Source organism: Streptomyces sp. NPDC001219 (genome assembly GCF_053597915.1).
On sequence record NZ_JBSFJF010000018.1, the window covers coordinates 54,670 to 111,959 of the forward strand.

At 70.9% G+C, this 57,290-nt stretch carries 49 protein-coding genes (2 of these 49 only partly in view); 16 read left to right on the plus strand and 33 right to left on the minus strand.

Annotated elements, in window-relative coordinates; all coding sequences use genetic code 11:
- Both ACWC9R_RS14475 and ACWC9R_RS14480 read right to left on the minus strand, forming a co-directional pair.
- Positions 1-1,340, minus strand: partial view of an aldehyde dehydrogenase family protein gene (locus ACWC9R_RS14475; RefSeq protein WP_450731599.1) — the 5' portion only. The gene continues 31 nt to the left of window position 1, outside the view; the window shows 1,340 of its 1,371 coding nt (coding positions 1-1,340); its start codon is at positions 1,338-1,340; its stop codon lies off the left edge, out of view.
- A gap of 13 nt (positions 1,341-1,353) precedes the next feature.
- Entirely contained in the window at positions 1,354-2,721 is a 1,368-nt protein-coding gene (locus ACWC9R_RS14480; RefSeq protein ID WP_450731601.1) for a glutamine synthetase family protein, read from the minus strand.
- 73 nt (positions 2,722-2,794) lie between these two features.
- Between ACWC9R_RS14480 and ACWC9R_RS14485 the strand changes: the two genes are divergently transcribed.
- The 3 genes from ACWC9R_RS14485 (at position 2,795) to ACWC9R_RS14495 (ending at position 5,928) form a co-directional block, all read left to right on the plus strand.
- A complete protein-coding gene (locus ACWC9R_RS14485) occupies positions 2,795-3,526 on the plus strand; it encodes a FadR/GntR family transcriptional regulator (RefSeq protein ID WP_450731603.1) in 732 nt (243 codons plus the stop codon).
- A gap of 140 nt (positions 3,527-3,666) precedes the next feature.
- Complete coding sequence (eat, locus tag ACWC9R_RS14490) at positions 3,667-5,136, plus strand: ethanolamine permease (RefSeq protein ID WP_362608034.1); 1,470 nt, start codon at positions 3,667-3,669, stop codon at positions 5,134-5,136.
- Positions 5,137-5,229: 93 nt separating this feature from the next.
- A complete protein-coding gene (locus tag ACWC9R_RS14495; protein WP_362608032.1) occupies positions 5,230-5,928 on the plus strand; it encodes a gamma-glutamyl-gamma-aminobutyrate hydrolase family protein in 699 nt (232 codons plus the stop codon).
- 66 nt (positions 5,929-5,994) lie between these two features.
- Here the strand turns inward: ACWC9R_RS14495 and ACWC9R_RS14500 are convergent, their stop codons facing one another.
- A complete protein-coding gene (locus ACWC9R_RS14500) occupies positions 5,995-6,924 on the minus strand; it encodes a LysR family transcriptional regulator (RefSeq protein ID WP_450731606.1) in 930 nt (309 codons plus the stop codon).
- Positions 6,925-7,010: 86 nt separating this feature from the next.
- On the opposite strand from ACWC9R_RS14500, the gene ACWC9R_RS14505 reads away from it, so the two are divergent.
- Positions 7,011-8,156, plus strand: coding sequence for a TDT family transporter (locus ACWC9R_RS14505; RefSeq protein ID WP_450731608.1), 1,146 nt, complete (start codon positions 7,011-7,013; stop codon positions 8,154-8,156).
- Between the two features lie 15 nt (positions 8,157-8,171).
- Here ACWC9R_RS14505 and ACWC9R_RS14510 read toward each other — a convergent pair whose 3' ends face one another.
- The 4 genes from ACWC9R_RS14510 to ACWC9R_RS14525 all read right to left on the minus strand — a co-directional run bounded on the left by ACWC9R_RS14510 (position 8,172) and on the right by ACWC9R_RS14525 (position 13,434).
- Positions 8,172-8,909: a helical backbone metal receptor gene (locus tag ACWC9R_RS14510; RefSeq protein WP_450731610.1), complete on the minus strand. Its 738-nt coding sequence runs from the start codon at positions 8,907-8,909 to the stop codon at positions 8,172-8,174.
- 62 nt (positions 8,910-8,971) lie between these two features.
- Positions 8,972-9,406 carry a hypothetical protein gene (locus ACWC9R_RS14515; RefSeq protein WP_450731612.1) on the minus strand — a complete coding sequence of 145 codons (435 nt, stop codon included), beginning with the start codon at positions 9,404-9,406 and terminating at the stop codon, positions 8,972-8,974.
- Positions 9,407-9,650: 244 nt separating this feature from the next.
- A complete protein-coding gene (locus tag ACWC9R_RS14520; RefSeq protein ID WP_450731614.1) occupies positions 9,651-12,248 on the minus strand; it encodes an ABC transporter permease/substrate binding protein in 2,598 nt (865 codons plus the stop codon).
- A complete protein-coding gene (locus tag ACWC9R_RS14525) occupies positions 12,241-13,434 on the minus strand; it encodes a quaternary amine ABC transporter ATP-binding protein (RefSeq protein WP_450731616.1) in 1,194 nt (397 codons plus the stop codon). The genes ACWC9R_RS14520 and ACWC9R_RS14525 overlap by 8 nt, the downstream gene beginning before the upstream one ends.
- Positions 13,435-13,663: 229 nt before the next feature.
- Here ACWC9R_RS14525 and ACWC9R_RS14530 point away from each other — a divergent pair, with 229 nt between their 5' ends.
- Both ACWC9R_RS14530 and ACWC9R_RS14535 read left to right on the plus strand, forming a co-directional pair.
- Positions 13,664-14,578: a 5'-3' exonuclease gene (locus tag ACWC9R_RS14530; RefSeq protein ID WP_450731695.1), complete on the plus strand. Its 915-nt coding sequence runs from the start codon at positions 13,664-13,666 to the stop codon at positions 14,576-14,578.
- A 49-nt stretch (positions 14,579-14,627) separates the two neighbouring features.
- Positions 14,628-15,485, plus strand: a complete 858-nt coding sequence (locus ACWC9R_RS14535; protein WP_450731618.1) for a siderophore-interacting protein — start codon at positions 14,628-14,630, stop codon at positions 15,483-15,485.
- 154 nt (positions 15,486-15,639) lie between these two features.
- Here the strand turns inward: ACWC9R_RS14535 and ACWC9R_RS14540 are convergent, their stop codons facing one another.
- Positions 15,640-16,275: a MerR family transcriptional regulator gene (locus ACWC9R_RS14540; protein ID WP_450731620.1), complete on the minus strand. Its 636-nt coding sequence runs from the start codon at positions 16,273-16,275 to the stop codon at positions 15,640-15,642.
- 200 nt (positions 16,276-16,475) lie between these two features.
- Positions 16,476-16,841: a VOC family protein gene (locus ACWC9R_RS14545; protein ID WP_450731622.1), complete on the minus strand. Its 366-nt coding sequence runs from the start codon at positions 16,839-16,841 to the stop codon at positions 16,476-16,478.
- A gap of 368 nt (positions 16,842-17,209) precedes the next feature.
- On the opposite strand from ACWC9R_RS14545, the gene ACWC9R_RS14550 reads away from it, so the two are divergent.
- On the plus strand, positions 17,210-18,328 hold the full coding sequence (locus tag ACWC9R_RS14550) for an LLM class flavin-dependent oxidoreductase (RefSeq protein WP_450731624.1): 1,119 nt from the start codon (positions 17,210-17,212) through the stop codon (positions 18,326-18,328).
- Between the two features lie 96 nt (positions 18,329-18,424).
- Here ACWC9R_RS14550 and ACWC9R_RS14555 read toward each other — a convergent pair whose 3' ends face one another.
- From ACWC9R_RS14555 to ACWC9R_RS14605, 11 genes are all read right to left on the minus strand, one after another.
- Positions 18,425-21,241 (minus strand): DEAD/DEAH box helicase, encoded by a 2,817-nt coding sequence (locus tag ACWC9R_RS14555; protein WP_450731626.1) that lies wholly within the window; start codon positions 21,239-21,241, stop codon positions 18,425-18,427.
- Between the two features lie 657 nt (positions 21,242-21,898).
- A complete protein-coding gene (tatC, locus tag ACWC9R_RS14560) occupies positions 21,899-22,858 on the minus strand; it encodes a twin-arginine translocase subunit TatC (RefSeq protein WP_450731628.1) in 960 nt (319 codons plus the stop codon).
- A gap of 63 nt (positions 22,859-22,921) precedes the next feature.
- Positions 22,922-23,218 carry a Sec-independent protein translocase subunit TatA gene (gene tatA, locus ACWC9R_RS14565; protein ID WP_450731630.1) on the minus strand — a complete coding sequence of 99 codons (297 nt, stop codon included), beginning with the start codon at positions 23,216-23,218 and terminating at the stop codon, positions 22,922-22,924.
- Positions 23,219-23,439: 221 nt separating this feature from the next.
- Complete coding sequence (locus ACWC9R_RS14570; RefSeq protein ID WP_450731632.1) at positions 23,440-23,643, minus strand: hypothetical protein; 204 nt, start codon at positions 23,641-23,643, stop codon at positions 23,440-23,442.
- A 17-nt stretch (positions 23,644-23,660) separates the two neighbouring features.
- Positions 23,661-23,915 (minus strand): hypothetical protein, encoded by a 255-nt coding sequence (locus ACWC9R_RS14575; protein ID WP_362608004.1) that lies wholly within the window; start codon positions 23,913-23,915, stop codon positions 23,661-23,663.
- Between the two features lie 55 nt (positions 23,916-23,970).
- On the minus strand, positions 23,971-24,921 hold the full coding sequence (locus ACWC9R_RS14580) for a helix-turn-helix transcriptional regulator (protein WP_386432036.1): 951 nt from the start codon (positions 24,919-24,921) through the stop codon (positions 23,971-23,973).
- Between the two features lie 16 nt (positions 24,922-24,937).
- Positions 24,938-25,906, minus strand: a complete 969-nt coding sequence (locus ACWC9R_RS14585) for a helix-turn-helix transcriptional regulator (protein WP_450731634.1) — start codon at positions 25,904-25,906, stop codon at positions 24,938-24,940.
- A 205-nt stretch (positions 25,907-26,111) separates the two neighbouring features.
- Entirely contained in the window at positions 26,112-26,486 is a 375-nt protein-coding gene (locus ACWC9R_RS14590; RefSeq protein WP_018087767.1) for an FKBP-type peptidyl-prolyl cis-trans isomerase, read from the minus strand.
- A gap of 68 nt (positions 26,487-26,554) precedes the next feature.
- Complete coding sequence (locus ACWC9R_RS14595; protein WP_362607998.1) at positions 26,555-27,541, minus strand: FKBP-type peptidyl-prolyl cis-trans isomerase; 987 nt, start codon at positions 27,539-27,541, stop codon at positions 26,555-26,557.
- A gap of 136 nt (positions 27,542-27,677) precedes the next feature.
- The gene (gene pafA, locus ACWC9R_RS14600; protein ID WP_362607996.1) at positions 27,678-29,039 is read right to left on the minus strand and encodes a Pup--protein ligase; all 1,362 of its coding nucleotides are present in this window, start codon (positions 29,037-29,039) and stop codon (positions 27,678-27,680) included.
- A gap of 9 nt (positions 29,040-29,048) precedes the next feature.
- A complete protein-coding gene (locus tag ACWC9R_RS14605; RefSeq protein ID WP_450731637.1) occupies positions 29,049-30,308 on the minus strand; it encodes an MFS transporter in 1,260 nt (419 codons plus the stop codon).
- 120 nt (positions 30,309-30,428) lie between these two features.
- Here ACWC9R_RS14605 and ACWC9R_RS14610 point away from each other — a divergent pair, with 120 nt between their 5' ends.
- The gene (locus tag ACWC9R_RS14610; RefSeq protein ID WP_450731638.1) at positions 30,429-31,547 is read left to right on the plus strand and encodes a LacI family DNA-binding transcriptional regulator; all 1,119 of its coding nucleotides are present in this window, start codon (positions 30,429-30,431) and stop codon (positions 31,545-31,547) included.
- A 48-nt stretch (positions 31,548-31,595) separates the two neighbouring features.
- On the opposite strand, the gene prcA is transcribed toward ACWC9R_RS14610, so the two are convergent.
- From prcA to arc, 6 genes are all read right to left on the minus strand, one after another.
- A complete protein-coding gene (gene prcA, locus ACWC9R_RS14615) occupies positions 31,596-32,426 on the minus strand; it encodes a proteasome subunit alpha (RefSeq protein ID WP_450731640.1) in 831 nt (276 codons plus the stop codon).
- Positions 32,427-32,517: 91 nt separating this feature from the next.
- Positions 32,518-33,363, minus strand: coding sequence for a proteasome subunit beta (prcB, locus tag ACWC9R_RS14620; RefSeq protein WP_362607988.1), 846 nt, complete (start codon positions 33,361-33,363; stop codon positions 32,518-32,520).
- On the minus strand, positions 33,315-33,536 hold the full coding sequence (locus tag ACWC9R_RS14625) for an endonuclease domain-containing protein (RefSeq protein WP_450731641.1): 222 nt from the start codon (positions 33,534-33,536) through the stop codon (positions 33,315-33,317). The genes prcB and ACWC9R_RS14625 overlap by 49 nt, the downstream gene beginning before the upstream one ends.
- A 243-nt stretch (positions 33,537-33,779) precedes the next feature.
- A complete protein-coding gene (locus ACWC9R_RS14630; RefSeq protein ID WP_362607986.1) occupies positions 33,780-33,998 on the minus strand; it encodes a ubiquitin-like protein Pup in 219 nt (72 codons plus the stop codon).
- A gap of 189 nt (positions 33,999-34,187) precedes the next feature.
- Complete coding sequence (gene dop / locus ACWC9R_RS14635; RefSeq protein ID WP_450731643.1) at positions 34,188-35,699, minus strand: depupylase/deamidase Dop; 1,512 nt, start codon at positions 35,697-35,699, stop codon at positions 34,188-34,190.
- Positions 35,700-35,975: 276 nt separating this feature from the next.
- Positions 35,976-37,742 (minus strand): proteasome ATPase, encoded by a 1,767-nt coding sequence (gene arc / locus ACWC9R_RS14640; protein ID WP_362607982.1) that lies wholly within the window; start codon positions 37,740-37,742, stop codon positions 35,976-35,978.
- Between the two features lie 249 nt (positions 37,743-37,991).
- Here arc and ACWC9R_RS14645 point away from each other — a divergent pair, with 249 nt between their 5' ends.
- Positions 37,992-38,285, plus strand: a complete 294-nt coding sequence (locus tag ACWC9R_RS14645) for a ferredoxin (RefSeq protein WP_088796882.1) — start codon at positions 37,992-37,994, stop codon at positions 38,283-38,285.
- 45 nt (positions 38,286-38,330) lie between these two features.
- On the opposite strand, the gene ACWC9R_RS14650 is transcribed toward ACWC9R_RS14645, so the two are convergent.
- The 3 genes from ACWC9R_RS14650 to ACWC9R_RS14660 all read right to left on the minus strand — a co-directional run bounded on the left by ACWC9R_RS14650 (position 38,331) and on the right by ACWC9R_RS14660 (position 41,352).
- Entirely contained in the window at positions 38,331-38,906 is a 576-nt protein-coding gene (locus ACWC9R_RS14650) for a hypothetical protein (protein WP_450731696.1), read from the minus strand.
- Positions 38,907-39,109: 203 nt separating this feature from the next.
- Positions 39,110-40,036 (minus strand): tRNA (adenine-N1)-methyltransferase, encoded by a 927-nt coding sequence (locus tag ACWC9R_RS14655; RefSeq protein WP_450731646.1) that lies wholly within the window; start codon positions 40,034-40,036, stop codon positions 39,110-39,112.
- A 62-nt stretch (positions 40,037-40,098) separates the two neighbouring features.
- The gene (locus ACWC9R_RS14660) at positions 40,099-41,352 is read right to left on the minus strand and encodes a site-2 protease family protein (RefSeq protein ID WP_450731648.1); all 1,254 of its coding nucleotides are present in this window, start codon (positions 41,350-41,352) and stop codon (positions 40,099-40,101) included.
- Between the two features lie 175 nt (positions 41,353-41,527).
- On the opposite strand from ACWC9R_RS14660, the gene ACWC9R_RS14665 reads away from it, so the two are divergent.
- Complete coding sequence (locus ACWC9R_RS14665) at positions 41,528-42,484, plus strand: RecB family exonuclease (protein ID WP_450731650.1); 957 nt, start codon at positions 41,528-41,530, stop codon at positions 42,482-42,484.
- Positions 42,485-42,497: 13 nt separating this feature from the next.
- Positions 42,498-43,169 (plus strand): response regulator, encoded by a 672-nt coding sequence (locus ACWC9R_RS14670; protein ID WP_018087782.1) that lies wholly within the window; start codon positions 42,498-42,500, stop codon positions 43,167-43,169.
- 88 nt (positions 43,170-43,257) lie between these two features.
- On the opposite strand, the gene ACWC9R_RS14675 is transcribed toward ACWC9R_RS14670, so the two are convergent.
- The 4 genes from ACWC9R_RS14675 to metH all read right to left on the minus strand — a co-directional run bounded on the left by ACWC9R_RS14675 (position 43,258) and on the right by metH (position 51,397).
- A complete protein-coding gene (locus ACWC9R_RS14675; RefSeq protein WP_450731651.1) occupies positions 43,258-44,856 on the minus strand; it encodes an ABC transporter substrate-binding protein in 1,599 nt (532 codons plus the stop codon).
- A 92-nt stretch (positions 44,857-44,948) separates the two neighbouring features.
- The gene (locus ACWC9R_RS14680) at positions 44,949-46,556 is read right to left on the minus strand and encodes an ABC transporter substrate-binding protein (RefSeq protein ID WP_450731652.1); all 1,608 of its coding nucleotides are present in this window, start codon (positions 46,554-46,556) and stop codon (positions 44,949-44,951) included.
- Between the two features lie 362 nt (positions 46,557-46,918).
- The gene (locus ACWC9R_RS14685) at positions 46,919-47,632 is read right to left on the minus strand and encodes an HAD family hydrolase (RefSeq protein WP_450731653.1); all 714 of its coding nucleotides are present in this window, start codon (positions 47,630-47,632) and stop codon (positions 46,919-46,921) included.
- Between the two features lie 255 nt (positions 47,633-47,887).
- Positions 47,888-51,397 carry a methionine synthase gene (gene metH, locus ACWC9R_RS14690; protein WP_450731654.1) on the minus strand — a complete coding sequence of 1,170 codons (3,510 nt, stop codon included), beginning with the start codon at positions 51,395-51,397 and terminating at the stop codon, positions 47,888-47,890.
- 261 nt (positions 51,398-51,658) lie between these two features.
- On the opposite strand from metH, the gene ACWC9R_RS14695 reads away from it, so the two are divergent.
- The 5 genes from ACWC9R_RS14695 to ACWC9R_RS14715 all read left to right on the plus strand — a co-directional run.
- Positions 51,659-52,423, plus strand: a complete 765-nt coding sequence (locus tag ACWC9R_RS14695; RefSeq protein WP_362607966.1) for an IclR family transcriptional regulator — start codon at positions 51,659-51,661, stop codon at positions 52,421-52,423.
- A 229-nt stretch (positions 52,424-52,652) separates the two neighbouring features.
- Positions 52,653-53,441 carry an MIP/aquaporin family protein gene (locus ACWC9R_RS14700; RefSeq protein WP_450731657.1) on the plus strand — a complete coding sequence of 263 codons (789 nt, stop codon included), beginning with the start codon at positions 52,653-52,655 and terminating at the stop codon, positions 53,439-53,441.
- Between the two features lie 49 nt (positions 53,442-53,490).
- On the plus strand, positions 53,491-55,032 hold the full coding sequence (glpK, locus tag ACWC9R_RS14705; protein ID WP_450731658.1) for a glycerol kinase GlpK: 1,542 nt from the start codon (positions 53,491-53,493) through the stop codon (positions 55,030-55,032).
- A 2-nt stretch (positions 55,033-55,034) separates the two neighbouring features.
- Complete coding sequence (locus ACWC9R_RS14710; protein WP_450731660.1) at positions 55,035-56,639, plus strand: FAD-dependent oxidoreductase; 1,605 nt, start codon at positions 55,035-55,037, stop codon at positions 56,637-56,639.
- A gap of 251 nt (positions 56,640-56,890) precedes the next feature.
- Positions 56,891-57,290 carry the 5' portion of a FadR/GntR family transcriptional regulator gene (locus ACWC9R_RS14715; protein WP_450731662.1) on the plus strand. The gene runs 272 nt beyond the window's last position, so 400 of the gene's 672 nt are visible here — the first part of the coding sequence; the start codon lies at positions 56,891-56,893; its stop codon lies beyond the right edge, outside the window.

The window sequence follows — 57,290 nt, forward strand, 5'->3', positions numbered from 1 at the left end:
TTCTTGGTCTCGGTGAAGGGCGTCAGTGCGTCCGGGCCCAGCTCGCGGCCGAGTCCGGACTGCTTGAAGCCGCCGAAGGGGGTCCAGTAGCGCACGGCGCTGTGGGAGTTGACCGAGAGGTTGCCGGCCGCGACGGCGCGCGAGACCCGCAGCGCCCGGCCGACGTCCCGGGTCCACAGCGACCCGGACAGCCCGTAGTCGGTGTCGTTGGCGATCCGGACCGCGTCGGCCTCGTCCTCGAAGGGGAGGACGACCGCGACCGGGCCGAAGATCTCCTCGACGGCCGTACGGTCGCCGGGGCGGCCCTCCAGGACGGTGGCCGGGTACCAGAAGCCCTTGCCGGCGGGTGCCTCGCCGCGGATGGCGGCCGGTGCGTCCTCGGGGACGAAGGACCGCACCCGCTCGCGCTGGGCGGCGGAGATCAGCGGGCCCATCTGCGTCGCGGGATCGGCCGGGTCGCCGACCGTGAACGCCTTGACGGCGGGCTCCAGCAGCTCCATGAAGCGGTCGTAGACGGAGCGCTGGACCAGGATGCGGCTGCGGGCGCAGCAGTCCTGGCCGGTGTTGTCGAGGAAGGAGCCGGGGGCGGCGGCCGCGGCGGCCTCGACGTCCGCGTCGGCGAAGACGATGTTGGGGCTCTTGCCGCCGAGTTCGAGGGTGAGCCGCTTGGTCTGTGCCGCGCAGCGGGCGGCGATCTGCCGGCCGGTGGTGGTGGAGCCGGTGAAGACGACCTTGGCGACGCCGGGGTGGTCGACCAGTGCGGTGCCGGTGACCTGTCCCTCGCCGGGCAGGACCTGGAAGAGGCCCTCGGGGAGCCCGGCCTCCAGGGCGAGTTCGGCGAGCCGGAGCGCGGTGAGCGGGGTCGTCTCGGCGGGCTTGAGCAGCACCGCGTTGCCGGCCGCGAGCGCGGGGGCGGTGCCCCAGGCGGCGATCGGCATCGGGAAGTTCCAGGGGGCGATGACGGCGACGACGCCGAGCGGCTCCTGGATGGTGATGTTCAGTCCGCCCGCCACCGGGATCTGGGTGCCGGTGAGGCGCTCCACTCCCCCGGCGGCGTAGTGCAGCAGATCGCGGACGTTGCCGGCTTCCCAGCGGGCGTTGCCCAGGGGGTGGCCGGCCTCCTGCAGTTCGAGCTCGGCGAGCGGGTCGACGTGGGCGTCGACGACCTCGGCGAACCGGCGCAGGATGCGGGCCCGGTCGCCGGGTGCCACGGCGGCCCAGGCCTCCTGGGCTCCGGCCGCCCGGCGGACCGCGGCGTCGACTTCCTCGGGGGAGGTGGTGGGAACGGTGGCCACCACTTCCTCGGTGGCCGGATTGAGGATCTTCAGCTCGTGCAACACGGGTGGTGGTTCCTTACATGCGCTCGAAGGAGCGGAAGCGCTCCCAGTCCGTGACGGCGGCGTCGTAGGCGTTCTGCTCGACGCGGGCCATGTGGCGGTAGTGGTCGACGACCTCGTCGCCGAAGGCCTCCCGGGCGATGGCGCTGTTCTCCCACAGCTCGGCGGCGTCGCGCAGGGTGGTGGGGACATGGGCGGCGTCGCCGGTGTAGGCGTTGCCGGTGGTCGCCTCGGGGAGCTCCAGCTCGTGCTCTATGCCGTAGAGCCCGGCCGCGACCATGCCGGCGACCGCGAGGTAGGGGTTCACATCGCCGCCGGGCAGGCGGTTCTCCAGGCGGTGGCCGCGGCCGTGGCCGACCACCCGCAGGGCGCAGGTGCGGTTGTCGGGCCCCCAGGCGACGGCGGTGGGCGCGAAGGAGCCGGGGCGGAAGCGCTTGTAGGAGTTGATGTTGGGCGCGTAGAGGAGGGTGAAGTCCCGCATCGCGGCGACCTGGCCGGCCAGGAAGTGCTGCATGGTCCTCGACATGCCGTACGGGCCGTTGTCGTCGGCCAGTACCGGCCGCCCCTCCGCGTCCTGGAGCGAGAGGTGGATATGACAGGAGTTGCCCTCGCGCTCGTCGTACTTCGCCATGAAGGTGAGCGACATGCCCTCCTGCGCGGCGATCTCCTTGGCGCCGGTCTTGTAGATGCTGTGCTGGTCGCAGGTGGTGAGCGCCTCGTCGTAGACGAACACGATCTCGTGCTGGCCGAGGTTGCACTCGCCCTTGGCGGACTCGACGGTCATCCCGGCCGCGCCCATCTCGTTGCGGATGCGGCGCAGCACGGGCTCGACGCGGCTGGTGCCGAGGACGGAGTAGTCGCTGTTGTGCTGGTTGGCGGGGTTCATCCCGCGGTAGCCGCGCGACCAGGCGTCCTCGTAGGTGTCCTTGAAGAGCATGAACTCCAGCTCGGTGCCGGCGAAGGCGCTCCAGCCGCGCTCGGCGAGCCGGTCGAGCTGGCGGCGCAGGATCTGCCGGGGCGAGGCGACGACCGGGGAACCGTCGTGCCAGGCGAGGTCGGCGGTGATCAGGGCGGTGCCGGCGTTCCACGGGGTGATGCGCAGGGTGGCGGGGTCGCCGTGCATGGCGAAGTCGCCGTAGCCGCGCTCCCAGGAGGACATCTGGTAGCCCTCGACGGTGTTGAGGTCGACGTCGACGGCGAGGAGGTAGTTGCAGCCCTCCGTACCGTGTTCGAGGACGGTGTCGAGGAAGTATCGGGCCGCGAACCGCTTGCCCTGGAGCCTGCCTTGCATGTCGGTGAAGGCGAGGACGACAGTGTCGATCTCCCCGGCGTCGACGAGGACCCTGAGTTCCTCGACGGAGAGTGGGGGCGTGCGGTCTGCCACGGTGTTGCCTCCTGTCACTGCATCCGGAGGTCATAAGGTAGGCACACGAACCATTGATTGGGAAGGGGTGTCGATGGAGAGTGCGGCTGATCGGCTGGCACCGGTGCTGCGACCGGTGCGGGCGGGCAACGGATTCGAGGAAGCCCTGGAACAGATACTCCAGATCGTCCGGCTCGGCCTGGTGCCCCAGGGTGAACGGCTGCCCGCCGAGCGGGAGTTGGCGGAGCGACTGCAGATCAGCCGGGTCACCCTGCGCGAGGTGCTGAAGGTCCTGCAGGACGAGGGCCTGGTGGAGAGCCGGCGCGGGCGCTACGGCGGCACGTTCGTCCGGGTGCGCACGGAGAACCCGGGCGAGGCCGAGCTGCGGCGCCGGACCGAGAAGGTCGACGTCGAGGACACCCTGCGCTTCCGGGAGGTGCTGGAGGTGGGCGCGGCGGGGCTGTGCGCGGCCCACGGGCTGTCCGACGCGCAGAGCGGCCGGCTGCGGGCGGCGCTCGCGGCGACCCAGGACGCCCCGCTCGCCGACTACCGCAGGCGTGACACCCTGCTGCACCTGACGCTCGCCGAGCTGTCCGGCTCGCCGTCCCTGGCGGCGCAGTACGCGGCGGTACGGGCGCGGGTGAACGATCTTCTGGACTGCATTCCGCTGCTGGTCAGGAACCTGGAGCATTCGCAGACCCAGCACACCGCACTGGTCGAGGCGGTGCTGGAGGGCGATGCGGACGGGGCACGCGAGGTGATGCGGGAGCACTGCTGCGGGACCGCGGCGCTGCTGCGGGGCTTCCTGACCGCGCCGCCGCCGTGAGACACCGGGCGGCGGCCGGTCCGTGGGCCCGGGTTAACCATTCTTTTACGCACGGGTCTTGCGCTGGACCGCTCCCCAGAGCAAAGGTATGCCGCTGAACCTTTGCTCGATTTCCCCCCTCGGCGAGGCAGGAGCGGCTCATGGCCGACAACACGGAATCGCAGACCGCACCGCCCCTCGGGGCCACCGGCAGCACATCGCCCGACGAGACCTATCTGGAGCGCCGGACCCTCCGCCGCGGCAGCGCGGGCCCCCTGCTGCTGACCGGCCTGGGCGTCGCCTATGTCGTCTCCGGCGACTTCTCGGGCTGGAACAACGGTCTGGCGCAGGGCGGCTTCGGCGGCCTGGCGATCGCCGCCGTCCTGATGGGCCTGATGTACACCTGTCTGGTCTTCGCGCTGGCGGAGCTGGCCTCGATCCTGCCGACCGCGGGCGGCGGCTACGGCTTCGCCCGGCGCGCCCTGGGCACCTGGGGCGGCTTTCTGACCGGCACCGCCATCCTGATCGAATATGTGCTGGCACCCGCCGCGATCTCCATTTTCATCGGTGACTACGTCGAGTCGCTCGGCCTCTTCGGGCTGCACTCCAGCTGGCCGGTCTATCTCGCCTGCTTCGCGATCTTCATCGGCATCCATCTGTGGGGCGTGGGCGAGGCCCTGCGCTTCAGCCTGATCGTCACCGCCATCGCGGTCGCCGCGCTGATCGTCTTCGCGCTGGCCGCGCTGACCGAGTTCCATGTCGACGCGCTCAACGACATCCCCGTCAAGGAGGGCGCCTTCGGGGCCAGCTCCTGGCTGCCGTTCGGCCTGCTGGGGATCTGGGCGGCCTTCCCGTTCGGCATGTGGTTCTTCCTGGGCGTCGAGGGCGTGCCGCTGGCGGCCGAGGAGACCAAGGACCCGGCCCGTTCGCTGCCCAAGGCGATGGCCGCCGCGATGGGCATCCTGCTGCTGCTCGCGCTGATCACCTTTGTCGCCGCGACCGGCGCGCGCGGCTCGGCGGCGATCCAGTCGGTGGGCGATCCGCTGGTCCAGGCGCTGCAGCCGGACGGCAAGCCGACCACCGTCAGCCGGGTCGTCAACTACGCCGGTCTCGCGGGCCTGGTGGCCTCCTTCTTCTCCCTCATCTTCGCCGGTTCGCGCCAGCTGTTCGCGCTCTCCCGGGCCGGCTACCTGCCCCGCTTCCTCTCCCTGACCAGCCGCCGCAAGGCCCCCTACCTGGGTCTGCTGGTGCCCGGCGCACTGGGCTTCGCGCTGGCCGCGGCGACCGGCGACGGCGCCCGGATGCTCAATGTCGCGGTCTTCGGCGCCACCATCTCCTACGCGCTGATGGCGCTCTCGCACATCGTGCTGCGCCGCCGCGAGCCCGGCCTCGCCCGGCCCTACCGCACCCCCGGCGGCATGGTGACCTCGACCGTCGCCTTCGTCCTGGCCTGCTCGGCGCTGGTGGCGACGTTCCTGGTCGACAAGGAAGCCGCCTTCATCGCCCTCGGCGTCTACGTCGTGGCGCTCGCCTACTTCGCCTTCTACTCCCGGCACCGGCTGGTGGCCACGGCGCCCGAGGAGGAGTTCGCGGCGCTGGCGGCGGCGGAGGCCGAACTCGCACGCGACTGACCGGCACCCCCGGGACACCACGGCCGGCCGGGACCTCCCGGCCGGCCCGTCCCGTCCCCGCACCCACCCCCCACCCACGGAGGACCACACCGCATGTCCCAGCCCCTCATCGGCATCAGCACCTACCAGGAGGAGGCCCGGTGGGGGGTGTGGACGCTGCCCGCCGCGCTGGTGCCCGCCGGGTACCCGGCGATGGTGCAGCGCTCGGGCGGGCTGCCCGCGCTGCTGCCGCCGGGTGATCCGGCCACCGCGGCCGCGACCGTCGCCCGCCTGGACGGCCTGGTGGTCGCCGGCGGCGCGGACGTCCAGCCGGCCCGCTACGGAGCGGAGCCGCACCCCCGCACCGGCCCGCCCGCCCTGGACCGGGACGCCTGGGAACTGGCCCTGATCGAGGCCGCGCTGGCGGGCGGCGTCCCGCTGCTGGGCATCTGCCGGGGTCTCCAGCTGCTGAACGTGGCGCTGGGCGGCACCCTCATCCAGCACCTCGACGGACACTCCGGGCCCCCCGGGGTCTTCGCGGAGCACGAGATCAAGCCGGTCCCCGGCACCCTGCTGGGCCGTACGCTCCCCGAGCCGGTCGCCGTGCCGACCTACCACCACCAGGCCGTGGACCGGATCGGCCGCGGGCTGCTGGTCTCGGCACACGCGGAGGACGGCACCATCGAGGCGCTGGAACTCCCGGGCGCCTACGGCTTCGCGCTGGCGGTGCAGTGGCACCCGGAGGCCGGGGAGGACACCCGGGTGATGGAGGCGCTGGTCGCCGCGGCACGGGGGACGTCCCCGGCGGAGTGAGCGCCCGGCGCAGCCGTGGTTCACGGGCTAGCTACCCCGCTCCCCCGCTGTCAGGGGCGCCGGCCTTCAGGGCGCGCCGCGGGTCAGCCCGAGCAGTTCGCGGGCCGGGCCCGCGGGCCGCTGCCCCGTGGGCCACACGGCGCGCAGCGCACGGCCGAGGCGCAGCCCGCGCACCGGGATCTCCACCAGCCGGCGCGCGGTCAGCTCCTCGCCGACGGCGAGTTCGCTGAGGACGGACGGCGCCGCCTCGCTCACCACCGCCGCCTTCACGGCGGTGGTCGAGGCGAGTTCCAGGAGCGGATCGGCCAGGCCGCCGTGCCGGGCGAGCGCCGCGTCCAGCACCTGGCGGGTCCCGGAGCCGCGCTCGCGCAGGATCAGCGGGGTGGCGGCCAGTTCGGCGGCGGTCAGCTCCGTACGGCGCCTGGTCCAGGGATGGGACGGGGCGGCGACCACGATCAGCCGGTCCTGACCGATCACCGTCCCGTCCAGCCCCGCCGGCACCTCCAGCCCCTCCACGAAACCGAGATCCGCCGCGCCCGCCAGCAACCGCTCGGCGACCACGCTGGAGTTGCCCGCCAGCAGCGACACGGCGGTGTCCGGCCGCCGCGCGCGCAGCGCGATCAGCCAGCCCGGCAGCAGATACTCGGCGATCGTCATGCTGGCCGCGACCCGCAGCCGGGAATCGCGCCGCCCGCGCAGCGCCTGCGCCCCCGCGTCGAACGCCTCGGCCGCCTCCACCACCCGCCGCGCCCAGTCCGTCACCAGCACACCGGCGTCCGTCAGCCGGGAGCCGCGTGGCGAGCGCTCCACCAGCGCCACCCCCAACTGCCGCTCCATGGACCGGATACGGCTGCTGGCGGCGGGCTGGGTGATGCCCCGCGCACGGGCCGCCCGCCCCAGACTCCCGAGCCGGGCCACGGCGAGCAGCAGCTCCAACGCGCCCAGATCCGGGACCCGGTGCGCCAACGACACGGCGGGCTCGTCCCCGTCACCCATCAATCCCCCTGCACATAACCCCAGCTTATGCCCTCATAGACACAAGGTCCCTGGTGGCGGGTGCGAGGGGCGGCGACGCTGGTCTCATGGCAACCCTCGCGCAAGCACCTTCCCGTACCGGCACCACCGCCGCCGGCACCCCGCCGGCCCCGGGCCGGGCCTCGGTCCGCCATCTCGGACCGAACTGGTACGCCACCGTCATGGGCACCGCGATCGTCGCGAGCGCCGGCGCCGCCCTGCCGCTCACCGCGCCCGGTCCGCGCACCGTCTACCAGGCGGTCTGGGCGCTGTCCGCGCTGATGCTCCCGGTACTGCTGGCCGCCAGAGCCGTGCACTGGGCCCGCCACCGCGACCAGGCGCGCCGCCATCTGCTGGACCCGGCCGTCGCCCCGTTCTACGGCTGCCTGGCCATGGCGCTGCTGGCGGTCGGCGGCGGCACCCTCGCGGTGGGCCGGGACGTCATCGGCACACCGGCCGCGGTGGCCGCCGACGCCATGCTGTGGACCGCTGGCACCCTGACCGGTCTGGCGACCGCCGCGGTGATCCCGTACCTGATGGTGACCCGGCACCGGATCGAGCCCGGCAGCGCCTCCCCCGTCTGGCTGCTGCCGCTGGTCGCGCCCATGGTCTCGGCGGCGCTCGGCCCGGCGCTGGTGCCGCATCTGCCGGCCGGCCAGGCGCAGCGGGCCCTGCTCTTCGCCTGCTACGCCCTGTTCGGGATGTCGCTGCTGGCCACGCTGCTCGTGCTGCCGCTCGTCGTGTCCCGGCTGCTCCACCACGGTCCGCTCCCCCTGGCGCTCACCCCCACGCTGTTCCTCGTGCTCGGGCCGCTGGGCCAGTCCACCACCGCCGTGAACCACCTCGCCGATGCCGCACCGGGCGTCGTGGACGCCACCACCGCCCACGCCATGGGTGCCTTCGCGGTGCTCTACGGCGTCCCGGTGATGGGCTTCGCGCTGCTCTGGCTGGCGCTGGCCGGCGCGCTGGTGGTCCGCGCGTTCCGCCGCGGTATGGGCTTCTCGATGACCTGGTGGGGCTTCACCTTCCCCCTCGGGACCTGCGTCACCGGCGCGGCGGGCCTGGCCCGGCACACCGGTGTCGGCGCCTGGGACTGGCTGGCCGCGGCGCTGTTCGCGGCCCTGGTGGCGGCGGTGGCGGTGGCCGGTGCCCGCACCGCGACCGGCCTGGCCCGCGGACAGCTGCTGAGCCCGCCCCGGCCGGTCACGCCGTAGCCGTCCCCCGCTTCCTCACCGGGCCCCGGCCAGCGCCCGCGCCAGTACGGCCGGGGCCCGCACCAACGACGGCCCGTACCAGGTCAGAAAACGGCCGCTGACCAGCGCGGCGGGCAGCCCGGGAAAGGCCTCGGGACCGTCTTCGGCGCTGAAGCGGTAGGGCTCGTCGGGCAGCACCACGAGATCGGCGGGGGCGGCGGTCAGCTCGTCGAGCGGGATACGGGGGTAGCGGTCGGCGTGGTCCGCGTAGCGGTTCCGGACGCCCAGCCGGGCCAGCAGATCACCGGCGAAGGTGTCCCGGCCCAGCACCATCCACGGCCGGCGCCAGACCGGGACCACCGCCGTCCGCTCCACCGCCGGGGGCGGCAGCGCCCGCCAGGCGGCCTCGGCGTCGTCCAGCCAGCCGGGCCGGGACAGTCCGCAGCCGGTCACCACGACCCGCTCCAGTTCGCGCCACGCCTGGTCCAGCGTCCGCACCTCGGTGACCAGGACCTCCGGTCCGGCGGCCCGGAGCGCGTCCAGGTCCTGCGGACGGTTCTCCTCCTCGTTGGCGATCACCAGGTCGGGCGCCAGGGCCACGATCCCGGCGACGTCGGGGTTCTTCGTGCCGCCGATCCGGGCGGCGCCGAGCCCGGCGGGATGGCTGCACCAGTCGGTGACCCCGACCAGGAGTTCCGGCGCGCACTCGGCCACCGCCTCGGTGAGCGACGGCACCAGGGACACCACGCGCCGCGGGGAACGGTGACCGGTCATCCGCTCACCGTACGCGCCCGCCCCGACGCCGTCAGCACACCGGCGTCAGCCCGCGGCCCGGCTCAGGACCGCCCGCCTACCGTGCGCCGCAGCCAGAACGCCGCCCCCGTGGCGAGCGCGAGCAGCGCCAGCCCGCCGGCCGCCTGGGCGGCGTTCACCCCCTCGACCCGGCCGTCGCGCACGGTGACGGTCTCGGTGAAGCTCGCCCCGCCCGCCGCGCAGTGGATGGTGACGGGGTAGCGGCCCGGCGCGGTCCCCTCGGCGACCCGGGTCCGGGCGGCCATCCCGCGCTCCCCCGCCCGCAGCGTCACGGTGCCGAACAGGCGCGACGAGGCCCGCACCCCGCGCGCCGGGTCGCACCGGCTGCCGTCGCTGATGCGCACCCGCTGCCCGGCCACCACCGGGTCCGGGTCGACCCGGGCCGCGGCGGACGGCGCGGCGAGCCCCAGGGCTGCGGCGCAGAGCAGGGTGACGGCGACGGGGTGTGCGGGCTTCACGGTGATCTCCTTCGCCGGCCGCGCGCACGGCGGCCCCTCAGGAAAAGCGGGGACACTGCTGAGCGAATCACCTGACCCACCCCGCCGCGCCGCACACGCCGCCGGTCGGGTGATCCGCCGCCGGCACACGAAGCAGCGGGCCCCGCCGCCCGGCGACTGCCGGGGGCGGGGCCCGCCACCTCACACGGGTGGGCCGCACGACGGCGCGGCCCGCGCGGGCGCGCGAACCGCGTGCCGTACGCGGCTACTTCACCGGCGCCATCTTGTCGACGATGCCCGGATGGTCACCGATCCACTTCTCGACGCCCTTGTTCTCGTTGCCCTTGCCGGCGTCCTGGATGTCCTGCTCCAGGCTGCCGAGCTGCTCGGGGCTCATCTTCCAGTTCTTCAGCCAGCCGTGGAACTCCGGGAACTTCTCCGGGAAGCTCTTGTGGCCGAGCGTCTTGATCTGGTTGTTGGCGCCCCAGGTGCCCTTGGGGTCGGCGAGCTTGGTGAGCTTGTACTTGCTGTACGCCCAGTGCGGCGACCACAGCACCACCGCGACGGGCTCCTTCTTGCGGTACGCCCGGTCCAGCTCCGTCAGCATGGCGCTGGTGCCGGCCGGGGTGACCTCGAAGTCCTGGAGCCCGTAGGCCGGTGCGACGGTGTCCTTCAGGCGTTTCATCTCGCCGGTGCCCGGCTCGATTCCGATGATCTTGCCCTGGAACTCGTCCTTGTGCTCCCGCAGATCGTCCATGGTCTTGACGCCCTTGACGTAGGACGGCACCGCGATCTCCAGCGAGGTCTTGTCGTACCAGGGGCCGACGTCGACCAGGTCCTTCTTGTACTTGTCCCAGTACTGCTTCTGCGCGACGGGCAGCCAGCCGTCCGTCTCCACATCGATCTGGCCCGTGGACAGTCCGGTCCACATCGGCCCGACGTCGAGGTTGCGGATGTTCGGCTGGTAGCCGCGCTTCTCCAGGACGTTCTTCCACAGGTACGTGGTGGCGATGCCCTCGTCCCACGCGGGGTAGCCGATGTTCGGCGCCTTCCCGGCGTCCTTGCCCTTCGCGTAGGCGGCGTCGGCGGACGGCGCGAGCTTGTCGACCAGGCCGGGGTGCTTCTTCAGCCAGGTGCGCACGCCCTCCTGCTCATGGCCCTGACCGGCGTCCTTGATGTCGCTCTCCAGGCTGGTGAGCTGCTTCTCGTCCAGGTGGAACCTCTTCATCCACTTGGCGACCTCGGGCTCGTCCTTGGCGAAGCCCTTACGGCCCAGCAGGTGCAGGCCGTCACCGGAACCGAAGGAGCCCTTGGGGTCCTTGAGCTTGGTGAGCTTGTACTTGTCGTACGCCCAGTGCGGGGACCACAGCGTGACCGCGATCGGCTTCCTGGCGTGCAGCGAGCGGTCCAGCTCGGTGAGCATGGACGCGGTGCTGGACTCCTGGACCTTGTACTCGCCGCCCAGGCCGTAGTCCTTGAGAACCTTGTCCTTGAGGATCTTCATCTCGCCGGCGCCCGGCTCGATGCCGGTGATCTTGCCGCCGAGCTCGCCGCCCTTGCCCTTGAGGTCGTCGAGGGTCCTGACGCCCTTCATGTAGGACGGGACCGCGATCTCCAGGGAGGTCTTGTCGTACCAGGTGCCGAGGTCCTCCAGCTTGTCCTGGTACTTCTTCCAGTAGGAGGCGTGGGTGGTCGGCAGCCAGGCGTTGGTCTGGACGTCGATGTCACCCCGGGCCTGCCCGGCGAACAGCGGGCCGGCCTCCAGGGCCTGGACCCTGGGCTTGTAGCCGCGCTGCTCCAGGATCTCCTTCCAGAGGTACGTGGTGGCCTTGCCCTCGTCCCAGTTGACGTAGCCGAGGCTGATCGGCCGGCCGTTGCCGCCGCCCTTGCCGGCGTCCTTGCCGAGGTAGCCCATCCCGCCGGCGAGCAGCGCCAGCACGACGATGCCGACCATGGCCACGGAGGTGGCGGGCCGCCAGTGGAGGAACTTCAGTCCGCCGAGCGTCGCCTGCGCCTTGGCCAGCGCCCGCCGGCCGAGCGGGGAGACCCGCTGGTTGAGCGCGCCGGTCATCCGGTCCAGGTACATGGCGAGGATGACGACGGCGATGCCGGACTCGGCGCCCAGCGCCACGTCGACCGAGCTGATCGCGTTGTAGACGGACGCGCCGAGACCGCCGCCGCCGACCATGCCGGCGATGACGACCATGGACAGCGCCAGCATGATGACCTGGTTGATACCGGCCATGATCGTGGGCAGCGCCAGCGGCAGCTGGACGCGGAAGAGCGTGCGCCGCGGGTGGGTGCCGAACGCCTCGGCGGCCTCGACCAGTTCCCCGTCGACCTGCCGGATGCCGAGCTCGGTCATCCGGACCGCGGGCGGCATGGCGAAGACGATGGTGGCGACGATGCCGGGGACGACACCGAGGCCGAAGAAGAGGATGCCGGGGATGAGGTAGACCATCGCCGGCATCGTCTGCATCAGGTCCAGGACCGGACGCAGCACCCCGCCGACGACCCGGCTGCGGGCCGCCCAGATACCGAGCGGCACCGCGACCACCACGGTGATCAGGCAGGCCACCAGCACCAGCGAGAGCGACTCGATGGTCGGGTCCCACTGTTCGACCGAGTCGATCAGGGCGAAGCCGAGGAAGGCGAGCGCGGCGGCCGGCAGCCCGCGCAGCCACCAGGCGAGCACCGCGAAGATGCCGGCCAGCAGCAGCGGCTCGGGACCGGCGAGGACGGTGTGAATCCCGTCGTAGAGACCGTTCAGCACCTTCGTGATGAGGGTGAAGAGCCAGTCGAGGTTGTCGCGCAGCCAGTTGACGGCGGTCTCCGCCCAGCTGCCCATCTGAATCCTAGGCACCGGCGTTCACCTTGTCCTCGGGCTCGTTTCCGGCCGGCGCGTCCGCCGCGGGGGTCTTGCCGAGCGTCACCGCCGTGCCGCCGGGGGCCGGAGCGGGAATCCCGCCGGCCGGGTCCTGCCGGTCGGCTTCGCCGAGGACGGCGAGCAGCCGTTCGGCCGTCACCGCGCCGACCAGCTCTCCGCGCTCGTCGGTCACCGCGACCGGAACACCGCTGGTCGAGCAGGGCGTGAACAGCTCGGCCAGCGGGGTGTCCACACTGACGGTGGCGGGCGCCGCGGCCCGGAACTCCGCCGCGGTGCCGAGCTTGCCGCCCTCCGGGGTGGTCGCCCCGAGCACGGTCCCGACCTCGGCCATCACCGCGCCCGCGGTCAGCACCCGCGCACGGTCCACGTCCTGGGTGAAGGAGGCGACGTAGTCGTTGGCGGGCGTGACGAGGATGTCCTCGGCGCTGCCGGTCTGCACGATCCGCCCGTCCCGCATCACCGCGATCCGGTCGCCGAGGCGCATCGCCTCGTTGAGGTCGTGGGTGATGAAGACGATGGTCTTCTTCAGGGTCTTCTGGAGTTCCAGCAGCTGGTCCTGCATGTCACGACGGATCAGCGGGTCGAGCGCGCTGAAGGACTCGTCCATCAGCAGCAGGTCGGCGTCGGTGGCCAGCGCCCTGGCCAGGCCCACCCGCTGCTGCATCCCGCCGGACAGCTCGTCGGGCCAGGACTTCTCCCAGCCCTTGAGCCCGGTGAGTTCCAGTGCCTCGGTGGCGCGCCTGGTGCGCTCGGCGCGGGGGACGCCCTGCACCTCCAGACCGTAGGCGGCGTTCTCCAGCACACTGCGGTGCGGGAAGAGCGCGAAGTGCTGGAAGACCATGGAGATCTTCTCGGAGCGGACCCTGCGCAGCTCCCTGTCGCTGAGCGAGGTGAGGTCCTGGCCGTCGATCCGGACGGTTCCGGCGGTCGGCTCCAGCAGCCCGTTGAGCATCCGCAGCAGGGTGGACTTGCCGGACCCGGACAGACCCATGACGACGAAGATCTGGCCCTCGTCCACCTCGATCGACGCGTCGATCACCGCGGCGGTGGTGCCTTCGGCCCGCAGCTCGTCCCGGCTCTCACCGGCTTCGAGTTTGCGGACCGCGTCCTCGGGTCGTCTGCCGAACACCTTGTACAGGTGCTCGGCTTGCAGCCTGGACACATATGCCTCTCTTGTTGTGCGGGGTACGACCTGCCACCCCCGTAGCCAGGTCGTGGAGCGGCGCGGGTTCGGCCCGCCTTTTACCGGTCGAATAGTTGAATCTCGACCGGGTCCACTCCCGGCTGCGCGCCTGCCCCTCTTTATCTGGCTCAAACACGACGGTGAGCCAGCTCACACCGGTGTGACGTAAGGGGCATACGGCAAGATGCGGGATGTGAATCGACGCCTGATGCTCCTCGACACCGCCTCGCTCTACTTCCGCGCCTATTTCGGGGTACCGGAATCAGTCAAAGCCCCGGACGGCACCCCGGTGAACGCGGTGCGCGGCCTGCTGGACTTCATCGCCCGGCTCGTCCAGGACCACCACCCCGATGACCTGGTCGCCTGCATGGACTTCGACTGGCGCCCCCAGTGGCGGGTCGACCTGATCCCCTCCTACAAGGCGCACCGGGTCGCCGAGGAGGCCCCGGCCGGCTCCGCCGAGCCCGACGAGGAGGAGATCCCCGACACCCTGTCGCCGCAGGTCCCGGTCATCGAGGAGGTCCTGGACGCCCTGGGCATCGCCCGTATCGGAGCGGACGGCTACGAGGCCGACGACGTCATCGGCACCCTGACCGCGCAGGCCAAGGGCCCGGTGGACATCGTCACCGGCGACCGCGACCTCTTCCAGCTCGTCGACGACCGGCGCGGCATCCGCATCCTGTATCCGCTCAAGGGCGTCGGGACCCTCCAGGTCACCGACGAGGCGCTGCTGCGCGAGAAGTACGGCGTGGACGGTCCCGGTTACGCCGATCTGGCGCTGCTGCGCGGCGACCCCAGCGACGGCCTGCCCGGCGTCCCGGGGATCGGCGAGAAGACCGCCGCCAAGCTGCTGGCCACCTACGGCGACCTGGCAGGCATCCTGGCCGCCGCCGACGACCCGGCCTCCAAGGTGACCCCCGCCCAGCGCAAGCGGCTGCTGGAGGCGCGCCCCTATCTGGCGGTCGCACCGAAGGTCGTGAAGGTGGCCTCCGACGTGCCCGTCCCCGCCGTCGATCACGCCCTCCCCGCCGAACCGGCCGACCCCGAGCGCCTGGAGGCACTCGCCGCGCAGTGGGGGCTGGGCGGTTCCCTGCACCGACTGCTCCTCACACTCCGCCGATGAACTGTTAGGTTAGGTATACCTAATAACTTTGGCGTCAGGGGAGATTGCCGTGGCAGCAGAGCGTCCGTCCCGCAAGAAGCCCACCGTGCACCGCGCCCGGGTGCAGCGCACCGAACAGCTCACCCCGCACATGGTCCGGGTCGTGCTGGGCGGCGAAGGGCTGGCGGAGTTCGCGGCGGGCGCGTACTCCGACCATTACGTCAAGCTCGTGTTCCCGCAGCCCGGCGTCGACTATCCCGAGCCGTTCGACATCGCCCAGATCCGCGCCGACTTCCCGCGCGCCCAGTGGCCCAGCACCCGTACGTACACCGTGCGCGCCTGGGACGCCGCGACCCGCGAGCTGGCGGTGGACTTCGTGGTGCACGGCGACGAGGGCCTGGCCGGGCCCTGGGCGGCCGCGGCCCGGCCGGGCGAGGAGATCCTCCTGCTCGGCCCCGGCGGCGCGTACGTCCCGGAGGCCGACGCCGACTGGCATCTGCTGGCGGGCGACGAGAGCGCCCTGCCGGCCGTCGCGGCCTCGCTCGCCCGGATGCCGGCCGGAGTGCCGGTGCACGCCTTCATCGAGGTGTCCGGCCCCGAGGAGCGCCAGGAGCTGGACGTCCCGGCCGGCGCCGAGGTCCGCTGGCTGTACCGCGGCGGTGCCCCCGTGGGCCGTGAACTGGTCGCCGCCGTCCGGGCGCTGGAGTTCCCGTCCGGCCGGGTCCAGGCCTTCGTGCACGGAGAGGCCGGCTTCGTGAAGGAACTGCGGCGGCTGCTCCGCGTCGAGCACGGCGTCCCCCGCGAGGCGCTGTCCATCTCCGGCTACTGGCGCACCGGTCACAACGAGGACGGCTGGCAGGCCTCCAAGAGCGAGTGGAACCAGCAGGTCGAGGCCGAGCAGGAGACCCCGGCAGCGACGGCCTCCTGACCCGGCGGCACACCACGGGCCCGCCCCCGGCGAACTCCTCGCCGGGGGGCGGGCCCACCGCCTTATCGCAGGCCGGAGACGGCCGCGCACCGGACGTACGGTCCGGACTCCGGCACCTGACGCACGCCATCGACCGCCCGCAGCCCCGGGCCCCTCACCCCTCCGTGGCCTCCTCGAACCTACGGGCCGACGCGTCCACATGCGCGAGCCGTCGCATCGCCGTGAGCACCGCCTCCCCCAGGACCGTCCCCACCACGACGCTCTCCACCAGCCCCTCGACCTCGGCATGGCGTCCCGCCCAGGCCAGATCGGCGGCGGCCACCCGCTCGCAGGCCACGGCGTAGTCGTCGACGACCTCCTCGAACTCGCCGTGCCCGACGCCCCGGAAGGTGGCCAGCGCGAGGGCCAGTTTCTCGGCGGACGGGTCGTCCGGCTCGATCCGCCAGCCGCGGCGGCGGACCAGCTCGGTGACCGTCCGCCGGGCCTGCTCCATCCCCGTCGGTGCGACGGCCGGCCGCGGGGTGATCGCCTCCTGCGCCGCGCCGAGGACCTTGTGAACCGACTCCGCCGGTGAGTCGACGGCGGCCAGCACCTCCCGCACGGCCGAGACCGAGAGCCCCCCGACGTCGATCATCCCGCGGATCAGCCGCAGCCGGCGAACATGGCCGACGTCGTAACGGGCCTGGTTCGGGCTGGTGAGCCGGCCCGCGGGCAACAGCCCCTCGCGGACGTAGTACTTGATCGTCGGGATCGCGACCCCCGTCTCGCGACTCAGCTCCCCGATGCGCATCTGCCACCTCCCCCTCGCCGGGTCCGTCCCCCGGCGTTCACACCGCCCCGGGGCCCACACCCGGCCTGACCATTGCCTCCATACTAGATAGTCCAGCTATCCGACAGCCCTGGGGCCCCCTCTCCCCCTGCGGATTCGCCCCCGCTCCTCACAGCCCCTTCCCTCGGACGAGGGCCGTATCCGCCACCCGGGCAGCCCGTCTACGGGGTATGGCAGACCGCTTCGACGTTGTTGCCGTCGGGGTCACGGACGAACGCCCCGTAGTACGCCGCGTGGTACTCCGGCCACAGCCGTGGGGCGTGCAGGGACTCGGCGCCGGCCGCGACGGCGGCCGTGTGGAAGGCGTCGACCGCCGCACGGTCGGGCGCGGCGAAGGCGAGGTGCACCTCACGGGCGGGACCGCCGTCGCCCGCGGGGACCAGCCAGAGGCTGTGCCCGGTGGTGCCGAAGCTGACGAACTCGCCGAATTCCTTGGTCCGTTGGGCCCCCAGCGGGGCAAGGGCGCGGTCGTAGAAGGCCGCACTCGCCGGGACGTCCGCCACCTGGATCGCGATGTGATCAATCATGCCGCCAGCGTTCCACCGGAGCGGGAAGACGGCACCGGGTTTTCCGGCGGCGTCCCGGCCGGTTCCCTCCGCCCGGCACCCTCCCGGCCCGGCAGACGGCCTGTCCGCATCCCCCAGCCCTTGAACTCCACCTCCCGCGCCGGGAATTGATTGACGTCCCGACCGCGACCTGTTCCACTGAGCCCATGTCTCCTCAGCAGCGACTGGTCACCCGTGACCACATCGACTTCGGTCGGGTGTGGTCGGCCTCCTGTTGCCGCTGACTTCTCCGTAGCGCCGCACCCCTCCGCCGTACGCGATGCCGTACGCCCGCATGCCCTCCCGCGCATGCCCCAGCGCTTGATCCACGAGAAGACGAGGCCCCACCCATGCCTGTCGAGTTCCTCGGCATTGCCGCGACCCACGACGGTTCCGAAGTCAGCCCCCGCTCCGGCGCGTCCTTCGACAAGGACTACACCCTCGAACTCGCCCGCGCCCACCAGGAGTACGGCTGGGACCGGGTGCTGTTCGCCTACGGTTCCGGCTCCCCCGACCCCTCCCCGGCCGCCGCCTACGTGGCGGCGCGCACCGAGACCCTCCAGCTCCTGGTGGCGCACCGCCCCCATGTCTCGTATCCGACGTTCGCCGCGAAGACCTTCGCGACGCTGGACCGGATCAGCGACGGCCGGCTCGCGGTGCACTTCATCACCGGCGGCAACGACCACGAGCAGGCCCGCGAGGGCGACACCCTCACCAAGGACGAGCGCTACGACCGCACCCGCGAGTACATCCGCCTCGTCAAGAAGATCTGGACCACCCATGAGCCCTTCGACCACGAGGGCACCCACTACCGGTTCCACGACTTCGTCTCGGACACCTTCCCCCTCCAGCAGCCCCACCCGCAGGTGTCGTTCGGGGGCTCCTCGGCGGCGGCCTACGCGGCGGGCGGCGCCGAGGCGGACATCTACTGCCTGTGGGGCGAACCGCTGGCCCGGACAGCCGAGCAGATCGCCTCGGTGACGGCGGCGGCGCGGGTGGCCGGACGCGCTGACCGGCCCCGCATCCAGGTCGCGTTCCGGCCGATCATCGCGCCCACCGAGGAACTGGCCTGGGAGAAGGCCCACCGCACCCTGGAGCGGATCAAGGCCCGTAAGGCGGGCGGCGCACCGAGCCGCCGCCACCCGCTGACGAACCCGCAGAACGCCGGATCACAGCGGCTGCTGGCGGTGGCCGCGGAAGGCGAGCGGCACGACCGGGCGCTGTGGACCCCGACCGCCGCGGAGACCGGCGGCGCGGGCAACTCCACCGCGCTGGTCGGCACCCCGGAGACCGTCGCCCGGGCCCTGCTCGACTACTACGACCTCGGCGTGGAGATCCTCTCCGCGCGGGGCTACGACCTGCTCGACGACGCCATCGACTTCGGCCGGTACGTCATCCCGCTCGTACGCGAGGAGGTCGCCAAACGGGACGCGGAACGGGCGGTGGCCGACGGTCGGCAGGACTCGTAGCGCGCCCTCCCCGCCACGGCACGCGGCGCCGCGCCCCGTCCGTACGGAGTGCGGCGCCGCACCGCTCGCGGGCCGTCCCGGCGGCCCTGATGCTCCTCAGCCCACCGACGAGTACGCCACCACGCCGCGCAGTACCCCGTCCATGGCCTTGCGAGCCGTACGGGCGACCGTGCCGCCGGGCGGGGCCGCGGCCGCGATCTGGCCGAGGACGTCGATCAGCTGCTTGCACCAGCGGACGAAGTCACCGGCCGGCATCTCCGCCTCGCGCAGCACCTCGTCCAGGCCGAAGCCGGAGGCCCAGCGGTAGGCGGCCCAGGCGAAGCCGAGGTCCGGCTCCCGCTGGCCGACGCCCTCCGCCTGGTTGATCTTGTGATCCTCCTCCAGGGCGTCCAGCCGGCCCCAGATGCGGACCATCTCGCCCAGCGCGTCCTTGGCCTTGCCGGCCGGCAGCTTGGGCGCCACCGCGTCATCCGCCTGCCGCGCCTCGTACACCAGCGCCGAGGCACAGGCCGCCAGCTCCGCCGGGCCCAGCCCCTCCCAGACGCCCTCGCGCAGACACTCGCTCGCCAGCAGATCCAGCTCGCCGTAGAGCCGGGCCAGCCGCCGGCCCTCGTCGGTGACGGTGTCGCCCACGAGGTAGTCCATCTCGGTCAGCAGGCCGCAGATCCGGTCGAAGGTTCGGGCGATGGTGTTCGTCCGGCCCTCGATCCGGCGCTCCAGCTGGTGGGTGTCGCGCAGCAGCCGGTGATAGCGCTCCGCCCAGCGCGCGTGGTCCTCCCGCTCGGCACAGCCATGGCAGGGGTGCGCCCGGATCTCCGTCCGCAGCCGGGCGATCTCGCGGTCGTCGGCCGCCTCCGAGCGGGGCTTGCGGTGCCGGGAGGGCACCATGTGGCCGGCCTTCGTCCGCAGCGCTGAGGCCAGATCACGGCGCGACTGCGGGCTGCGGGCGTTGAACGACTTGGGAATCCGCATCCGGTCCAGCGCCTTGACCGGCACCGGGAAGTCGATCGAGGCCAGCCGCTTGACCTGCCGCTCGGCGGTCAGCACCAGCGGCCGCGGGCCGTCCTGCGCCTCGAAGCCGCGGTGGCCGTTCGTCCGCCCCGACGGCATCCCGGGGTCGAGGACCAGCGCGAGCCCCGCGTACTTGCCGGTCGGCACATGGATGACATCGCCAGGCTTCAGCTTCTCCAGCGCCGCCGCGGCCGCCACCCGCCGCTGTGCCGCGCCCTGCTTGGCCAGCTCCGTCTCACGGTCCTTCAGCTGCCGTCGCAGCCGGGAGTACTCCTCGAAGTCGCCGAGGTGACAGGTCATCGAGCCGCGGTAGCCCTCCAGCCCCTCCTCGTTCTTCTGCACCTGCCGGGAGATCCCGACCACCGACTTGTCGGCCTGGAACTGCGCGAAGGACATCTCCAGCAGCTCCCGCGAGCGGTGCCTGCCGAACTGCGAGACGAGGTTGACCGCCATGTTGTACGACGGCTTGAACGAGGACCGCAGCGGATAGGTCCGCGTCCCGGCCAGCCCGGCCAGCGCGCCCGGGTCCATCCCCCGCTGCCACAGCACCACCGCGTGGCCCTCGATGTCGATACCGCGGCGCCCGGCCCGCCCGGTCAGCTGGGTGTACTCGCCGGGGGTGATGTCGGCGTGCTGCTCGCCGTTCCACTTCACCAGCTTCTCCAACACCACCGACCGCGCGGGCATGTTGATGCCCAGCGCCAGGGTCTCGGTGGCGAAGACGGCCTTCACCAGGCCCTTCACGAACAGTTCCTCGACGACCTCCTTGAAGGTCGGCAGCATGCCGGCGTGGTGCGCGGCGATGCCCCGCTCCAGGCCCTCCAACCACTCGAAGTAGCCCAGCACATGCAGGTCGTCGTCCGGAATCCCGGCCGTCCGCGCCTCCACTATGCGACGGACCTGCTCGCGGCCCTCCTGGTCGTTGAGCCGCAGGCCCGACACCAGGCACTGCTGCACGGCCGCCTCGCAGCCGGCCCGGCTGAAGATGAAGGTGATCGCGGGCAGCAGGCCCTCGTTGTCGAGACGGTCGATGACCTCCGGTCGGCTCGGTGTCCAGATACGGGCGCGCTGCCGCCGCTCACGCTCCCGGTCCGCCTCGCGCATGTTGCGGCCCCGGCGCTTGTCCCGGCCGAACGTCGGCCGGCTGTTCTCCATCCGCGCCAGCCGCTCCAGGTCGGGGTTAACCTCACGGCGCCCGCCGCTGCGCCCGTCCCGCTCCTCGAACAGGTCGTATATCCGGCGCCCCGCGAGGACGTGCTGCCACAGCGGCACCGGCCGGTGCTCGGACACGATCACTTCGGTGTCGCCCCGGACGGTGTCCAGCCAGTCGCCGAACTCCTCGGCGTTGGACACCGTCGCCGACAGTGACACCAGCGTCACCGACTCCGGAAGATGGATGATCACCTCTTCCCATACGGCGCCGCGGAAGCGGTCGGAGAGATAGTGCACCTCGTCCATGACCACATAGCCGAGGCCGACCAGCGACTGCGATCCGGCATAGAGCATGTTCCGCAGCACCTCGGTGGTCATCACGACCACCGGAGCCTCGGAGTTGACGCTGTTGTCGCCGGTCAGCAGACCGACCTTCTCGGCGCCGTACCGCTTCACCAGATCCTGGTACTTCTGGTTGGACAGCGCCTTGATGGGCGTGGTGTAGAAGCATTTTCTGCCCTGTTCCAGGGCCAGGTGGACGGCGAACTCGCCGACGATCGTCTTGCCAGATCCAGTGGGGGCCGCGACCAGCACACCCTTGCCGGCCTCCAGGGCCCGGCACGCCTCGACCTGGAACGAATCCAGCCCGAAGTCATACATTTCACGGAAAGGGGCGAGTGCGGTGGCCTGCTCGGCCGCCCGGAGCTTGGCGGCGGCATAGCGCTCAGCAGGGGACATGTCCTCGGTCATCGTGCTTACGAGCCTACCGGCCAGGTCTGACAACGACCCGATCTTTATGACGCCGGTTGCCGGGGGCTGGGCCGCGTGCGCCTACGGGCTGTGGGTGGTGGGTCGGAGGGGACGCCCGGTAAGCCGTCCTCGGCGCGGGCGGCCCTGGTCCCAGAGGTTCGGAACCCCGTTGTTCGCTCCGGGTCCTGCGGGCGGCTCACCGGGCATCCCCTCCGACCGCCGTACGTACGCGGCTGTCCCGCCGTACGGATCACCGTTACGGCACTACCCGTACGGCATCCCCTTGGCAGGCAACCGGCCCCGCAGCTTGGGCGGCGGGCGAGGTGGGGCCGTGACGCGCGGTGTCACCGGGCCGCGGCCGGCAACGCTGGACGGTCGGAGGGGATGTACCGGGGCCCGCCCGCAGGACCGGAGCGAACACCGGGGTACTCAATCGCTCGTAGCCGCGTCGCCCGCGCCGAGGACGGGTGCCGGTGCGTCCCCTCCGACCCCCGCGGCAACCACAAACCCCGCAAAACCCCAGCCCCCGCCGGGCCCGCGCCAACACCCCACACAGTGACCAGATCGCGCCCCAAAGGGGCGCGGGGAACTGCGCGCCCAGCCACAACCCACCCGCAGCCGAAGCAACCGACCCCAACTACCCCACGTCACCCCCGGTCACGTGAAGTCGTCGTACCCCCCACGACGCCCCGCATCCCCGTCGCCGGCCTCACCACTCGCCTGCCCCGGAAGCATCCGGCCGGAGGCCACCGGCTCGATCTCCCCGACCTCGCCGGGCGTCAGATCGAGTTCCGAGGCCTCGTCGTCGCTCAGCCCCGCGTCCGGGTTGCTGAACTTACGGCGACGGTCGTTGAAGAGGCAGATGCCGACGGCACCGAAGTACAGCACCACGATCGGCGCGGCCAGCAGCCCCATGGTCAGCGGATCACCGGTCGGCGTGGCGAGGGCCGCGAACACCGTGATGCCCAGCACCATGAACCGCCACCAGCTCAGAATGCGGCTGCCGGTGAGCACGCCGCCGAAGTTGAGCAGCACCAGAAGCAGCGGAAGCTCGAAGGCGAGACCGAAGACCAGCACCATGCGCGTGACGATGTCGAAGAACTCGTCAGCGGGGAAGAAGTTGGCCCAGTCGCTGGGGGTCAGACCGAGCAGCGCCCCCGCGGTGGTCGGCAGGACCGCGTAGGCGAGGTACGCGCCACCCAGGAAGAGCGGGACACCGGCACCGACGAAGCCGAGGGCGTACTTCTTCTCGTGCCGGTGGAGACCCGGCGCGAGGAAGGCCCAGAGCTGGTAGAGCCACACCGGGGTGGAGAGGACGACGCCGGTGGTGAGGGACACCTTGAGCATGATCGTGAACGGTGCGAGCAGACCGTTCGCCACGACCTGGGCGCAGGGATGGGTGCGCGGGCCGGTCGGGGCCTTGGGGCAGCCGACCGAGTCGATGACCGGGCCGGTGACGAAGTGCGCGATCGCTTCGTACTGCCACATCGCGACGGCGGTGATGACCATGATGGCCAGCACCGATTTCAGCAGCCTGTTGCGCAGCTCACGCAGGTGCGCCGCGAGCGGCATCCGCCCCTCGGGGTCCTTCTCCTGCTTGCGGGCAGACTTGGGCAACCCACTTCCTCGTCTCGTACAGCAGCCGCCGCCGACCGGGTCGGTGTGACTGGATCGGTTCGGTCAGCTCTGGTTGGTGCGGTTCGGCTCGGCCACGGGGCGCGAGCTGCTCACGTCACCGGGAGCCGCCTGAATCGTACGAGGGGCCTGCTGAGCAGCATCGGAGGGAGCCTCGGAGGAGGAGGAGGAGGCGCCACCGTCCGCGTCGCCCTCCTTCTTCATCGCCTTGGCCTCGCTCTTGAGAATGCGAGCGGACTTCCCGAGCGAACGCGCCATGTCCGGAAGCTTCTTCGCGCCGAAGAGCAGCACAATCACGACGAGGATCAGGATGATCTCGGGGGCCCTCAGGTTGCTGAGCATCTGCGACTACCTTCTCGCCGGGGCGGCGTCTGCTGTGGTGCCTGCCGAATGGGGTCGGACTGGCGTCCTGGTGCTAGCTCGATCGTAACGTTCGGTGGTGAACGCCGGGCAATGCCCGTGCATCTTCCGAATTGCCTGGACCGCCGCGCTGTATGAACCGCAGAGGAAGCGTACCCCTCTGCCCTCCGGCGGAGCAGAGCGCACGGTCGGGCGGCGACATCTCACTCCCGGCCGGCCTCCTGCGCACGGGAGGCGAGCGGCAGCGCCGCCCGCTCCAGGTCCTCGCTGGCCCGCTGAATCCGCTCCGAGGTCGCCCCTACCTGGCGGGCCAGCCGTCGCACTTCGACGAAGACGCGGACGGCGAGGACACCGAGCACGGCGATCCCGGCGAAGCCGAGGGCGATTGCGATCATGGGCCAGAGCATGGGAACGAGCCTAACGGTCAGCCCGTGTGCAGCCGCAGCGTACGGACCCCGCCGCCGGTGAGCAGCTCGATGATCCGCTCGCCGGCCGGCTTGCGCACCGCGCGGCGGCAGTCGGGGCAGGTGAAGGAGTAGAAGGTGGTGCGGCTGCTGCCGCCGATGGCCAGCCGGAAGGCGTCCGAGGCCAGTTCGAAGCGGCCCCGGCAGTCGGGGCAGGCCGCCTTGAAGAGCACCGGAGCCGTCCGGCCCGTCAAGGTGGGGGTCGCCATCGTCATCCTTCGCCGCCTCGTCCGCCGCGCCGCGCCGTACGGCGTGCCCGGCTCACCGCGCTCACTCGCCGTACGCCGCGAGGGCCAGCTCGGCGGCCTGCCGCGCGCTGTCCGCGAGCGCCTGCGGCGCCACGATCCGGCCGTCCCGGCCCAGCCGCAGGGCCAGCCGCCGCAGCGAGGCCGGGTCGGGGGTGCGCAGGGTGATGCGCAGCCCGCCGTCGGGGAGCTCCTCGGCGCTGTCGTGCGGGTAGTACTCGGCGACCCAGCGGCCGCCGGGCCCGACCTCGATGGAGACCTCGGGGTCCTCGGCCGCGGGCTGCACCAGGCCCTCCGAGAGGTCGCGCAGCTCGACCGGGGGCGGGTCGGCGGGCGCGTCCAGCAGCTTGATCTCGGCGACCCGGTCGAGCCGGAAGGTCCGCCGGGCCTCCGAGAGCCGGCACCAGGCTTCCACGTAGGTGTGGCCGACGGCGAAGAGCCGGATCGGGTCCACCTCGCGCTCGGTCAGCTCGTCGCGGGCCGGGGAGTAGTAGCGCAGCCACAGCCGGCGCCGCTCGGCGATGGCGCGGTCCACGTCGGCGAACACCCCGCCCTCGGACTCGAAGGTCACCGAGAGCCGGGAGCTGGCCCCGGCCGCCTCGCCGGCCGCCGCCTCCAGCTTGGCGGTGGCCCGCAGCAGCGCCTGCCGGTCGCCCTCGCGCAGTCCGGGCAGGGTGGCCACCGCGCGGGCCGCGACCAGCAGGGCGGTCGCCTCGTCGGCGGCCAGCCGGAGCGGCTCGGCGACGTCGTCGGGGTTGTGCCACCAGATGCGGTCGCCGTCGGTGTCGATGTCCAGGAGGTCGCCGCCGCGGAAGCTCGTTCCGCACATCGGCAGGACGTCGAGGTCGGCGATCAGCTCGTCCTCGGTGATGCCGAAGGCGCGGGCGACGTCCCCGACGCGGGCGCCGGGGCGCTCACGCAGGTAGGTCACCAGGGACAGCATCCGGCGGGTCTGGTCGATCGCGTTCGTCGCCATGGGTCTCGTTTCCCTCTCAGCCCTTGGCCACGGCACGCAGCCGGTCGATGACATCGGCGCGCAGTTCCGCGGGTTCCAGGACGACCACGTCGGGGCCGAACTCCACCAGCCAGGCGTCGAGTCCGTGCCCGTTGGGGATCTCCAGCTCCTCCCAGCCGTCGCCCAGTGCCCGGACGGTGAGCGCGCGGGCGCGCAGCGGGTAGCCGTGCTCGGCCCGCAGCCTGATCCTGGCGGTGCCGGTGGCGGTCTCGCCGGCCCAGCTCTCGACGGTCTCGCGGACGGTGACGTGATCGGGCACCGGCGCGGTGAACGCCCCTTGCCGGGAACGGACCTTGCCGGTGATCCGGGAGAGCCGGAAGACCCGCTCTGCCTGGCGCTCGCGGTCCCAGCCGGCGACGTACCAGTGGCCGCGCCAGCATTCGAGAATCCAGGGTTCGACCTGCCGCTGCTGGGGGTGGGCGGCGTTCGACTTGCGGTAGTCGAAGACGACCGGACGGCGGTCCCGGCAGGCCAGCATCAGCGGTTCGAAGGCGGCCTCATGGGCGGGGATTCGAGGCTCCAGCGCGCTGTGCGGCTGTCCGGCGTCGTAGTCGGCACCGTCCGCGGCCAGCGGCATACCGGCCGCGCGCAGCTTCTGGAGCGCGCCGCTGGCGGCGCCCGCCAGCCGGGCCTGCTGCCAGATCTTCGCGGCGAGCCCCAGGGCGGCGGCCTCCTCGGCGTCCAGGGTGATCGGGGGCAGGCGGTTGCTGTCGCGGCGGGCGAGGTAGCCGATGTCGCCGTCGATGCCCTCGACGGTCTCGATGACCAGGCCCAGCTCGCGCAGATCGTCCTTGTCCCGCTCGAACATCCGGTTGAACGAGTCGTCGCTGTTGGCCTCGATGTAGGCCTCGATGGACGACCGCAGTTCACGTTTGGTCAGCGGGCGTCGCGTCCCCAGCAGGCACAGCGCCAGATTCATCAGCCGCTCGGCCTTGGCAATGGCCATCGACGCCCTTTCTCGTTGAACTCCCGATCGTTGACCGTACCGCTCGGGGTGGCCCGGGCAAAAGCGGGACGGGGAAGCCCTCGGTCCCCGCGCCCGCCCGCCGGCCAGGAAGGAGTGTGGCCGGACACGTGCGAGGGCCCGTGCCGTGACGGCACGGGCCCTCGGTCCCGTCAGCTGCGGTCGCGCACGGCGACCGGCGCCGGTCTCAGACGGAGACCAGGTCGCAGACGAAGATCAGCGTCTCGCCCGGGGCGATACGGCCGCCGCCGGCGCCGCGGTCGCCGTACGCGAGGTGCGCGGGGATGGTCAGCCGGCGGCGGCCGCCGACCTTCATGCCCTGCACGCCCTGGTCCCAGCCGGCGATGACCTGGCCGGCGCCCAGCTGGAACTGGAGCGGCTTGCCGCGGTTCCAGCTGGCGTCGAACTCCTCGCCGGTGCTGAAGGACACGCCGACGTAGTGGACGGAGACGGTGTCCCCGGCCTTGGCGACCGGCCCGTCGCCCTCCGTCAGGTCCACGATCTCGAGCTCGGTGGGAGCCGGGCCCTCAGGAAAGTCGATCTCGGGCTTGTCGATGCTCACGGATGTGCTCCTACTTACGAATCTTTACGATTACCGGGCCAGTCTTGCAGATCTTGCGAGGCCCGCCGTCAGACCGTGCCGACGATGTCGACCGAGAAGACTAGGGTGTTCTTCGCCAGCTCGTGCTGCGGGCTCGCGCCGTAGCCCAGCTTCGGCGGGATCACGATCTCCACCCGGTCGCCGACGTGCTTGCCGACCAGCGCCTTGTCCCAGCCCTGGACGACCTGCCCGGTGCCGATCTGGAAGGCCGTCGCGCCACCGTGGTCCCAGGACGAGTCGAACTTCTTGCCGTCCTCCCACTTCACACCGGTGTACTGCGCGATCAGCCCGTCACCGGCCTTGACCTCGGGGCCCTTGCCCTTGACCAGGACCTGCTCCTTGAGGTCCTTGGGGGCCTTCTCGCCCTTGGGCACCTCGATCTTCGCGGCCTTCCCGTCGGGCGCGGTCACCTTGGGCAGCCCGTCCTCCGGCTCCGCCTGCTCGCCCTCGGCCTTGGCCTTCTTATCGACCTTCTTCGCCCCGACGACGTCGACGACCCACACCAGGCCGTCGCCCGGCTTGATCCCGGCCTGCGGGTTCAGGCCCGCGCCGATCAGCGCCTTGGCCGTGCCCTCGACCTCGACGCGGCTGCCGACCTTCTGCCCGGCCATCGCGGACAGCACCTTCGGCGGCAGCATCTGCTGCGTCATCTGGTCGGTGACCTCGGTCACGACCTGGGTACGCGGGCCGCCGGGCTTGCTGCCGGGCTGCGGCGTCCAGCTGCCACCGAGGTTCCGGCCCTTCATCGTCTGCGCCGCGAAGTCCAGCCGGACCAGGTCGCCCTTCTTGACCGTCGCGCCCTTGCCCTCGACGAGGGTCTTGGTGACGGGCTTCTCGGCCGGCTTGGCGCCCTTCGGCACCGTGATCTTGGGCTTCTCCCCGGCCTTGCCCTCGACCTTGGCGACGGCTGCGCCGGACGAGCCCTTGCCGTCGTCGGAGCCGCAGGCGGCGGTGAACAGCAGGATCGGCACGGTCAGCGCGGCAGCGGCGCGACGGGTGTTCTTCGTGAGGTTCATTCGTCCAACTCGGGCTCGTGGGGTGGGTGGGCAATGCCCGCCACTCTACGACCTGTGCCGCCGGACGTTTCCCGTCACAACACGGCAATGTGCCGGGAGCTCGGAGCTCCCGGCACACCACCGCATTCCCCGCGGGTCACATCCCTGCGATCAGCTTCTCCACCCGGTCGTCCACGGAGCGGAACGGGTCCTTGCACAGCACCGTGCGCTGCGCCTGGTCATTGAGCTTGAGATGCACCCAGTCGACCGTGAAATCGCGGCGCTGCTCCTGCGCCCGGCGGATGAAGTCGCCGCGCAGCCTGGCACGGGTGGTCTGCGGCGGCACCGACTTGCCCTCGAAGATCTTCAGGTCGTTGCAGATCCGCGCCGCCTGTCCCTTCCGCTCCAGGAGGTAGTAGAGGCCCCGGCGGCGGTGGATGTCGTGGTACGCGAGGTCTATCTGCGCCACTCGCGGGTGGGACATCGTGATGTTGTTCTTGGTGCGATACCGCTCGATGAGCTGATGCTTCATCACCCAGTCGATCTCGGTCGCGACCCGGCCGAGATCCTCGTCCCGGATCGCCTCGAGCGTACGGCCCCACAGCTCCAGGACCCGCTCGACGGTGCCCGTACGGATGCCGCGGCGCTCGCAGAAGTCCACGGCCTTCTCGTAGTACTCCTGCTGGACCTCCAGCGCCGAGGCCTCGCGCCCGCTGGCCAGCCGCACCTTGCGCTGGCCGGTGATGTCATGGCTGACCTCGCGGATCGCCCGGATGGGGTTCTCCAGCGTCAGATCACGCATGACCGTGCCCGCCTCGATCATGCGCAGCACGAGATCGGTGGCGCCGACCTTCAGCATCATCGTCGTCTCGGACATGTTGGAGTCGCCCACGATGACATGGAGCCGGCGATAGCGCTCGGCGTCCGCGTGCGGCTCGTCGCGGGTGTTGATGATCGGCCGGGAGCGGGTCGTCGCCGAGGAGACGCCCTCCCAGATGTGCTCCGCGCGCTGGCTGACGCAGTAGACGGCGCCGCGCGGGGTCTGCAGCACCTTGCCCGCGCCGCACAGCAGCTGACGGGTGACCAGAAACGGAATGAGGATGTCCGCGAGCCGGGAGAACTCACCGTGGCGGGCGACGAGATAATTCTCGTGACAGCCGTAGGAGTTTCCCGCCGAATCGGTGTTGTTCTTGAAGAGGTAGACGTCGCCCGCGATTCCCTCCTCATGCAGACGGCGTTCGGCGTCGACGAGCAGGCCCTCGAGAATGCGCTCACCGGCCTTGTCGTGGGTGACCAGCTCGGTCACGTTGTCGCACTCGGGAGTTGCGTATTCCGGGTGCGAACCCACGTCCAGGTACAGGCGGGCGCCGTTCCGCAGGAAGACATTGCTGCTGCGGCCCCATGACACGACACGGCGGAAGAGGTAGCGCGCCACTTCGTCAGGCGACAGTCGGCGCTGTCCCCTGAACGTGCACGTGACGCCGTACTCGTTCTCCAGCCCGAAAATGCGGCGGTCCATGACTGAACATTACGCCTGACGGCCTGCTCTGAAACCGGGTTCGGCCGCCCCGTTTCGATCATTTTCCGTCGTGACGGCCACGGTCGTCCGCGGCACGGGCTCCCCGAGAAATCGCTTCGTCGACAAAAGGACGAGCAGTGCGGCGATTCCGCCGGCGCCGGCCACCGCGAAGCCGGCGACCGCGCCACCGCGCTCCACCGCCGGACCCACCACCGAGGCACCCACCGCCGATCCGACGCCGAACGTCGTCACCAGCCAGGAGAACGCCTCGGTCACCGTGCCCTTGGGCGCGTGCCGGTCCACCACCACGAACGCGCAGGCCAGCGCGGGCGCCAGGAACACCCCGGCGACGCCGGTCAGCGCCGTCATCCCCACGACGCCCGGCACCAGCACCAGCGGCAGATACCCCAGCGCCAGCAGACCGACCAGCAGCCGCAGCCGGCTCTCCGGCCGTCCCGGCCACTCACGGGCGCCGTAGACGAGACCGCCGGCCAGCGCGCCGACGCCGAGCGCGGACAGCAGCGCGCTGGAGACCATGCCCCCACCGTGCTCGTCGGCGTACGCGACCGCCGCGACCGCGATGGCCCCCATCGCCAGCCCGACGAAGAAGAACGCCCCGATCAGCACCAGCAGCCCGGCCGAGCGCAGCGCCCCCAGCCAGTGCGCCTCACGGGGCCCGCTGCGCCACCGCCGGGACGGCGCGGAGACGACCACGGAGAGGGCGCCGAGCACCCCGAGCAGGTTGATCACCAGCAGCGCCGCGCCCGCGGACCAGGCCGCCACGCACAGCGTCACCAGCAACGGGCCCACCGCGAACATGACTTCCTGCGCCACCGCGTCCAGCGCGTAGGCGGCGTGCACCCGGTCCGGGCGTTTGAGGACCCCGGGCCACAGCGCCCGCAGACCGCCCTCCAGGGGCGGGGTGAAGAAACCGGCGATCACCATGGCGGCGTAGGCGAGCCACAGCACGTCCAGGCCGACGGCCACCAGCAGCGCCATGCCGAGCGCGGAGAGCACCGAGGCCGGCAGCATCACCCGCGGCTGGCCGAAGAGGTCCACGGCCCGGCCGAGCAGCGGCTGGCCGACGGCGGTGAAGAGCCCGTAGACCGCGGACAGCGCGCCGGCGAGGGCGTAGCTGCCGCCCTCGGCGCGTACGAAGAGGACCACGGCCAGCGCCGCGGTGGCGTTCGGCAGCCTGCCGACCAGCGTGCCCGCCAGGAGCCGTGCCGCATGCCGGGTCCTGAGCAGCTCCGCGTATCCCGCGGCCATCCCCGCCCCTCTCTGTCCGGCCGGGCCGGACGTGTTACGTATAACCCTGAGCGCTATACGTACCATGACCACCACCCGCCGTCCACTCGCGGCGGCAGAACGTGAGGAGCGAGACACCCGGTGAGCAGCAACGAGGCCGCACCGTCCCCCGGCGCCCGCACCGGCTCCCCCGGGGCGGGCGGGGCCGCGCGCCCCGGAGGCCCGGCCGCCCGCGTCACCAGCCGGGACGTGGCCCGCGCCGCCGGGGTCTCCCAGGCCGCCGTCTCCCTCGTCCTGGGCGACAAGTGGCGCGGCCGGGTCTCCCCCGGCAAGGCGGACGCCGTCCGCGCCGCCGCCCGTGAACTCGGCTACCGGCCCAACCTCGCCGCCCGCAGCCTGCGCATGGGCCGCACCCGCACGGTGCTGCTGGTCGTCCCCGTCCTGACCACCGAGTTCTTCGCCCGCGTCTACACCGGCGCGGCCCGGGCCGCCGCCGACCACGGCTTCGGCGTGGTCCTCTACCCCTCCCCCGAAGGCGCCGGGCCCGCCCGCAACCCGTTCGACTCCGCAGCGGCCACCCTCGACGGAGTGATCGCCTCGTCCATGGCCGCCGAGGCGCTCACCCCGCTCCGGGACGCGGACCTGCCCCTGGTCATGCTGGACAGCGACCCCGGCGACGAGCGGGCCGATGCCACCGTGAACCTCGACATCGCCGACGGCGCACGCCAGTTGACGGGCCATCTGAGCGCGCTCGGCCACCGCCGTATCACCCACCTCGCGGCCGATGTCCGGTCCTGGACCTTCGAGGTGCGCGCCCGCGCCGTCGCCGACAGCCTGCACGGCGGCCCGGGCGCGCTGCTGCGCCGGCAGCCGTCCGCCCTCGGGGTCGACGCCGGGCTGCGCGCCGCACACACCGCCCTCACCGGACCCGGCCCCCGCCCCACGGCGCTGCTCTGCGACGACGACATCATCGCCGCGGGCGCCTGCAAGGCCGTCCGCCGCCTGGGCCTGCGCGTCCCCGAGGACGTCTCCGTCACCGGCTTCGACGACCTGGCCCTGGCCGTCGCCGTCGAACCGGAGCTGACGACCGTACGCCTGCCCGCCGAGGAGTTCGGCGCGGCCGGGATGCGGGCCCTGATGGCGGTCCTCGACGGCCGCCCGGCGCCCGCCGCCACCCTGCCCGTGGAGCTGGTCACCCGCGGCTCCACCGCCCCGCCCCCGCGGGCCCCCGGCAACGCCGCGCGCCCCGGCGGGCGGTGACCCACCGGGGCGCGTGCACCGGGCCGCGGGCCCGGAAGCGATACCTCGTCAGAGCTCGGTGCCGGACTCCCCCGCGGAGTCGTCCTTGCCCTTGCCGCCCTTGCCGCCGGCGCCCTCGTCGGACGCCCCGGCCGCGCCGGAGCCGGCGTCCGCCGCCGGCTCCCCGGCGCCCGTGGCGGTGTTCTCGTCGAGCAGCCGCGACAGCTGCCGCCCCAGGATGCGCTTGAACTTGCGCTGCTGCGGGCGCGTGCGGTCCAGGGTCGCGACCTCCAGCTGCTCGGCGGTCAGCGTGCGCTCACCGCCGTTGGTGTCCCGCGACAGCGACTCCACCGCCAGCTTCAGCGCCTCGGCCAGCGTCATGCCGTCGCGGTGCCGCTGGTCGAGGTAGCTGCTGATCTGGTCGGCATTGCCGCCGACGGCCACCGAGCCGTGCTCGTCGACGATCGAGCCGTCGTGCGGCAGCCGGTAGATCTGGTCGTCCTCGGGCGCGCTGCCGACCTCGGCCACGATCAGCTCGACCTCGTACGGCTTCTCGGCGGCGCTGGAGAAGATCGTGCCGAGGGTCTGGGCGTAGACGTTCGCCAGGCCGCGCGCGGTCACGTCCTCGCGGTCGTAGGTGTAACCCCGCAGATCGGCATAGCGCACACCGCCGATCCGCAGATTCTCGAACTCGTTGTACTTGCCGACGGCCGCGAAGGCGATCCGGTCATAGATCTCGCTGACCTTGTGCAGGGCGCGGGAGGGATTCTCGGCGACGAAAACCACGCCGTCGGTGTATTGCAGCACCACGACACTGCGGCCGCGCGCGATGCCCTTGCGGGCGTACTCGGCGCGATCGGCCATGGCCTGCTGGGGTGAGACATAGAACGGCGTCGACACCGGCTATCCGTCCCTTCCTGTCAAGAGCTCTCTCAGTGGCTGGAGGCACACCCAGCGGTAGCTGGGGGAGCATTGCGGAACATCCGTCCCGTCAGAGCAGCGCGGCACGCGGACCGTCGGGCTGCTCCTGGCGGCGCTCGTGGATGGCACGGGCGATCTCCGAGACCTCGGCCTCGGTCAGCCTCTTGAAGCCGTCCTCGGTGATCACCGTGACAATGGGGTAGATCCGCCGCGCCATGTCCGGTCCGCCGGTCGCCGAGTCGTCGTCCGCGGCGTCATAGAGCGCCTGGACGACGGCCGTGGCGGCCTGATTCTCCGTGAAGTCCTCCTGGAAGAGCTTCTTCAGCGAGCTGCGCGCGAAGACCGAGCCGGAACCCGTCGCCGCGAAGCCCTGCTCCTCCGAGCGCCCGCCGGTCACGTCGTACGAGAAGATGCGGCCCTTCTCGCGGTCCAGGTCGTAGCCGGCGAAGAGCGGCACCACGGCCAGGCCCTGCATGGCCATCCCGAGGTTGCTGCGGATCATCGTCGACAGACGGTTCGCCTTGCCCTCCAGGGAGAGTTGGGCGCCCTCGACCTTCTCGAAGTGCTCCAGCTCCAGCTGGAAGAGCTTGACCATCTCCACCGCGAGGCCCGCTGTGCCCGCGATGCCGACCGCCGAGTACTCGTCGGCCGGGAAAACCTTCTCGATGTCGCGCTGCGCGATGACGTTGCCCATGGTCGCCCGCCGGTCACCGGCGAGCACCACGCCCCCGGGGAACGCCGCGGCCACGATCGTCGTGCCGTGCGGTGCCTCGATGGCGCCCTGCACCGGCGGCAGCGGGCGGTTGCCCGGCAGCAGATCGGGCGAGTGCGCGCCCAGGAAATCCATGAAAGACGAGGACCCAGGCGTCAGGAAGGCAGCTGGCAGACGCCCGGTGCTTCGAGTATTGGCTTCCACACGAATCCTTCCGGATATGCGATGGCCCTGCGCATCGCGTCGGGGTCATCCCTCAACTTGCCGAGTGCCGAGTTGCAGTTGATGCGGCGTACGCCTCGGACCTTACCCCTTTCGGGGGCGTGATCCACATGCCCGGGGCCTGCCCGGACGGATCGTACGGAGAGCGGCCCCACCGCGCTCCACAGGCCCGCCCGGAAGCGGCAACGCCCTCCGGGCCGGCGATCCGGAATACGGCGCCCCGCATTCCGTGCTCCTGCGGCGAGGGGTTCCGTGGCGAATTCCCGGTGCGTGCGAAGCGCCGGTTTCCCGGCGGCCGACGGATCTCACCCGATGTGCCCGAAGGCCGCGCGCGGGCATCCCTTTCCGCACCGCGCGCAACACTTCGGTCCCCCCGCATCGAACCTGTCCGGTCTGCTCTACTCTCCGCCCTTTTGCACGAAGCTCCGCACGAAATCCTCGGCGTTCTCCTCGAGCACATCGTCGATCTCGTCCAGGACGGAATCCACGTCGTCCGACAACTTTTCCTGGCGTTCCTTGAGGTCTTCCGAAGCCTGCGCGTCCTGCGTCTGCTCCTCGACCTCTTCGGTGGAACGCGTGGCCTTCGCCTGTCCGCCGCCGCTGTCCTTGGTCGCCATGTCCCTCACCCCGCTCGGTTCGCCCCGCTCGATGTGACCTTCAAGATCCGACCCTACAAGCAGGGTCCGACATCGGCCCTGCAGTTGCTGCAACGCCCGGGAGTCACCTCGATGATTCCCGCCCCGCGTCGATTTCAGCCGTGAATCGGCCTCGGATCGCCGGGAGATTTGTCGTGCACCTGCCCCGGCTCAGCGCCCGGAGAGCGTCCTGACCAGCTCCTCCGCGGTGTGGCAGCGGTCAAGGAGCTCCTTGACGTGCTTCCGGGTCCCCCGCAGCGGCTCCAGTGTCGGAACCCGTTGCAGGGAGTCACGGCCGGGCAGATCGAAAATGACCGAATCCCATGAGGCCGCGGCGACATCGTCCGCGTACTGCTCCAGGCAGCGGCCGCGGAAGTACGCCCTGGTGTCCTCCGGGGGCTTCTGCTCCGCCCGGGTGACGTCCGCCTCGTCCAGGAGCCGCTTCATCTTGCCGCGGGCCGCCAGACGGTTGTACAGGCCCTTGTCGGGGCGCACGTCGGCGTACTGCAGGTCGATGAGGTGCAGCCGCGCCGCGTCCCAGTCCAGGCCGTCACGGCGCCGGTAGCCCTCCATCAGCTCCCGCTTGGCGACCCAGTCCAGCTCGCCGGACAGGCTCATCGGATCGCTCTCCAGCCGGCCGAGCACGTCCTCCCACCTGGTCAGGACGTCCTTGGTCTGGTCGTCCGCATCCGCTCCGTAACGGTCCTCGACATATTTGCGGGCCAGCTCGAAGTACTCCATCTGGAGCTGTACCGCGGTGAGTGTGCGGCCGCTGCGGAGCGTGATCAGGTGTTGCAGACCGGGGTCGTGGGAGACCTGGTGGAGGGTGCGGACGGGCTGGTCGATGGCCAGATCGACGGCGATGAACCCGTCCTCGATCATGGAGAGCACCAGAGAGGTGGTGCCCAGCTTCAGATACGTCGAGATCTCGGAGAGGTTGGCGTCCCCGATGATCACGTGAAGCCGGCGGTACTTCTCCGCGTCCGCGTGCGGCTCGTCGCGGGTGTTGATGATCGGCCGCTTGAGCGTCGTCTCCAGGCCGACCTCCACCTCGAAGTAGTCGGCGCGCTGGCTGAGCTGGAAGCCGTGCTCGTGGCCGTCCTGGCCGATTCCGACCCGGCCGGCGCCGGTGACCACCTGGCGGGAGACGAAGAACGGCGTCAGGTGCCGCACGATGTCCGAGAACGGGGTCTCCCGCTTCATCAGGTAGTTCTCGTGCGTCCCGTAGGAGGCGCCCTTGTTGTCGGTGTTGTTCTTGTAGAGGTGGATGGGCTGGGCGCCGGGGACCTGGGCGGCCCGCTCGGCGGCCTCGGCCATGATCCGCTCGCCGGCCTTGTCCCAGAGGACGGCGTCGCGCGGATTGGTGACCTCGGGGGCGCTGTACTCGGGGTGTGCGTGGTCGACGTAGAGCCGGGCGCCATTCGTGAGGATCACGTTGGCCAGGCCGATGTCCTCGTCGGTGAGCTGGCTGGAGTCGGCGTTCTCCCGTGCGAGGTCAAAGCCGCGGGCGTCCCGCAGCGGGTTCTCCTCCTCGAAGTCCCAGCGGGCACGGCGTGCCCGGTGCATCGCCGCCGCGTAGGCGTTGACGACCTGGGATGAGGTGAGCATGGCATTGGCGTTCGGGTGGCCGGGGACGGAGATCCCGTACTCCGTCTCGATTCCCATTACTCGCCGTACGGTCATGCGGCCCTCCTAGCCCGGCGGCGCCCCCGGATGGGGTCGGCGCTCAAGTACCGCGGTGCTTCCGGTCCGTGTGCGTGCCCCACGCCCGCACAGCGTGACGCAGCGATACCGAAGAGCCTAGAACGCCTCTGCGGCGCTGGGGAGATCATTACAGTCATTGCTCCAGTCCGGTTTTCCCTGATGCACCGCGCCCTTATGGGGAGCGGTTCCGGTGCCCCCGAAAAAGCGTCCGGCTGCGGACGCCCCGTGCAGGACATCCGCAGCCGGAGAGCGGTGTTACAGGTATTGGCCGGTATTCGCCACCGTATCGATGGAGCGACCGGTGTCCGCGCCCTGCTTTCCGGTGACCAGCGTACGGATGTATACGATCCGCTCGCCCTTCTTTCCGGAGATCCGGGCCCAGTCGTCCGGATTGGTGGTGTTGGGAAGGTCCTCGTTCTCCTTGAACTCATCCACGCAAGCCTGGAGGAGGTGGGAAACCCGAAGCCCCTTCTGATTGTGTTCGAGGAAGGCCTTGATGGCCATCTTCTTCGCGCGTCCCACGATGTTTTCGATCATCGCGCCCGAGTTGAAGTCCTTGAAGTAGAGGACTTCCTTGTCACCATTGGCATAGGTGACCTCCAGGAAGCGGTTTTCCTCGGATTCCGCATACATCTGCTCGACGACCGACTGGATCATTCCGCTGACCGCGGCCTTCCGCGAGTCGCCGTGTTCGGCGAGATCGTCGGAGTGCAGCGGGAGCCGCTCCGTGAGGTACTTCGAGAAGATGTCCTTGGCGGCCTCGGCGTCCGGACGCTCGATCTTGATCTTCACATCGAGGCGGCCGGGTCGCAGGATCGCCGGGTCGATCATGTCCTCGCGGTTCGAGGCACCGATCACGATGACGTTCTCGAGGCCCTCGACACCGTCGATCTCGGAGAGCAGCTGCGGGACGATGGTGTTCTCCACGTCCGAGCTGACGCCGGACCCCCGGGTGCGGAACAGGGAGTCCATCTCGTCGAAGAAGACGATGACGGGGGTGCCCTCGCTCGCCTTCTCCCTGGCGCGCTGGAAGACCAGCCGGATGTGCCGCTCCGTCTCGCCGACGTACTTGTTGAGCAGCTCCGGGCCCTTGATGTTGAGGAAGAAGCTCTTCCCCGCGGGCTGCCCGGTCACCTCGGCGACCTTCTTGGCAAGGGAGTTGGCGACCGCCTTGGCGATGAGTGTCTTGCCGCAGCCCGGCGGGCCGTAGAGCAAGACGCCCTTGGGCGGGCGGAGTTCGTGCTCCTTGAAGAGGTCGGGGTAGAGGTACGGAAGCTCGACCGCGTCCCGGATCAGTTCGATCTGGCCGCCCAGACCACCGATCTTGGTGTAGTCGATGTCCGGGACCTCTTCGAGGACGAGTTCCTCGACCTCGCTCTTCGGGATGACTTCGTAGACGTAGCCGGAACGGGGCTCGAGGAGCAGGGCGTCGCCGGGGCGGATGGTGATGTCCAGCAGCGGCTCGGCGAGCCTCACCACCCGTTCCTCGTCGGTGTGCCCGATCACCAGGGCGCGCTCGCCGTCCTCAAGGATCTCCTTGAGGGTGACGATGTCGCCGGCGCTCTCGAACTCCATGGCCTCGACCACGTTGAGCGCTTCATTGAGCATGACCTCTTGTCCGCGCCTGAGGCCGTCGGTCTCCACGCTGGGGCTGACATTCACCCGGAGCTTTCTGCCTCCGGTGAAAATGTCGACCGTGTCGTCCTCGTTCGCCTGCAGGAAGACGCCGAAGCCGGCCGGCGGCTGCGCGAGCCGGTCGACTTCCTCCTTCAGGGCGACGATCTGGTCGCGGGCCTCGCGGAGAGTATTGGCGAGACGCTCGTTCTGCGCCGAGACGCCGGCCAGGTTGGTCTGCAGCTCGACGATCCGCTCTTCGAGAATCCTCGTGTGCCGCGGAGAGTCGGCGAGCTTGCGTCGCAGGACGGCGATCTCCTGCTCGAGATAGGCAACCTGGCCGGCGGGATCTTCAGACCCCCGCCCCGGCCGGATGCCGCGGTTGATGTCGTCGTCGTGGGCTGCCACGGTCCTCACCTCCTCCAAGGAGCTGGACGCTTCCTGACCCTACCTGGGCCGGTGCAGGTTGAAACCCCTAGATCGAAAAGACTGTCGGGGCGTGTCCGATCTTCACCCTTGCGCACGTCCTCACGCCAAGGGAATACCCACCCAACAACATCGGAAAGCGAGCGGTTGTATCGTCGACTTGGTCAACACCCGTCAGGGCTGGCGCCACTTAGACAAAAACGGTTCACGTACGCAGGAACGGCAGGCGAGATGACCGCACAGGACGAAGCCCCAGAGCTGGAAGTATGGATCGACCAGGATCTGTGCACCGGGGACGGCATCTGTGCGCAGTACGCGCCGGAGGTCTTCGAGCTCGACATCGACGGTCTGGCCTATGTGAAGAGCACCGAGGACGAGCTGCTGCAGGACAAGGGGGCGACAACGCCCGTCCCGCTGAAGCTGCTCGATGACGTGCGGGACTCCGCGAAGGAGTGCCCCGGGGACTGCATCCACGTCCGCCGCGTCAAGGACCTCGTCGAGGTCTACGGCCCGGACGCGGAGTAGCCCCGCCGGAGCGGAAAGCTTCCGACGGGCACGCCCTGTGACGGGTCAGACGCGGGCGGTGCCCATGGCGGCGGGGAGTTCGCTCTGGACGAACTTCCCGCCCTTCCACTGCCACTTGAGGCCCTGGCGCACGTCCGGGCAGCAGCGCGGGACGTCGCGGGTGGAGTAGCCCAGCACCGCCGCCGAGATCGCGCCATCCTCGACGGCGAGGGTTTGGACGCTGCGCTGCTGGGTGGGCGCGAGGAGTGTCGCGACGACCCGAGGGGCGGCCTTACCCCCGGCCGGCTGTGTGAGGACGTAGACGCCGCTGGGCGGGGAGCCCGTCCCGCTGTGGCACCGGACCACCGCGACGGTCTCGGTCGTACCGTCGCCGTCCAGGTCTCCGGAGGCCTTTTTCACCACGTCGAGGCGGTTGGGGCCGCAGTCGACCGGGAACGTCGCCCTGGCCGGGTCGGGGGCCGCCGCGGAGGGCCGGCCGGTGGTGGCGTCGCGGGCGGTGGTGGCCGTGGCATCGGGGGGCTGGACGAAGGAGGCGGCCGCGACGACCGCCGAGATGGCGGTGGCGGTGGCGAGCCAGTGCACGGGGCGCGGCTGGGTGTGCAAGAGGTCCTGGCCTGCCATGGGCTGCACGCGGGGTAACTCCTGTGAAGTGCTGAAGCGGTGGGAGTGCCCAGCATCGTTCCACAGGAGGGGGCGGCAAGGAACCAGCTGGGCCGGAGTTTTCCGTGCGGATCGGGGGGTGGAAACACAGCGGCGCCGCCGGCGGATTCCCGTGCGGGAACTCGTCGGCGGCGCCTGGTGGTTCGGTGGCCGGTTCCGGACGGTCAGCCGCGGTCGGCCGAGCCGCCGCCGGAGGCCGCCGCGGCGCTCTTGCCGGGGCCGCTGTAGTCCTCGCCGTACGCGCCCTTGGCGGGGCGGCGGCGGCGCAGCGGGGGCTCGACGCCGTCGGCGAGGCGGCGGGCGGTCAGCAGGAAGCCGGTGTGGCCGATCATGCGGTGGTCGGGGCGGACGGCGAGGCCCTCCACGTGCCAGGTGCGGACCATGGTCTCCCAGGCCGACGGCTCGTTGAAGGTCCCGTGTTCGCGGATCGCCTCGACGGTGCGGGCCATCTGCGTCGTCGTCGCGACGTAGGCGCAGAGGATGCCGCCGGGGACCAGGGCCTTGGAGACGGCCTCCAGGCACTCCCAGGGGGCGAGCATGTCGAGGATGACGCGGTCGACCTCGGTGTCGGAGAGGTTGTCCTGGAGGTCACCGACGGTGAGCGTCCATGCGGGGTGCGGGCCGCCGAAGTAGCGCTCCACGTTCTGCGTGGCGATCTCGGCGAAGTCGGCGCGGCGCTCGTAGGAGTGCAGCATGCCGTCGTCGCCGATGGCGCGCAGCAGGAAGCTGCTGAGCGAGCCGGAGCCCACACCGGCCTCGACGACGCGGGCGCCGGGGAAGATGTCGGCCATCGCCAGGATCTGCCCCGCGTCCTTGGGGTAGACCACGGCGGCGCCGCGGGGCATGGACAGGACGTAGTCGGGGAGCAGCGGGCGCAGCGCGAGGTAGGCGACGTTCCCGGTGGTACGGACAACGCTGCCCTCGGGAGCACCGATCAGCTCGTCGTGGGGGAAGGCTCCCTTATGGGTGTGGAAGCTCTTTCCCTCTTCGAGCGTGAAGGTGTAGTGGCGTCCCTTGGGGTCGGTGAGCTGGACCTGGTCCCCGACCTTGAAGGGCCCGCGACGGCGGGCGGCACCGGTCGGTTCGGACATGTGACCAGCCTACCGGCCCGCCGGGGCACCGCCGACCAGTGGGCCGGGCGAACGGGCCCCGGTCAAGCAGCCTTGCGGGCCATGGCGGAGACGAAGGCGCGCTCGACGTCGGCGGTGGACAGCACGCCGTAGATCTCACCGGTCTCCTCGACGACGAGGTATTCGGTGGCGGGGGTGGCCCGGAGGTATTCCAGGAGGTCCTCCCCGGCGAGTTCGGCGGAGACCCGCATGCCGTCCTTGAGGTCCTGGGCGAGGGTGCCCACGGGGACCCAGGGGCGGCGGTGGTCGGGGACCCCGACGATGGCGGCCTCGCGGACGAGGGCGGTGGGCACGCCGTGGGGGTCGACGACGACCAGGGCGCGGGCCCCGGCGTCGTTGGCGCGGCGCAGCGCCTCGGAGAGCGGGGTGTCGGTCTCCACGGGGACGGCGCGGCGGGTCAGGGTGCGGGCGGTGAGGTCGGGGAGGCGTTCGCGCAGCCGGGCCATGCGCAGGCTGTTGCCGGCGCCGGTCCAGATGATGGCGGCGAGGATCGCGGCGAGCAGCGCGTCGGTGAGCGAGTCGGCGCCGCCGATCTCGGGGCGGGCGGTGCCGAGGGCGCCGGTGTGGGTGAGCAGCGGCAGCCCGATGAGGACGGTGACGGCGAGCGCGCGGCCGACCCAGGCGGCGGCGATGGTGCCGCTCATGGGCCTGCCGGTGAGCTTCCAGACCAGGGCGCGCAGCATCCGGCCGCCGTCCAGCGGGAGGCCGGGCAGCAGGTTGAAGACCGCGACGATGAGGTTGGAGATCATCAGGCCCGCCAGCAGGACCCCGGGGACCGTGCCGGCCTCGACCAGCTGCACGCCGCCGTAGAAGACGCCGGCGAGGACGAGGGAGAGCAGCGGGCCGACGAAGGCGAGGACGAACTCCCTGCCGGGGGTCTCGGTCTCCTTCTCGATCTCCGAGACGCCGCCGAAGAACTGGAGCTGGATGCGGCGTACGGGGAGCTTGAAGCGGAGCGCGGCCACGGTGTGGGCCAGCTCGTGGACGAGCACCGAGGCGTAGAAGGCGACGGCGAAGAACAGCGAGACCAGGTAGCGGGCGACGCCCAGCTCGGGCAGCACGCGCTCCAGCTGGCCGCCGAAGACCCAGGTGATCAGGGCGGCGACCACGAACCAGCTGGGTGCCACGTACACGGGCACGCCGAAGGGACGGCCCATCAGAATGCCGCCGCCGCTCCTCTTCTTGCCCGGTGCCCGTCCCTTGGGTGCCTTGTCGTGCTCGGGCGGCCGGGACCGCACGGACTCCTCGGGGTCCTGCGACTTCCCGCTCTCGTCCACGGCGTCCCCTCATCGAATACGGCATTCGCCCCTGCTCGGCCTGATATCTCGATCATGCAGGGAGAAGGGGTTCGCCGTCGATGGTATGCGGAGCGCTTCGGCCCGTTACGCTGCGGGGCCCCCGCGCCGGTGGCCCGTCCGCGCCTGTCAGTGGCGGGCCGTAGGGTTTTGTGGCATGGGATGGAGCACGGAGCAGGCCGGGGCGGGCACGCAGAGCGGGCGAAGCGGCGGTGAGCCGGGCGCGGAGACCGCCGGGGCGGGGGCGCGGGGCGGGGAGCAGCCGCGGCCGCCGGTGGCGCTGTCGCCGTCGCGGGCGAGTGATTTCATGCAGTGTCCGCTGCTGTACCGCTTCCGGGTGATCGACCGGCTGCCGGAGAAGCCGAGCGCGGCGGCGACCCGCGGCACGGTCGTGCACGCGGTGCTGGAGCGGCTCTTCGACGCGCCGGCGGCGGAGCGTACGTCGGCCGGGGCGCGGGCGATGGTGCCCGACGAGTGGGCGAAGCTGCTCGGCAAGCGGCCGGAGCTGGCGGAGCTGTTCGCGGACGACCCGGAGGGCGAGCGGCTGGCGGGGTGGCTGGCGGAGGCCGAGACGCTGGTGGAGCGGTGGTTCTCGCTGGAGGACCCGACGCGGCTGGAGCCGGCGGACCGTGAGCTGTATGTGGAGACGGTGCTGGAGTCGGGGCTCCAGCTGCGGGGGTTCATCGACCGGGTGGATGTCGCGCCGACGGGCGAGGTGCGGATCGTCGACTACAAGACCGGCAAGGCGCCGCGGCCGCAGTTCGCCGAGGGCGCGCTGTTCCAGATGAAGTTCTACGCCCTGGTGGTGTGGCGGCTGCGGGGTGTGGTGCCGCGGCGGCTCCAGCTGGTCTATCTGGGCAGCGGCGACGTCGTGACGTACGACCCGGGCGAGGCCGATCTGCGGGGTGTGGAGCGGAAGTTGCTGGCGCTGTGGGAGGCGATCCAGCGGGCGACGGCGACCGGCGACTGGCGGCCGCGGCCGACGAAGCTGTGCGGCTGGTGCGACCACCAGGCGCACTGTCCGGAATTCGGCGGCACTCCCCCGGTGTATCCGCTGCAGGTGCGCCCGCCCGAGGGCGGTGTGCCGCCGCAGGGCAGAATGGGGGACATCTAACGAAGGAGAGCTCGTGGCCATCCGCGTCCTGCTGGTCGACGACCAGCCCCTGCTGCGTACGGGATTCCGGATGATTCTGGAGGCGGAGCAGGATCTGGCGGTCGTCGGCGAGGCCGGTGACGGCCTCCAGGCACTGGAGCAGGTGCGGGCGCTGCAGCCCGATGTGGTGCTGATGGACATCCGGATGCCCCGGATGGACGGTGTCGAGGCGACCCGGCAGATCACCGGTCCGGCGAAGGACGGCCCGGCGAAGGTGCTGGTGCTGACCACCTTCGATCTGGACGAGTACGTCGTCGAGGCGCTGCGGGCGGGGGCGAGCGGCTTTCTGCTCAAGGACGCGCCCGCCAACGAGCTGGTACAGGCGATCCGGGTGGTGGCGGCGGGCGAGGCGATGCTCGCGCCGAGCATCACCCGCCGGCTGCTCGACAAGTACGCCGGGCATCTGCCGTCGGGCGAGGAGCCGGTGCCGGACACGCTGCACACCCTCACCGAGCGCGAGGTGGAGGTGCTGAAGCTGGTGGCCCGCGGGCTGTCGAACGCGGAGATCGCCGCGGATCTGTTCGTGAGCGAGACCACCGTCAAGACGCATGTGGGCCATGTGCTGACGAAGCTGGGGCTGCGCGACCGGGTGCAGGCGGCGGTGTACGCGTACGAGAGCGGGCTGGTGCGTCCCGGCGCCCAGTAGGCGGTGCGGGTCCGACGGCCCGGCGGACGGACGACGGCGGGGCCGGCCCGGGAGAGATTCCCGGACCGGCCCCGCCGTGCTGCCGGGATCAGGCCTCGGTCGCCTTGCTGATCTCCCAGAAGCGGAACACGGTCGAGGGGTCCAGGGTCCATTCCAGGCCGGAGACCCCGTCGCGGGCCACCGCGTACTGCTTGCCCTGCCAGATCGGGATCATCGGCACGTCCTCGGCGACGATGTCCTGCAGCTCCCGGAACTGGTCCTTGGTGGCGCCGCGGTTCGGCTGGTCGGCCGTCTTGGGCAGCAGCCGGCCGGTGATGGTGGGCGAGCTGTAGTTGTTGGCCACCACACTGTCCTTGCCGAAGAACGGCGCGGTGAAGTTGTCGGGGTCCGGATAGTCGGGTATCCAGCCCTTGACGTAGGCGCCGAACTTGCCGTCGGCCATGCCCTGTTCGTACTCCTTGGTGGGCAGGGTGCGCACCTTGGCGTTGAACAGCCCGCTGGCGTTGAGCTGTTGGGCGATCTCCTCGAAGGCCGGGACGGTGCCGGGGCCGTAGCGGTCGGGGGTGGCCCACAGCGTGAGCGGCACCTTGCCGTTGAAGCCGGCGGAGCGCAGCGCGTCCTTCGCCTTGTCGGGCTTCGGGCGGTCGCCGTAGGTGTTGAAGAAGGAGGTGCTGTGGCCGGTGATGCCGGCCGGGACGATGGAGTACAGCGGCACCGCGGTGCGCTGGTAGACGTCCCGGACGAGGGTGGAGCGGTCCAGGAGGTAGGCGATCGCCTTGCGGACGCCCTGCTTGCCGGCGACCGGGTCCTTGAGGTTGAAGACCAGGTGCATGACCTCGGCGCTGGCGCCCTCGACGACCTGGGTGCCGTTCTGCTGCTCCAGCGAGGCGTTGTCGAGTGCCGCGATGTCCTTCATGGACAGACCGCGGTAGGCGACATCGACGTCGCCCTTCTCGACGGCCGTCTTGAGCTTGTCGGGGTGGTTGAAGAACTTCACGGTCATGCCGGAGTTCTTGACCTTGGCCGGGCCCTTGTAGGAGCCGTTGACGGCGAAGACGGCCTTCTGGGAGCCGTAGTCCTTGAGGGTGTAGACGCCGGAGCCGACGGCCTTGCCGTCGGTGCGCAGCCGGTCGGCGGGGTACTCGGCGTGGTCGACGATGGAGCCGGCACCCGAGGCGATCTTCATGGGGAAGGTCGCGTCGGGCGACTTCAGCCGGAAGACCACGGTCTTGGAGTCCGGGGTCTCGACCTTGTCGAGCGCGGAGAACATCACGGCGGGGCCGTTCTTGTCCTTGATGCGCCGGGTGCGGTCGAAGGAGTACTTGACGTCCTTGGACGTCAGCTTGTCGCCGTTGCTGAAGGTGAGGCCGTCCTTCAGGGTGCAGCGGTAGACCTTGCTGTCCCGGTCGGTGAAGCCGCAGCGCTCGGCGGCCTCCGGCTCGGGGGTGGTGCCTCCCTTGGGGAAGCTCAGCAGGGACTGGAAGACGTTGTTGAACAACAGCCAGGAGCCGGGCTCGTAACCGGCAGCGGGGTCGGTGGAGACGACCTTGTCCGTCATTCCCATGACCACGGGTTCGCCGTTGCCGGCCGCTCCCGAGTCGTCCGTGCCGCACCCGGCGACCGCGAGCAGAGCTGTGGTCAGCCCCGCCCCGATCGGGGCAGCCAGCCACTGGTCACGCTTCCTCACTAAACGGTCCTCACGTTCTGGGTCATGCCTGTCGGGCCGCGGCGGGGAGGCCGCGGCGGTGGTGGTGTGCTGCGGGGGTCGCATCCGCCGGCTCAGTCCGCGACGCCGCGGCTGAGCTCCCAGATCTGCAGCCCCGAGGCGGAGTTGAGGGCCCACTCGAGGCCGGTGATGTCATCACGGGCGGCGACGTACTGCTTGCCCTGCCACAGCGGGATGAGCGGTACGTCGTCGGCGATGATGTCCTGTGCCTGCTTGAAGTCGGCGCCCGCGGCGTTGCGGTCGGACTGCTGGCGGCTGGACGGGATGAGCTGCGACTCGATCTTGCCGTTGCGGTAGGGGGAGCCGAGGAAGTTCTGCTTGCCGATGAACGGCGCGATGTAGTTGTCGGCGTCCGGGATGTCCGGGAACCAGCCCATGTTGTAGACGGAGTACTTGCCGTCCAGGGCGTCGGTGCGGAACTGCTGCCAGCTGTCGACACCCTTGATGCTCACGTCGAAGAGCTTGGTGCGGTTGAGCTGGCCCTGCAGCGCACGGACTTCCTTGCCGGTGCTGGAGCCGTAGTGGTTCGTGGTGTACGTGAGCGTGAACTTCACCGGAGTGGTGATGTTCGCCTGCTGCAGGGTCTTGCGGGCGGCCGCGGCGTTGGGGTTCCCGTACTTGTTGAAGAACGAGTTGATGTGGCCGGTGAGGCCGGTGGGCACCATCGAGAAGAGCGGGACGCCGGTGTAGTCGTAGACGTTCCGCACCAGGTCCGAGCGGTTGACGAGCTGCGCCATCGCGCGCCGCACGGCTTTGTCGGAGACCGCCGGGTCCTTCGTGTTGAAGGCGAGGTAGCGGATCTCCTGGCCCGGCATCTCCTGGAGCGTGATGCCCTTGTCGCGGGCGCCCTGCAGACCCTTGATCTGGTCGGGCGCCAGACCGCGGTTCATCACGTCGATGCTGCCCTTGCGCAGCGCCCGCTCCGTCGTGACGGAGTCGCTGAAGAAGCGCATCTCGACCTTTTCGTTCTTCGCCTTCACCCCGCCCTTGTAGGTGGGGTTCTTGGTGAAGAAGGCCTTGGTGATGCGGTTGTTCTTACGCTCCGTCTTGAGGGTGTACGGGCCGGAGCCGACCACGTCGAACCCGCTGCGGAGGCGGCCCTTGGGGTACACCTCGGGGTCGACGATGGCCGCCGCGGGCGTGGTGAGCTTCTGCGGGAAGGTGGCGTCAGGCTTCTTGAGGTGGAAGACCACCTCGCTGTCGCTGGGCGTCTCGACCTTGTCGACGCCGTCGAGCAACGAGACCGGACCGTTGGTGTTGTTGATGGCCAGCATGCGCTCGATGGAGAACTTGACGTCCTGCGCGGTCAGGGCATGACCGTTCGAGAACTTCAGGCCGTCGCGCAGGGTGCAGCGGTACTGCTCGTTCTGGGTGTCGCGGAACCCGCAGGACTCGGCGGCCTCGGGCACCGGAGCGGTACCGGAGCGGGGCAGCCGCATCAGCGTCTGCAGCGTGCTCCGCATGATGTTCCACGCGTCGACGTCGTAGGCCTGCGACGGGTCGAGCGGCGCGGGGGCCGCCTTCGTCGCCTCGATGGGGGTGGCGACGCCCACCACGATCGGATCGACGCCCTCGCCGGCGCCGTCCGTGCCGCCACAGGCGGCGAGGACGGGGGCGAGGAGACCGGCCAGCGCCGGCAGCACCAGGGTCTTGCGATTCATCGTGGGCAGGTTCCTTATCAGCGCAGAGGTGTTGCTCGCGTCGACATTAGTAGGAACGGCCAGCCGCACTGAGACACAAAGGAGTTGTCTCGATATGGCACCTGGATAACGATGGCAAGCTGATCGATATCCGGACGGCGGAACGATTCACCTGTTGCTCCACCAATCCGGACACTTACCCCCGCGGAAAGCACCTCGGAGGCCCCCTGGAGCACCCGTGGGGCCCGCTGTCGACGGCCCGGCACGTGAGAAACGTCACGCGTTCAAGGGTCCATGGCGAAGCAACAATTCAGTCACTGTATTCGTCACGGAAAATGAGCGGGCCGCTCCCCTCGGTTCCCGGCGCCTTTCCCGGAGCACGCTCAGTGCACGGTGCCCCGGCTTTCCGTGATGAGCGTCCGGAGAAATGGCAGATCGACTTCTTCCAGCGAACGGACGACCGTGCGCCCCAGCGCCGGCGGGATCGGCGTCACCGAGGGCACCGCGACGACCGGGCAGCCCGCCGCCTCGCCCGCCGTCACCCCGGTCAGGGTGTCCTCGATGACCGCACAGCACTCCGGGTCCACCCCGAGCCGTGCGGCGGCCGTCAGATACGGGTCGGGGTGCGGCTTGGTGCGCTCCAGGTCGTCGCCCGCCAGGGTCAGCCGGAAGTTCTCCGGGCCGAGTGAGTGCAGCATCTGGTCGACGACGGCGCGGTGCGAGGCGGAGACCAGCGCGGCGGGCACGCCGTGGGCGGCCAGTTCGGCCAGCAGCCGGCGGGCGCCGGGCATCAGTGGGACACCACGTCCGACACGGGCCAGGAAGGCGGCGTTGAGCAGCACGCTCAGCTCGGTCAGGCTGATGTCGACTCCGGTGACCTGAATCAGATAGCCGGCGCTGCGGGACATCGGGCCGCCCACCACGACCTCGCGGTGCGCGTCGTCGAGGATGTGCCCGAGTTCGGCGAAGACCTCCGCCTCCGCCTCCCACCAGAAGCCCTCGGTGTCGACGAGGGTGCCGTCCAGATCGAGGAACACGGCCTGGAGGGTCGCGGCTTCGGCCGTGCGGGTGCCGACTGCGGGGATGCTGCTGGTCATCCATCCACCTCCGTTACGACGCCCCCGAAGGGACGAAAGGGCCGGTCGCCATCCCCGGCTGGGGATACGACCGGCCGCCACCGGACCGATAAGTGTACGACGGTATGCGCCGGAATGCGCGGCGCCACAGGTCAGGGCCGTCCGGGGCCTGTCCCGGGACGGCCCTGGCGCGTGCTCACACGGAGCGACCGCGGATGACCACAGGGTGCGTCCGTGAGGGGACGCACCCCGTGGGCTCCGGCGGGCGTCCGCCCGCTACCGGGCGTTGAAGTACTTGGCTTCCGGGTGGTGGATGACGATGGCGTCGGTGGACTGCTCGGGGTGGAGCTGGAACTCCTCGGACAGCTCGACCCCGATCCGCTCCGGCTGGAGCAGGTCGGCGATCTTGGCGCGGTCCTCCAGGTCGGGGCAGGCGCCGTAGCCCAGCGAGAAGCGCGCGCCGCGGTACTTGAGCGCGAACATGTCCTCGACGTCGGCGGGGTCCTCCCCGGCGAAGCCCAGCTCGGCGCGGACCCGGGCGTGCCAGTACTCGGCCAGCGCCTCGGCCAACTGGACGGACAGGCCGTGCAGTTCGAGGTAGTCGCGGTAGGAGTTGGCCTCGAAGAGCTCGGCGGTGGCGCCGCCGATCTTCGAGCCGACGGTGACGACCTGGAGGCCGACGACGTCGGTCTCGCCGGACTCCTCCGGGCGGAAGTAGTCGGCCAGGCACAGCCGGCGGCCGCGGCGCTGGCGGGGGAAGGTGAAGCGGGTGCGCTCGGTGCCGTCCTCGTGCAGCAGGATCAGGTCGTCGCCCTTGGAGACGCAGGGGAAGTAACCGTGCACGACGGCGGCTTCGAGCAGGTTCTCGGTCTGGAGCTTGTCGAGCCAGCCGCGCAGGCGGGGGCGGCCCTCGGTCTCCACCAGCTCCTCGTACGTCGGCCCCTCGCCGGTGCGGGCCTGCTTGAGGCCCCACTGGCCCTTGAACAGCGCGCCCTCGTCCAGCCAGGAGGCGTAGTCGGCGAGGTGGATGCCCTTGACGACCCGGGTGCCCCAGAACGGCGGCGCCGGGACGGGGTTGTCGACGGCCACGTCGGAGCGCACCGCGCCCTCGGGCTCCTCGGTCTCCGGCAGGGCGGTGTCCCGCTTGGGCACCCGGCGCTGCTTGAGTTCGGGGAGGGTCGCGCCGGGCACCCCGCGCTTGACGGCGATCAGGGCGTCCATCAGGCGCAGGCCCTCGAAGGCGTCGCGGGCGTAGCGGACCTCGCCCTCGTAGATCTCGTGCAGGTCCTGCTCGACGTAGGCGCGGGTGAGGGCGGCGCCGCCCAGGATGACGGGGAAGTCGGCCGCCATCTTGCGCTGGTTGAGCTCCTCCAGGTTCTCCTTCATGATCACCGTGGACTTGACCAGGAGTCCGGACATCCCGATGACGTCGGCCTTGTGCTCCTCGGCGGCCTCCAGGATCGCCGAAACCGGCTGCTTGATGCCGAGGTTGACGACGTTGTAGCCGTTGTTGGACAGGATGATGTCGACGAGGTTCTTGCCGATGTCATGGACGTCGCCGCGGACGGTGGCCAGCACGATGGTGCCCTTGCCCTCGTCGTCGGACTTCTCCATGTGCGGCTCCAGGTAGGCCACCGCGCCCTTCATGACCTCGGCGGACTGGAGCACGAACGGCAGCTGCATCTGGCCGGAGCCGAACAGCTCACCGACGACCTTCATGCCCTCCAGGAGGGTCTCGTTGACGATGGCGAGCGCGGGGCGTTCCTGGAGCGCCTCGTCGAGGTCGGCCTCCAGGCCGTTCTTCTCCCCGTCGATGATGCGGCGCTGGAGACGCTCGTCCAGCGGCAGCGCGGCCAGTTCCTCGGCCTTGCCGGCCTTCAGCGACTTGGCGGTGGCGCCCTCGAACAGCTCCATCAGCTTCTGCAGCGGGTCATAGCCCTCGCTGCGGCGGTCGTAGACCAGGTCGAGGGCGGTCTTGACCTGCTCCTCCTCCAGGCGTGCGATCGGCAGGATCTTGCTCGCGTGCACGATCGCGGAGTCCAGGCCGGCCTTGACGCACTCGTCCAGGAACACGGAGTTCAGCACGATCCGCGCGGCCGGGTTCAGACCGAAGGAGATGTTCGACAGGCCCAGGGTCGTCTGGACGTCCGGGTGACGCTTCTTCAGCTCCCGGATCGCCTCGATGGTGGCGATGCCGTCCTTGCGGGACTCCTCCTGGCCGGTGCAGATCGTGAAGGTCAGACAGTCGATGAGGATGTCGCACTCATGGATGCCCCAGTTGCCGGTCAGGTCCTCGATCAGCCGCTCGGCGATGGCGACCTTGTGCTCGACGGTCCGGGCCTGGCCCTCCTCGTCGATGGTCAGCGCGATCAGCGCCGCACCGTGCTCCGCAGCCAGCGCCGTGACCTGCGCGAACCGCGACTCGGGCCCGTCGCCGTCCTCGTAGTTGACGGAGTTGATGACCGCGCGGCCGCCGAGCTTCTCCAGGCCGGCCTGGATGACGTTCAGCTCCGTGGAGTCCAGCACCACGGGCAGGGTGGAGGCGGTGGCGAACCGGCCGGCCAGCTCCTCCATGTCGGCGACGCCGTCCCGGCCGACGTAGTCGACGCACAGGTCGAGCATGTGGGCGCCCTCGCGGATCTGGTCGCGGGCCATCTCCACACAGTCGTCCCAGCGCCCCTCCAGCATCGCCTCACGGAACTTCTTCGAGCCGTTGGCGTTGGTCCGCTCGCCGATCGCGAGGTAGGAGGTGTCCTGGCGGAAGGGCACCGTCTGGTAGAGCGAGGCGGCGCCCGGCTCGGGGCGCGGCCGGCGCGGCGTCGGGGCGAGCCCGCGGACCCGCTCGACGACCTGGCGCAGATGCTCGGGGGTGGTACCGCAGCAGCCGCCGACCAGCGACAGGCCGTACTCACCGACGAAGGTCTCCTGGGCGTCGGCCAGCTCGGTGGCGGTCAGCGGGTAGTGCGCGCCGTCCTTGCCCAGCACCGGCAGGCCCGCGTTGGGCATGCAGGCGATCGGGACACGGGAGTGGCGGGCCAGGTAGCGCAGATGCTCGCTCATCTCGGCCGGGCCGGTGGCGCAGTTCAGGCCGATCATGTCGATGCCCAGCGGCTCCAGCGCCGTCAGCGCCGCGCCGATCTCCGAGCCCAGCAGCATCGTGCCGGTCGTCTCGACGGTGACCGAGCAGATCACCGGCAGATCGGCCCCCGTCACCTTCAGCGCGCGGCGGGCGCCGAGGATGGCGGCCTTGGTCTGCAGCAGGTCCTGGGTGGTCTCCACCAGGAGCGCGTCCGCACCGCCGGCGATCATGCCCTCGGCGTTCTGCTGGTAGGCGTCGCGCAGGGTGACGTACGGGGCGTGGCCCAGCGTCGGAAGCTTGGTGCCCGGGCCCATCGAGCCGAGCACATAGCGCTGCTGCCCGGTCGAGGCGGTGAACTCGTCGGCGACCTCGCGGGCGATGCGGGCGCCGGACTCCGACAGCTCGAAGACCCGCTCGGGGATGTCGTACTCCGCCAGCGCGGCGAAGTTCGCGCCGAAGGTGTTGGTCTCCACGCAGTCGACGCCGACCTCGAAGTACTCCGCGTGCACCGACCGCACGATGTCGGGCCGGGTGACGTTGAGGATCTCGTTGCAGCCCTCCAGCTGCTGGAAGTCCTCCATGGACGGATCTTGCGCCTGCAGCATGGTGCCCATCGCTCCGTCGGCGACCACGACCCGCGAGGCCATGGCCTCCCGGAGTGAGGTGGCGCGGGACGTGCTGTGGGACGTGGGCGTATTCGAGGCCATGGAGATGCTCCCGTGGTTGCGACGGCTGTCGGCTTTGCACCCTCCTTCAGAGGGCGCACCCGGCCAGCGTAGCTGCCGGTCCGGTACACGTGTTCCCCGTTTCACGCCGTGGACAGCACCGCACCACCCCCCTGCCTGCACGGCCCATGATCGTTGGCAGACTCCGGTGCGTTTATCAAGTGTCGCCAGATCGCTGACGAGAGTCGGCATGGGCCGATATCGTTCAGCATTGTCGAACCGCATACTTCCGGAGGTTGCCCGATGGCACGCACCATCCAGTCGCTGGAGCGCGCCGCAGCGATGCTGCGGCTGCTCGCAGGAGGGGAACGGCGGCTGGGGCTCTCCGACATCTCCTCCTCGCTGGGACTGGCCAAGGGCACCGCCCACGGCATCCTGCGCACGCTGCAGCAGGAGGGCTTCGTCGAGCAGGACAGCGCCTCCGGCCGCTACCAGCTGGGCGCGGAGCTGCTGCGGCTGGGCAACAGCTACCTGGACGTGCACGAGCTGCGCGCCCGCGCCCTCGTATGGACCGACGACCTGGCCCGCTCCAGCGGGGAGGCGGTCTATCTGGGCGTGCTGCACCAGCAGGGCGTGCTGATCGTCCACCACGTCTTCCGGCCGGACGACAGCCGGCAGGTGCTGGAGGTGGGCGCGATGCAGCCGCTGCACAGCACGGCGCTGGGCAAGGTGCTCTCGGCGTACGACCCGGTGGCGCACAGCGAGGTCGTCGAGGCGGAGCGGGAGGCGTTCACCCCGCGCACGGTGACCGGGCTGGGGGAGATCGAGGGGCTGCTGGACCTGACCCGGGCGCGCGGCTGGTCGGCGGACGTGGAGGAGACCTGGGAGGGGGTGGCCTCGGTGGCCGCGCCGATCCACGACCGGCGGCGGATGCCGGTGGGTGCGGTGGGGGTCACGGGCGCGGTGGAGCGGGTCTGCCAGGAGGGCGAGCTGCGGCCGGAAATCATCGCCGCTGTGAGGGATTGCGCACGGGCGGTGTCCCGTGATCTTGGCGCAGGGCGATTCTGACCGGATTCACCCCATAAGTTCACCTAAGTTTTTCGCCACGGAACCCTTGACGGGGTTCTACCGGTGAACAAAACTGCCGTTCGTCGGTCGGCATTGTCGAACACCTAACGGCAATATTCGCTATGGTGGGGCATTGCCGCGGGCCGACCACCGCCCTCTAGGAGGGCGCGGACCACCGGACGGGACCCGGGGTCCGCCTTCCCCTGGACGAAGGACAAAGGAGTCGCGGGTGTCCAGCTCCGACATCTTCATCAGCGAGACCATCGGTACCGCTGTTCTGATCTTGCTCGGCGGTGGCGTCTGCGCCGCCGTCACATTCAAGCGCTCCAAGGCGTTCAACGCCGGATGGGTCGCCATCGCCTTCGGGTGGGGCTTCGCCGTCCTCACGGGTGCCTACATCGCCGCGAAGTCCGGCGCACACCTCAACCCCGCGGTCACCATCGGCGTCGCCATCAAGGGCGGCATCGAGTGGAACCAGGTGCCGGTCTACTTCGCCGGCGAGATGCTCGGCGCCATGATCGGCGCGGTGCTCGTGTGGGTCACCTACCTCGGGCAGTTCCAGGCCCATCTGAGTGACCCCGAGGTCCTGGCCGACCACACCGGCGAGGAGGGCATGGTCGACCAGTCGGCCGCGCCGAAGGCGGGACCGGTCCTCGGCATCTTCTCCACCGGTCCGGAGATCCGGAACGTGGCGCAGAACCTGCTCACCGAGATCATCGCCACCGTCGTGCTGGTGCTGTCGATCCTCACGCTCGGACTGAGCGACAACGGAAAGGGCGTCGGCGTCATCGGCACCCTGCTGGTCGCGCTGGTCGTCACCGGTATCGGTCTGTCGCTGGGCGGTCCGACCGGGTACGCCATCAACCCGGTCCGCGACCTCGGTCCGCGCCTCGTGCACGCGATGCTGCCGCTGCGGAACAAGGGCGGTTCAGACTGGGGCTACGCCTGGATTCCGGTCGTCGGCCCGCTCATCGGCGGAGCCCTCGCCGGAGGCATCTACCAGGTGGCGTTCGCCTGAGCCGCCGGTCCGCCCGACTCCGCCCGCACAGACTTCTTGGAGCAAACCCATGAGCGACACCCCCAGCACCTCCTCGCACGGCAACGGCCCGTTCATCGCGGCCATCGACCAGGGCACCACGTCCAGCCGCTGCATCGTCTTCGACAAGGACGGCCGGATCGTCTCGGTCGACCAGAAGGAGCACGAGCAGATCTTCCCGAAGCCGGGCTGGGTGGAGCACGACGCCACCGAGATCTGGAACAACGTCCAGCAGGTCGTCGACAGCGCCGTCCACAAGGCCGGGCTCACCTCCGCCGACGTCAAGGCGATCGGTATCACCAACCAGCGTGAGACCACCGTCCTGTGGGACCGCGTCACCGGTGAGCCGGTCCACAACGCCATCGTCTGGCAGGACACCCGCACCGACGCGCTCTGCAAGGAGCTCGGCCGCAACGTCGGCCAGGACCGCTTCCGCCGCGAGACCGGCCTGCCCCTGGCCTCGTACTTCGCGGGCCCGAAGATCCGCTGGCTGCTCGACAACGTCGAGGGCCTGCGGGAGCGCGCCGAGCGCGGCGACATCCTCTTCGGCACCATGGACTCCTGGGTCATCTGGAACCTGACCGGCGGTGTCGACGGCGGCGTGCACGTCACCGACGTCACCAACGCCTCGCGCACCATGCTGATGAACCTCCACCGCCTGGAGTGGGACCCGAAGATCCTCACGTCGATGGAGATCCCGGCCGCCGTGCTGCCGGAGATCAAGTCGTCCGCCGAGGTCTACGGCCACGCCACCGGCGGTGTGCTGGCCGGTGTGCCGGTCGCCTCGGCGCTCGGTGACCAGCAGGCCGCGCTGTTCGGGCAGACCTGCTTCGAGCAGGGCGAGGCCAAGTCCACGTACGGCACCGGCACCTTCATGCTGATGAACACCGGCCACGAGCCGGTGAACTCCTACAACGGGCTGCTGACCACGGTCGGCTACCGCATCGGCGACCAGCAGCCGGTCTACGCCCTGGAAGGCTCCATCGCCGTCACCGGCTCGCTCGTCCAGTGGATGCGCGACCAGATGGGGCTCATCAACAGCGCGGCCGAGATCGAGACCCTGGCCAGCACGGTCGAGGACAACGGCGGCGCGTACTTCGTGCCGGCCTTCTCCGGCCTGTTCGCCCCCTACTGGCGCTCGGACGCGCGCGGTGTCATCGCGGGCCTGACCCGCTACGTCACCAAGGCGCACATCGCCCGCGCCGTACTTGAGGCCACCGCCTGGCAGACCCGCGAGATCACCGACGCCATGACCAAGGACTCCGGCGTCGAGCTGACCGCGCTCAAGGTCGACGGCGGTATGACCTCCAACAACCTGCTGATGCAGACCATCTCGGACTTCCTGGACGCCCCCGTGGTGCGCCCGATGGTCGCCGAGACCACCTGCCTCGGCGCTGCCTACGCGGCCGGACTGGCCGTCGGCTTCTGGTCCAGCACCGACGAGCTGCGCGCCAACTGGCGCCGGGCCGCCGAATGGACCCCCCGGATGGATGCGGCCACCCGTGACCGCGAGTACAAGAGCTGGCTCAAGGCCGTCGAGCGGACCATGGGCTGGATCGAGGACGAGGAGTAAACATGAGCACCCTGCAGAGCGTCCCGGCACTCGGGACGCACCCGGCCAGTGGTTCGCACGCGAGCCGCGCCGAGACTCGGGAGCAGCTTTCCAAGGCGACGTACGACCTCCTGGTGATCGGCGGCGGCATCCTGGGCATCTCCACCGCCTGGCACGCCGCCCAGGCCGGACTGCGGGTTGCCCTGGTGGACGCCGGTGACTTCGCCGGCGCCACCTCCTCCGCCTCCTCCAAGCTGCTCCACGGCGGTCTGCGCTACCTGCAGACCGGCGCGGTCAAGCTGGTGGCGGAGAACCACTTCGAGCGGCGTGCGGTGTCCCGCCAGGTCGCACCGCACCTCGCCAACCCCCTGACCTTCTACCTGCCCGTCTACAAGGGCGGCCCGCACGGCGCGGCCAAGCTGGGCGCGGGCGTCTTCGCCTACTCGGCGCTGTCCGCGTTCGGCGACGGCGTCGGCCATGTCATATCCCCGGCCAAGGCGCAGCGCGACGTGCCGGAGCTGCGGACGGACAACCTCAAGGCCGTCGCCGTGTACGGCGACGACCAGATGAACGACTCCCGGATGGCCCTGATGACCGTCCGTGCGGCGGCCGCGGCCGGCGCCACGGTCCTCAACCACGCCGAGGTCACCGGGCTGCGCTTCACCCAGGGCCGGGTCACCGGTGCGGAGCTCAAGGACCGCGTGGAGGGCGAGGAGTTCGGCGTCAACGCCCGCCTGGTGCTGAACGCCACCGGCCCGTGGGTGGACCACCTGCGCAAGATGGAGGACGCGAACGCGGCCCCGTCCATCCGGCTGTCGAAGGGCGCCCACCTGGTCCTCAAGCGGACCGCGCCCTGGAAGGCCGCGCTGGCCACCCCGATCGACAAGTACCGCATCACCTTCGCCCTCCCCTGGGAGGACATGCTGCTGCTGGGCACCACGGACGAGGAGTTCGAGGGCGACCCGGCGGATGTCTCGGTCACCGAGAAGGACACCGCCCAGATCCTGGACGAGGCGGCCTTCTCCGTCCGCGACCAGCAGCTGTCGCGCGATCTGATCACCTACTCCTTCGCGGGTCTGCGGGTGCTGCCCGGCGGCCCCGGCGACACCTCCAAGGCCAAGCGCGAGACGGTCGTGACCGAGGGCAGCGGCGGCATGCTGTCGGTCGCCGGCGGCAAGTGGACGACCTTCCGGCACATCGGCCGCACGGTCATGAACAAGCTCGCCGCGCTGCCCGGCCACCCGCTGGCCGAGGACATGGAGCCGATCGCGCAGCTGCCCAAGAAGCTCCCGCTGCCCGGTATCGCCAACCCGAACGCGGTCGCGCACCGGCTGCTCGTCGACGGCGGTACGCCCGGTCCCCGGATGGCCCCGGAGACCGCGCGGCACCTCGCCACCCACTACGGCTCGCTGTCCTTCGACATCGCCCGGCTGGCGAACGAGAACCCGGCGCTGGCCGAGCGCATCCACCCGGACGCGCCGGAGATCTGGGCGCAGGTCGCCTACGCCCGCGACCACGAGTGGGCCGAGACGGTCGACGACGTGCTGCGCCGCCGGACCACCCTGACGATCCGGGGCCTCGACACGGAGGACGTCCGGGCCGGGGTCAAGGACATGCTGGCGGGCTGACGCCGGCGGGCCGTGCGAGGCACGGCCACGGCACCGCACGGCGTGTGTGGTGAGTGACGATGGGGCGGTCCACGGGGCCGCCCCATCGCCGTTCCGGGGGCGTGCGCGCACCGCGCCGTGGTCCGGCTTCGCCGCCACGGAGGAGGACCGGTCCGCGTACGGGAGCGGCTGGGGCGGAGTGACCGGTCATAATGAGCCCAGACATCGGACGTCTGTGGCGGAATCCGGGCGGGTGCGGCGGGGAGGTCGGCATGGCGGTCACCGACGAGGCCATCGAGAAGATCAAAGGCATGATCGTCTCCGGGGCGCTGCGCCCGGGAGACCGGCTGCCGAAGGAGAGCGAGCTGGCGGCCGAGCTGGGGCTGTCCCGCAACTCCCTGCGTGAGGCGGTGCGCGCGCTGTCCCTCATCCGCATCCTGGACGTGCGCCAGGGCGACGGCACCTACGTCACCAGCCTCGATCCGCAACTCCTGCTGGAGGCCATGAGTTTCGTGGTGGACTTCCACCGCGACGACACGGTGCTGGAGTTCCTCGCCGTCCGCCGGATACTGGAGCCGGCCGCCACGGCGATGGCGGCCGGACGGATCGGACCGGCGGAACTGGACGCCCTGGAGGACCGGTTGGACGCGCTGGGACCGAGCCCCTCGGTCG

Coding starts and splice junctions, on each gene's coding strand:
- ACWC9R_RS14485 (WP_450731603.1), top strand. CDS start 2,795: ATGGAGAGTGCGGCTGATCGGCTGGCACCGGTGCTGCGACCGGTGCGG.
- eat (WP_362608034.1), top strand. CDS start 3,667: ATGGCCGACAACACGGAATCGCAGACCGCACCGCCCCTCGGGGCCACC.
- ACWC9R_RS14495 (WP_362608032.1), top strand. CDS start 5,230: ATGTCCCAGCCCCTCATCGGCATCAGCACCTACCAGGAGGAGGCCCGG.
- ACWC9R_RS14500 (WP_450731606.1), bottom strand. CDS start 6,924: ATGGGTGACGGGGACGAGCCCGCCGTGTCGTTGGCGCACCGGGTCCCG.
- ACWC9R_RS14505 (WP_450731608.1), top strand. CDS start 7,011: ATGGCAACCCTCGCGCAAGCACCTTCCCGTACCGGCACCACCGCCGCC.
- ACWC9R_RS14510 (WP_450731610.1), bottom strand. CDS start 8,909: ATGACCGGTCACCGTTCCCCGCGGCGCGTGGTGTCCCTGGTGCCGTCG.
- ACWC9R_RS14530 (WP_450731695.1), top strand. CDS start 13,664: ATGCTCCTCGACACCGCCTCGCTCTACTTCCGCGCCTATTTCGGGGTA.
- ACWC9R_RS14540 (WP_450731620.1), bottom strand. CDS start 16,275: ATGCGCATCGGGGAGCTGAGTCGCGAGACGGGGGTCGCGATCCCGACG.
- ACWC9R_RS14545 (WP_450731622.1), bottom strand. CDS start 16,841: ATGATTGATCACATCGCGATCCAGGTGGCGGACGTCCCGGCGAGTGCG.
- ACWC9R_RS14550 (WP_450731624.1), top strand. CDS start 17,210: ATGCCTGTCGAGTTCCTCGGCATTGCCGCGACCCACGACGGTTCCGAA.
- ACWC9R_RS14555 (WP_450731626.1), bottom strand. CDS start 21,241: ATGACCGAGGACATGTCCCCTGCTGAGCGCTATGCCGCCGCCAAGCTC.
- tatA (WP_450731630.1), bottom strand. CDS start 23,218: ATGCTCAGCAACCTGAGGGCCCCCGAGATCATCCTGATCCTCGTCGTG.
- ACWC9R_RS14570 (WP_450731632.1), bottom strand. CDS start 23,643: ATGCTCTGGCCCATGATCGCAATCGCCCTCGGCTTCGCCGGGATCGCC.
- ACWC9R_RS14575 (WP_362608004.1), bottom strand. CDS start 23,915: ATGACGATGGCGACCCCCACCTTGACGGGCCGGACGGCTCCGGTGCTC.
- ACWC9R_RS14580 (WP_386432036.1), bottom strand. CDS start 24,921: ATGGCGACGAACGCGATCGACCAGACCCGCCGGATGCTGTCCCTGGTG.
- ACWC9R_RS14585 (WP_450731634.1), bottom strand. CDS start 25,906: ATGGCCATTGCCAAGGCCGAGCGGCTGATGAATCTGGCGCTGTGCCTG.
- ACWC9R_RS14595 (WP_362607998.1), bottom strand. CDS start 27,541: ATGAACCTCACGAAGAACACCCGTCGCGCCGCTGCCGCGCTGACCGTG.
- pafA (WP_362607996.1), bottom strand. CDS start 29,039: ATGGACCGCCGCATTTTCGGGCTGGAGAACGAGTACGGCGTCACGTGC.
- ACWC9R_RS14605 (WP_450731637.1), bottom strand. CDS start 30,308: ATGGCCGCGGGATACGCGGAGCTGCTCAGGACCCGGCATGCGGCACGG.
- ACWC9R_RS14630 (WP_362607986.1), bottom strand. CDS start 33,998: ATGGCGACCAAGGACAGCGGCGGCGGACAGGCGAAGGCCACGCGTTCC.
- dop (WP_450731643.1), bottom strand. CDS start 35,699: ATGACCGTACGGCGAGTAATGGGAATCGAGACGGAGTACGGGATCTCC.
- ACWC9R_RS14645 (WP_088796882.1), top strand. CDS start 37,992: ATGACCGCACAGGACGAAGCCCCAGAGCTGGAAGTATGGATCGACCAG.
- ACWC9R_RS14650 (WP_450731696.1), bottom strand. CDS start 38,906: ATGGCAGGCCAGGACCTCTTGCACACCCAGCCGCGCCCCGTGCACTGG.
- ACWC9R_RS14655 (WP_450731646.1), bottom strand. CDS start 40,036: ATGTCCGAACCGACCGGTGCCGCCCGCCGTCGCGGGCCCTTCAAGGTC.
- ACWC9R_RS14665 (WP_450731650.1), top strand. CDS start 41,528: ATGGGATGGAGCACGGAGCAGGCCGGGGCGGGCACGCAGAGCGGGCGA.
- ACWC9R_RS14680 (WP_450731652.1), bottom strand. CDS start 46,556: ATGAATCGCAAGACCCTGGTGCTGCCGGCGCTGGCCGGTCTCCTCGCC.
- ACWC9R_RS14685 (WP_450731653.1), bottom strand. CDS start 47,632: ATGACCAGCAGCATCCCCGCAGTCGGCACCCGCACGGCCGAAGCCGCG.
- metH (WP_450731654.1), bottom strand. CDS start 51,397: ATGGCCTCGAATACGCCCACGTCCCACAGCACGTCCCGCGCCACCTCA.
- ACWC9R_RS14695 (WP_362607966.1), top strand. CDS start 51,659: ATGGCACGCACCATCCAGTCGCTGGAGCGCGCCGCAGCGATGCTGCGG.
- glpK (WP_450731658.1), top strand. CDS start 53,491: ATGAGCGACACCCCCAGCACCTCCTCGCACGGCAACGGCCCGTTCATC.
- ACWC9R_RS14710 (WP_450731660.1), top strand. CDS start 55,035: ATGAGCACCCTGCAGAGCGTCCCGGCACTCGGGACGCACCCGGCCAGT.